This is a genomic window from Gynuella sp., assembly GCF_050297175.1.
In the GTDB taxonomy this organism is placed as follows: Bacteria; Pseudomonadota; Gammaproteobacteria; order Pseudomonadales; family Natronospirillaceae; genus Gynuella.
Window position 1 is genome coordinate 1 of sequence record NZ_JBNKSF010000006.1, and the last position, 57671, is coordinate 57671.

49 protein-coding genes and 4 pseudogenes (1 of these 53 running past the window's edge) are annotated in these 57671 nt (G+C 45.7%); 33 read left to right on the forward strand and 20 right to left on the reverse strand.

What is annotated here, in order from left to right; translation table 11 throughout:
* Positions 1-702: hypothetical protein (locus ACQY6I_RS00305; protein ID WP_428239471.1), on the reverse strand; the 702-nt coding region annotated here is incomplete at its 3' end.
* A gap of 1252 nt (positions 703-1954) precedes the next feature.
* On the opposite strand from ACQY6I_RS00305, the gene ACQY6I_RS00310 reads away from it, so the two are divergent.
* The 3 genes from ACQY6I_RS00310 to ACQY6I_RS00320 are packed head-to-tail and all read left to right on the forward strand — an operon-like array spanning position 1955 to position 5711.
* Positions 1955-2863 carry a HamA C-terminal domain-containing protein gene (locus tag ACQY6I_RS00310; protein ID WP_428239472.1) on the forward strand — a complete coding sequence of 303 codons (909 nt, stop codon included), beginning with the start codon at positions 1955-1957 and terminating at the stop codon, positions 2861-2863.
* Positions 2860-5397, forward strand: a complete 2538-nt coding sequence (locus ACQY6I_RS00315; protein ID WP_428239473.1) for a DEAD/DEAH box helicase — start codon at positions 2860-2862, stop codon at positions 5395-5397. The genes ACQY6I_RS00310 and ACQY6I_RS00315 overlap by 4 nt, the downstream gene beginning before the upstream one ends.
* A gap of 41 nt (positions 5398-5438) precedes the next feature.
* Complete coding sequence (locus ACQY6I_RS00320; RefSeq protein WP_428239474.1) at positions 5439-5711, forward strand: hypothetical protein; 273 nt, start codon at positions 5439-5441, stop codon at positions 5709-5711.
* 12 nt (positions 5712-5723) lie between these two features.
* Here the strand turns inward: ACQY6I_RS00320 and ACQY6I_RS00325 are convergent.
* Both ACQY6I_RS00325 and ACQY6I_RS00330 read right to left on the reverse strand, forming a co-directional pair.
* Positions 5724-5914, reverse strand: a pseudogene (locus ACQY6I_RS00325) (helix-turn-helix domain-containing protein); the annotation flags it as partial.
* A gap of 127 nt (positions 5915-6041) precedes the next feature.
* Positions 6042-6965 (reverse strand): alpha/beta hydrolase, encoded by a 924-nt coding sequence (locus ACQY6I_RS00330; RefSeq protein WP_428239475.1) that lies wholly within the window; start codon positions 6963-6965, stop codon positions 6042-6044.
* A 70-nt stretch (positions 6966-7035) separates the two neighbouring features.
* Here ACQY6I_RS00330 and ACQY6I_RS00335 point away from each other — a divergent pair, with 70 nt between their 5' ends.
* Positions 7036-7974 carry a LysR family transcriptional regulator gene (locus ACQY6I_RS00335; protein ID WP_428239476.1) on the forward strand — a complete coding sequence of 313 codons (939 nt, stop codon included), beginning with the start codon at positions 7036-7038 and terminating at the stop codon, positions 7972-7974.
* Positions 7975-8292: 318 nt separating this feature from the next.
* On the opposite strand, the gene ACQY6I_RS00340 is transcribed toward ACQY6I_RS00335, so the two are convergent.
* The gene (locus ACQY6I_RS00340; RefSeq protein ID WP_428239477.1) at positions 8293-9804 is read right to left on the reverse strand and encodes an RICIN domain-containing protein; all 1512 of its coding nucleotides are present in this window, start codon (positions 9802-9804) and stop codon (positions 8293-8295) included.
* A gap of 1425 nt (positions 9805-11229) precedes the next feature.
* Between ACQY6I_RS00340 and cysG the strand changes: the two genes are divergently transcribed.
* Both cysG and ACQY6I_RS00350 read left to right on the forward strand, forming a co-directional pair.
* A complete protein-coding gene (gene cysG, locus ACQY6I_RS00345) occupies positions 11230-12645 on the forward strand; it encodes a siroheme synthase CysG (protein WP_428239478.1) in 1416 nt (471 codons plus the stop codon).
* 147 nt (positions 12646-12792) lie between these two features.
* The gene (locus ACQY6I_RS00350; RefSeq protein ID WP_428239479.1) at positions 12793-13314 is read left to right on the forward strand and encodes a glycoside hydrolase family 108 protein; all 522 of its coding nucleotides are present in this window, start codon (positions 12793-12795) and stop codon (positions 13312-13314) included.
* A gap of 19 nt (positions 13315-13333) precedes the next feature.
* Here the strand turns inward: ACQY6I_RS00350 and ACQY6I_RS00355 are convergent, their stop codons facing one another.
* From ACQY6I_RS00355 to ACQY6I_RS00380, 6 genes are all read right to left on the reverse strand, one after another.
* On the reverse strand, positions 13334-14323 hold the full coding sequence (locus ACQY6I_RS00355) for a glycosyl transferase family protein (RefSeq protein WP_428239480.1): 990 nt from the start codon (positions 14321-14323) through the stop codon (positions 13334-13336).
* Between the two features lie 11 nt (positions 14324-14334).
* Positions 14335-14640: a TusE/DsrC/DsvC family sulfur relay protein gene (locus ACQY6I_RS00360; RefSeq protein ID WP_428239481.1), complete on the reverse strand. Its 306-nt coding sequence runs from the start codon at positions 14638-14640 to the stop codon at positions 14335-14337.
* Positions 14641-14643: 3 nt separating this feature from the next.
* Complete coding sequence (locus tag ACQY6I_RS00365) at positions 14644-14910, reverse strand: DsrH/TusB family sulfur metabolism protein (protein ID WP_428239482.1); 267 nt, start codon at positions 14908-14910, stop codon at positions 14644-14646.
* Positions 14911-14912: 2 nt separating this feature from the next.
* Positions 14913-15236, reverse strand: a complete 324-nt coding sequence (locus tag ACQY6I_RS00370; RefSeq protein ID WP_428239483.1) for a hypothetical protein — start codon at positions 15234-15236, stop codon at positions 14913-14915.
* The gene (tusD, locus tag ACQY6I_RS00375; RefSeq protein WP_428239484.1) at positions 15233-15622 is read right to left on the reverse strand and encodes a sulfurtransferase complex subunit TusD; all 390 of its coding nucleotides are present in this window, start codon (positions 15620-15622) and stop codon (positions 15233-15235) included. Before tusD ends, ACQY6I_RS00370 begins: the two co-directional genes overlap by 4 nt.
* Positions 15623-15691: 69 nt before the next feature.
* On the reverse strand, positions 15692-16375 hold the full coding sequence (locus ACQY6I_RS00380) for a Bax inhibitor-1/YccA family protein (RefSeq protein WP_428239485.1): 684 nt from the start codon (positions 16373-16375) through the stop codon (positions 15692-15694).
* A 190-nt stretch (positions 16376-16565) separates the two neighbouring features.
* Here ACQY6I_RS00380 and ACQY6I_RS00385 point away from each other — a divergent pair, with 190 nt between their 5' ends.
* Positions 16566-17201 (forward strand): TetR/AcrR family transcriptional regulator, encoded by a 636-nt coding sequence (locus ACQY6I_RS00385; RefSeq protein ID WP_428239486.1) that lies wholly within the window; start codon positions 16566-16568, stop codon positions 17199-17201.
* A gap of 3 nt (positions 17202-17204) precedes the next feature.
* Here ACQY6I_RS00385 and ACQY6I_RS00390 read toward each other — a convergent pair whose 3' ends face one another.
* Positions 17205-17984 carry an enoyl-CoA hydratase-related protein gene (locus ACQY6I_RS00390; protein WP_428239487.1) on the reverse strand — a complete coding sequence of 260 codons (780 nt, stop codon included), beginning with the start codon at positions 17982-17984 and terminating at the stop codon, positions 17205-17207.
* Between the two features lie 108 nt (positions 17985-18092).
* Here ACQY6I_RS00390 and ACQY6I_RS00395 point away from each other — a divergent pair, with 108 nt between their 5' ends.
* From ACQY6I_RS00395 to ACQY6I_RS00405, 3 genes are all read left to right on the forward strand, one after another.
* Positions 18093-20972: an insulinase family protein gene (locus tag ACQY6I_RS00395; RefSeq protein WP_428239488.1), complete on the forward strand. Its 2880-nt coding sequence runs from the start codon at positions 18093-18095 to the stop codon at positions 20970-20972.
* A gap of 59 nt (positions 20973-21031) precedes the next feature.
* On the forward strand, positions 21032-21613 hold the full coding sequence (locus ACQY6I_RS00400; RefSeq protein ID WP_428239489.1) for a thymidine kinase: 582 nt from the start codon (positions 21032-21034) through the stop codon (positions 21611-21613).
* 288 nt (positions 21614-21901) lie between these two features.
* Positions 21902-23125: an EAL and HDOD domain-containing protein gene (locus tag ACQY6I_RS00405; protein ID WP_428239490.1), complete on the forward strand. Its 1224-nt coding sequence runs from the start codon at positions 21902-21904 to the stop codon at positions 23123-23125.
* 72 nt (positions 23126-23197) lie between these two features.
* Here ACQY6I_RS00405 and ACQY6I_RS00410 read toward each other — a convergent pair whose 3' ends face one another.
* Positions 23198-23875, reverse strand: a complete 678-nt coding sequence (locus ACQY6I_RS00410) for an ACP S-malonyltransferase (protein WP_428239491.1) — start codon at positions 23873-23875, stop codon at positions 23198-23200.
* Here ACQY6I_RS00410 and ACQY6I_RS00415 point away from each other — a divergent pair.
* The 8 genes from ACQY6I_RS00415 to ACQY6I_RS00450 all read left to right on the forward strand — a co-directional run bounded on the left by ACQY6I_RS00415 (position 23862) and on the right by ACQY6I_RS00450 (position 35988).
* Positions 23862-29909 carry a beta-ketoacyl synthase N-terminal-like domain-containing protein gene (locus tag ACQY6I_RS00415; RefSeq protein WP_428239610.1) on the forward strand — a complete coding sequence of 2016 codons (6048 nt, stop codon included), beginning with the start codon at positions 23862-23864 and terminating at the stop codon, positions 29907-29909. The two genes, ACQY6I_RS00410 and ACQY6I_RS00415, sit on opposite strands and share 14 nt — an antisense overlap.
* A gap of 14 nt (positions 29910-29923) precedes the next feature.
* Complete coding sequence (locus tag ACQY6I_RS00420) at positions 29924-31042, forward strand: MupA/Atu3671 family FMN-dependent luciferase-like monooxygenase (protein WP_428239492.1); 1119 nt, start codon at positions 29924-29926, stop codon at positions 31040-31042.
* Complete coding sequence (locus tag ACQY6I_RS00425) at positions 31039-31827, forward strand: thioesterase II family protein (RefSeq protein WP_428239493.1); 789 nt, start codon at positions 31039-31041, stop codon at positions 31825-31827. The genes ACQY6I_RS00420 and ACQY6I_RS00425 overlap by 4 nt, the downstream gene beginning before the upstream one ends.
* Before the next feature lie 73 nt (positions 31828-31900).
* The gene (locus tag ACQY6I_RS00430) at positions 31901-32752 is read left to right on the forward strand and encodes an ATP-binding cassette domain-containing protein (protein WP_428239494.1); all 852 of its coding nucleotides are present in this window, start codon (positions 31901-31903) and stop codon (positions 32750-32752) included.
* Positions 32749-33432, forward strand: coding sequence for a hypothetical protein (locus ACQY6I_RS00435; protein WP_428239495.1), 684 nt, complete (start codon positions 32749-32751; stop codon positions 33430-33432). The genes ACQY6I_RS00430 and ACQY6I_RS00435 overlap by 4 nt, the downstream gene beginning before the upstream one ends.
* Positions 33433-33434: 2 nt before the next feature.
* A complete protein-coding gene (locus tag ACQY6I_RS00440; RefSeq protein WP_428239496.1) occupies positions 33435-34160 on the forward strand; it encodes a hypothetical protein in 726 nt (241 codons plus the stop codon).
* A gap of 20 nt (positions 34161-34180) precedes the next feature.
* The gene (locus ACQY6I_RS00445) at positions 34181-35539 is read left to right on the forward strand and encodes a PfaD family polyunsaturated fatty acid/polyketide biosynthesis protein (protein WP_428239497.1); all 1359 of its coding nucleotides are present in this window, start codon (positions 34181-34183) and stop codon (positions 35537-35539) included.
* Between the two features lie 5 nt (positions 35540-35544).
* The gene (locus ACQY6I_RS00450; RefSeq protein ID WP_428239498.1) at positions 35545-35988 is read left to right on the forward strand and encodes an SRPBCC family protein; all 444 of its coding nucleotides are present in this window, start codon (positions 35545-35547) and stop codon (positions 35986-35988) included.
* Between the two features lie 304 nt (positions 35989-36292).
* On the opposite strand, the gene ACQY6I_RS00455 is transcribed toward ACQY6I_RS00450, so the two are convergent.
* The 3 genes from ACQY6I_RS00455 to ACQY6I_RS00465 all read right to left on the reverse strand — a co-directional run bounded on the left by ACQY6I_RS00455 (position 36293) and on the right by ACQY6I_RS00465 (position 37414).
* Complete coding sequence (locus tag ACQY6I_RS00455) at positions 36293-36550, reverse strand: hypothetical protein (RefSeq protein ID WP_428239499.1); 258 nt, start codon at positions 36548-36550, stop codon at positions 36293-36295.
* A gap of 15 nt (positions 36551-36565) precedes the next feature.
* Positions 36566-36805, reverse strand: coding sequence for a hypothetical protein (locus ACQY6I_RS00460; RefSeq protein ID WP_428239500.1), 240 nt, complete (start codon positions 36803-36805; stop codon positions 36566-36568).
* A 150-nt stretch (positions 36806-36955) separates the two neighbouring features.
* Positions 36956-37414, reverse strand: a complete 459-nt coding sequence (locus tag ACQY6I_RS00465) for a hypothetical protein (protein WP_428239501.1) — start codon at positions 37412-37414, stop codon at positions 36956-36958.
* Between the two features lie 171 nt (positions 37415-37585).
* Between ACQY6I_RS00465 and ACQY6I_RS00470 the strand changes: the two genes are divergently transcribed.
* From ACQY6I_RS00470 to ACQY6I_RS00515, 10 genes are all read left to right on the forward strand, one after another.
* Positions 37586-38233 (forward strand): hypothetical protein, encoded by a 648-nt coding sequence (locus tag ACQY6I_RS00470; protein WP_428239502.1) that lies wholly within the window; start codon positions 37586-37588, stop codon positions 38231-38233.
* A gap of 286 nt (positions 38234-38519) precedes the next feature.
* On the forward strand, positions 38520-38807 hold the full coding sequence (locus ACQY6I_RS00475) for a hypothetical protein (protein WP_428239503.1): 288 nt from the start codon (positions 38520-38522) through the stop codon (positions 38805-38807).
* A gap of 146 nt (positions 38808-38953) precedes the next feature.
* On the forward strand, positions 38954-39412 hold the full coding sequence (locus ACQY6I_RS00480) for a hypothetical protein (protein ID WP_428239504.1): 459 nt from the start codon (positions 38954-38956) through the stop codon (positions 39410-39412).
* A gap of 817 nt (positions 39413-40229) precedes the next feature.
* Complete coding sequence (locus tag ACQY6I_RS00485) at positions 40230-40838, forward strand: hypothetical protein (RefSeq protein WP_428239505.1); 609 nt, start codon at positions 40230-40232, stop codon at positions 40836-40838.
* Between the two features lie 13 nt (positions 40839-40851).
* The gene (locus tag ACQY6I_RS00490) at positions 40852-42339 is read left to right on the forward strand and encodes a hypothetical protein (RefSeq protein WP_428239506.1); all 1488 of its coding nucleotides are present in this window, start codon (positions 40852-40854) and stop codon (positions 42337-42339) included.
* A gap of 356 nt (positions 42340-42695) precedes the next feature.
* Positions 42696-43382, forward strand: a complete 687-nt coding sequence (locus ACQY6I_RS00495; protein WP_428239507.1) for a hypothetical protein — start codon at positions 42696-42698, stop codon at positions 43380-43382.
* 121 nt (positions 43383-43503) lie between these two features.
* The gene (locus ACQY6I_RS00500; protein ID WP_428239508.1) at positions 43504-44493 is read left to right on the forward strand and encodes a ParA family protein; all 990 of its coding nucleotides are present in this window, start codon (positions 43504-43506) and stop codon (positions 44491-44493) included.
* Positions 44494-44585: 92 nt separating this feature from the next.
* Positions 44586-45386 (forward strand): toll/interleukin-1 receptor domain-containing protein, encoded by an 801-nt coding sequence (locus tag ACQY6I_RS00505; protein ID WP_428239509.1) that lies wholly within the window; start codon positions 44586-44588, stop codon positions 45384-45386.
* 194 nt (positions 45387-45580) lie between these two features.
* Positions 45581-46381, forward strand: coding sequence for a Shedu anti-phage system protein SduA domain-containing protein (locus ACQY6I_RS00510; RefSeq protein ID WP_428239510.1), 801 nt, complete (start codon positions 45581-45583; stop codon positions 46379-46381).
* An 87-nt stretch (positions 46382-46468) separates the two neighbouring features.
* Positions 46469-46870, forward strand: a complete 402-nt coding sequence (locus ACQY6I_RS00515) for a YunG family protein (protein ID WP_428239511.1) — start codon at positions 46469-46471, stop codon at positions 46868-46870.
* Positions 46871-47720: 850 nt separating this feature from the next.
* Here the strand turns inward: ACQY6I_RS00515 and ACQY6I_RS00520 are convergent.
* Positions 47721-49880: a di-heme-cytochrome C peroxidase gene (locus ACQY6I_RS00520; protein WP_428239512.1), complete on the reverse strand. Its 2160-nt coding sequence runs from the start codon at positions 49878-49880 to the stop codon at positions 47721-47723.
* A gap of 853 nt (positions 49881-50733) precedes the next feature.
* On the opposite strand from ACQY6I_RS00520, the gene ACQY6I_RS00525 reads away from it, so the two are divergent.
* On the forward strand, positions 50734-51132 hold the full coding sequence (locus ACQY6I_RS00525; protein WP_428239513.1) for an ankyrin repeat domain-containing protein: 399 nt from the start codon (positions 50734-50736) through the stop codon (positions 51130-51132).
* 222 nt (positions 51133-51354) lie between these two features.
* Here the strand turns inward: ACQY6I_RS00525 and ACQY6I_RS00530 are convergent, their stop codons facing one another.
* The gene (locus ACQY6I_RS00530; RefSeq protein WP_428239514.1) at positions 51355-52572 is read right to left on the reverse strand and encodes a patatin-like phospholipase family protein; all 1218 of its coding nucleotides are present in this window, start codon (positions 52570-52572) and stop codon (positions 51355-51357) included.
* 195 nt (positions 52573-52767) lie between these two features.
* Positions 52768-53149 (reverse strand): annotated as a pseudogene (locus tag ACQY6I_RS00535) (hypothetical protein); the annotation flags it as partial.
* Positions 53150-53361: 212 nt separating this feature from the next.
* Between ACQY6I_RS00535 and ACQY6I_RS00540 the strand changes: the two are divergent.
* A pseudogene (locus ACQY6I_RS00540) lies at positions 53362-53646 on the forward strand (CbrC family protein); the annotation flags it as partial.
* 269 nt (positions 53647-53915) lie between these two features.
* Here the strand turns inward: ACQY6I_RS00540 and ACQY6I_RS00545 are convergent.
* Positions 53916-54637, reverse strand: a pseudogene (locus ACQY6I_RS00545) (transposase).
* Between the two features lie 269 nt (positions 54638-54906).
* Between ACQY6I_RS00545 and ACQY6I_RS00550 the strand changes: the two are divergent.
* Together ACQY6I_RS00550 and ACQY6I_RS00555 are read left to right on the forward strand one after the other, a co-directional pair.
* On the forward strand, positions 54907-55044 hold the full coding sequence (locus ACQY6I_RS00550; protein ID WP_428239515.1) for a hypothetical protein: 138 nt from the start codon (positions 54907-54909) through the stop codon (positions 55042-55044).
* Positions 55041-55502, forward strand: a complete 462-nt coding sequence (locus ACQY6I_RS00555; protein ID WP_428239516.1) for a hypothetical protein — start codon at positions 55041-55043, stop codon at positions 55500-55502. The genes ACQY6I_RS00550 and ACQY6I_RS00555 overlap by 4 nt, the downstream gene beginning before the upstream one ends.
* A gap of 159 nt (positions 55503-55661) precedes the next feature.
* Here ACQY6I_RS00555 and ACQY6I_RS00560 read toward each other — a convergent pair whose 3' ends face one another.
* The gene (locus ACQY6I_RS00560; protein ID WP_428239517.1) at positions 55662-56543 is read right to left on the reverse strand and encodes a LysR family transcriptional regulator; all 882 of its coding nucleotides are present in this window, start codon (positions 56541-56543) and stop codon (positions 55662-55664) included.
* A 209-nt stretch (positions 56544-56752) separates the two neighbouring features.
* On the opposite strand from ACQY6I_RS00560, the gene ACQY6I_RS00565 reads away from it, so the two are divergent.
* Positions 56753-57671 carry the 5' portion of a DMT family transporter gene (locus ACQY6I_RS00565; protein WP_428239518.1) on the forward strand. Its footprint extends 20 nt past the window's final position, so 919 of the gene's 939 nt are visible here — the first part of the coding sequence; the start codon lies at positions 56753-56755; the stop codon falls past the right edge of the window.

The following is a 57671-nucleotide window of genomic DNA, read 5'->3' on the forward strand; positions in this document are numbered from 1 at the left end:
GCAGTTTTGCTCAAAGGGCGTGTTTTGCGGAAATACAGATAAGAACTCCGGTTCTATGCTTCCGGTTAAGGTGCGTAGCTTTTCAAGATCATGGAGTTTGGGTTTGTAATGGGTAAACACCAGCAGAATCATGGAATACAGGCGCTCTGTAACCTGATGCAATGAAAAAGCTGCCTTGTTGTGCAGTTTTCTCTCAGTAGCTGCCTCATACATCATTAAGTCTTCTTTTGCAGCCTTTAGCCAATGATCAAAATGCTTTTGCGCCTCTATTTTCCGCTCAGGCAGAGGCAGTTCTTTCGGCTCTACCAGCTCCAGCTTGCCGGTATCGTGCAACAGGATGCCCTCGCGGTAGATATCGACATAGAAATACTGGCCTTTGGCTAACTGGGCATTCACAAAGTAAATCTCTTCCGCAATCAGACTGACCGGCGTTTTGACTTCCCGCATCAAACGATTGCTCAGGGACGTTTTAAACTCAATCTTGCGGGCCTGTACCTTGTTTTTGGTAATGGCAAGAATATCCATATCGCTTTGATAGCGGTAATGGACACGGTCCTCTTCCAAATGGTCCACCCAGTCACCACGGGCATAGCTGCCGAATAAAATCAGCATGCAGGGTTGAACGGCTTGCACAATAATATCAACCGCATGGCGCAGCTGCTCTTGCTTATCGAGGGGGAGGTGATCAAGTGTTGTTTTCATGGCCGGCATCGTAGCAACTTCTTTCGTCAGAGCCAATCGTGTCAAACACCCCGATAGCCTCAGAAATGACCTGCTTGGCATTAGTAGCGCGGTTGATCAAGATTCTGCACACTCACACACCTCGCTTGTTTGGCTTGTGTAATACCCTGTTAGCCCAGTATCCAGAAGGGGGTTGGCGGTTTTCAGGGCATATCTTCTGCACACAGCGCCATTCCCAGTGCCGGGCGTCAGATTAGATGCCATAAGGATTTCACAGGTTTCAGCGAATGAGCCAGTGCCAGGTTGTACCGTAAATCTGCGCTTTTTTTGTGGTCCATGTGCTAACGGTTCCCTGCCTGGAACCACTCTACAGAAGGCCTTAGCGGGTAAAAATATACACTCCCGAATTGCACAAAAACGTATTACCCGGCTCATCTACGGTCACTGCATAAGGTGTATGGCTCGTATCATAAAACGTTTGATTTTTAAGCCGCGTAGGAACCGTGATAATTTTTTGCCACTCTGGCAAATGAGACATTTTCATCACCGATAGTGATTAAAATCGCCATCATCATCGCTGTCCGTGGCGCGATAATAAGTATCTACACTTGCCGAAATTTCTCAGGAAAACCGGCCTGACTGAGACACTTTTTTATGCGCCAATACCGAATGAATCGGTGTTTTCCGATTCAGGACCTCAGAACTTATGTTTACTGACGCTCGGCATTAACACCACTTACCGAGCCAATGAATGACTGTCCCTGACCATTGGGCAGTCAGCCATCTGAAGGCCAGGGATATTCTGGACATCAAACCATCAAAAAAACACTCATTACTGTTTAACAGTATTAAACACCACCACAGAAGCCAGTATTCAAAACTGGCTGGCCTGTCATTCTAAACGCCACCATCTCAATGCATGGCTGTTTTTATCACAACGGCGTAAGCGTGCCTTGAGCATTGCTCATTCTAATGCGCCTTGGGCCATGCATCCAAACCCTCGACTACCTTTGCATCCTGCCGAATGAAATCCGGTTTGTGTATCTGCCTTTGGAGTTGTGAGGCGGGAAATCTGTAGAATAATTGAACGGTTAATTATGTCGTAGGCGGATACTTATACTATGCTGAAATAGCTGCTTGTGGCCCAAAGCGGACACTAAGTTGTATTTAGGGTTTTTAAGCCATCAGAAGAAAGTCGGCAAAAGCATATATGTTAGGTGGTGGTGTTAGTGAAATATTTTATTGGTTTTTCTACATTGCTGGAAGTTGAGTCATGGAACTAAGTATCAAAAGCACGGAATTTTTGGATAGCTTTGACCATATAAATTCGAAGGTGCTGGATGAGTATGGCAAAAATAAGCTGGATTTGTTCGTGCTAAAAATAAATGCAAATGAGTTTGACTATAACTCGTTATCGGATCGTTTAACTGACCCAGTTATAGAGTATTCTTTGTCAAGAAAGGTACGGGAGCGTTATTCGGATCGTCCCGGAACACTGTCTAGGAAGGCCAGAGAAAAGTTTCTGGATTATCTTAAGAATAAGGGTGAATTAGGCGAGCTCCTTTTGTATTGCTTCCTCGAAACCCATTTAAACGCTCCTAAAATTCTTTCCAAGTTAGAATTAAAAACATCCACGGGTCATTACGTGAACGGTGCGGATGGTGTGCATTTTTTAAAACTGGATGATGGAAATTATCAGCTTATTTTTGGTGAGTCCAAAACGATTAAATCCCTGACAACAGCATTAACCGATGCCTTCAAGTCAATTGATGAATTCAAAAGGTGTATTAACGCCAAGGGCGATGAGAAGAGCGGTTTGCCGTACGAAAAAGCTCTAGTGAGCGACAATTTGGAGAAAGAGGAATATAATGATGAAGAAGCAGATTTTATCCGTTCAATCATTTACCCAAGACGGGATAATGACTTTGAGGTAGATGATGCGTTCGGAATATTTGTTGGTTATGAAATTTCCATAAGCGTGGCAGATAAGTGTCTCCCCAACTCAGAGTTTCGTCTAAAGATTCAAGATCAGGTTAAGTCTGAAGTTGAAAAATCTTTTGAACACATAAAAAAGAAAATAGAAAACTACAAGCTATCAGGTCATCAATTCTATATATACGTATTACCTTTTACAAACCTAGAAGATAGCCGCAAAAAAATTCAAAAAGAGATCACAGCATGAGTTTTTTTGACAAACTATCGGCAGAGATATTGGAAGATGAGTATTTTATAGACTTGTTCATAAAAGCAGAGATGTTGTCTGTCTCCAACTTTTTTGGCGTAGAAAAAACTCTTTTAAGTGCCAAGGAATATGTTGATTTATTGCGCTTCGCAGACATTCTTTCGCGCTCAAAAAACTTTAAGGCACAAAATAAATCCTACAAAACAGTGAGCCTTTTGATTGATGACTATAAGGGCGACAGCCTCTTTAAGAGGTTTGCTCATTCTATTTTGGTCAAGCTTGGAAACTTCCCAGCGATAAAGTTTTTAGAAGACAATGATTTAGGCTCTGATGATAATTCGATTGAACTTATTTTTGAGAAAAGTCTTAAGGAGATATATCAGAAATCTCGTAGCAAAAACCTGATCTTTACCGATGAACAATATGAGATTTTTAGCAATCTAAAGAACAGTAACCATTACAGCTTTTCAGGGCCAACATCCTTAGGAAAATCTTTTATTATTAAAGAGTTTATAAGGCATTTGATAGAGGAGAATAATTGTAATGAGAATATTATTATCCTTGTCCCAACAAGAGCATTGATCAACCAAACTTTGTTACAGTTAAAAAAGGAATTCTCTGATATTGAGAACTATAAAATTCTTTCTCATCCAACTGTTCCCGAATCCTTTAGAGCAGAAGAAAAGAAATTTATTTTTATTTTCACACCGGAGCGATTGACGGCATATCTTGCGGAATTTAGTAATCCCAAAATTGGGTATTTATTCATTGATGAGGCGCAAAAAGTCACGTCCCCAAATGATACAAGAAGTCCGCTATATTATCATGCAATTCTCCAAGCCGAGAAAAAGAGTATTAAGCTCTATTTTGCATCGCCTAATATTCCTAATCCAGAAGTGTTCCTACAACTTTTTGAGAAAAGTACAGAGGAAGCAAAAAGTGTAAAAAGTTCTCCGGTTTCTCAGAATAGATACTTTTTAGATTTTCTTGATAAGCGTTGTTTAATGTTTTCAGATGTGGCGGATGAGCAAAATGTAAATATTGATTTCAGCGATGATAATTTTTATGCATGGATAAAGCGTTTAAGTAAGCGTGATGCAAGTATCATATACTGTAATACAAAGAGCGACACCGTTGAATATGCATTGGAATTCTCGAAAACTTTGTCAGATAAAGAGGATGATCGGATTGATGAGGTTATATCTGTCATCGAAGAGCATCTGCATAAAAAATATTTTCTAATTAATTGCCTTAAAAAGGGAGTGGCTTTCCATTTTGGAAGCCTTCCGCAAAGAATACGAGAAAAAGTCGAGCAACTATTTTCTGATAGAGCCATAGATTTTGTATTTTGCACCTCAACACTGCTAGAGGGCGTTAATCTTCCGGCTAAAAATATATTCATACTTAACAATGCCATTGGCCTTACCAAATTTACGGATATTGATTTTTGGAATTTGGCCGGACGTGCAGGAAGACTTACGCGAGAGCTTTCAGGCAACATTATATGTGCTCGTATTCAAGATAAGAGAAATAGGTGGGAGCATCCTGAAGAAGATTTAAGTGTAGTAAGAAATAGAGATATAGAACCTATTGAGCCTTTGCTGAGTTCAGGGCGAAGACGTTTTTATAAAAACATCGAGGCTTCACTTACGGGGAAAGAATTTACGAGACAGAATGTTACGGATAATGAACGAAATATTTATAATCACTATGCAAACATAGCACTGATCCACGAAATTCGATCAGATGACTCGGTTCTGAGGTCTAATTTTCTGGCAAAGAATGATAATGCAAAATCAGTTTTGCAAAAGCTTAAGAAAGAGATGGTGATACCAGAAAAGATTCTTTCATCATATTCGATGATTAAATCTAAATATCAAAATCACATTTACCAATGTGAAGACTTGGCTTCTAAAAAACTGTCATCAGACATAAGTTACACTTCTACATTAGAAAAGCTCGAACTTTTATGTGACTTTTATTCTTGGGAAATCGAAGAAGTGGGCGGCAGAAAGCCACTGCTGCCATCGCGTGAAACTTTGAGATATTATGCGGTTTTAATGTCTAGCTGGATGAATTCGAAGTCCTTAAGTTGGATGATCAGCGATACCATAAATTATTACAGGAATAAGGGGGAGATATGGAATGGAACAGAACTGGTCATTTTTAATTCCGGTAGCCAAGAGCACATCAATATGGTGATCAACAACCTTATATCGGATGTCGATAATATCTTGAGGTTTAAACTTAAAAACTATTTCAGCAATTATTACGATATCTTGGCAGAGAAATTAGGCGACAAAAACGCAGGTGAAAATTGGGGGGAATTTCTTGAATACGGCACGAATGACCAGCGTGTAATCGAATTGCAGAATGTTGGAATTCCAAGGCATTTGGCTAATTTTTTACTTGAAAACCACAGTGAGTTTTTTGTTTTCAAGGGTGGTGTGCTGTTAGATATCAGAAAAGATTACTTGATAGAAGCGATGGATGTGAACTCTCCTGAATTTAAAGAGTTGCTGGAAGTGATTTAGTCCAATGACAGAGAAAATATATCGTTACCAGCGCATTTAATGTGCTTTCTCTTGATGCGCTGTGCCATGACCGGCTCTACTTCTCAGATCCAAATAAATTCAATGGTCTGTTAGACTGCATGCCGGCGGTTATCAATGATTCTGATAAATTGACGCTCAGAAATATCCTAATAGCAATGATCGAAAAGCGGGTTGCAGGAGAAGTCACCAATTCATTAAAAGCTGCCAAAGTCGAAGGCGGACAGGCTCTTATAAATCCGTTTATAACCATAGACATGCCAGAAGAGCTTTTGATAACCCTCCCGGCACTCTAATTCACTCTAAAGGAGATTAGGAGTGCACCGATTCTTATTGATCAATGCGTCAACGCCACTGTGATCTGTGAGTTGCTGATAACGATAAAACGTATCTCTGGAGACACCCATGACCTTGCAGGCTTTTGAGACATTGCCGAGTTCTTCGGCCAGGTTAAGTAATCCGGTTTTGTGTTTAATAATGGATTGGTACTATGAAGCATGAGGGTTACTTTTTTGGGTTTGATTGGATTCGACACCTATTTTCAAACCGGTAACCCTCTCTCTTTCAAGAAAAGGTGTCAGATCAAGTCGAGACTAAAATACCTTACCTTAGTCCAGTAGTAGGGGCTAACCTGCCTGATTATTTTTAATAAATAACACCGCGCTATCTATTGCTTGGTCGGCTTCTGGTAGTTGTCCGGCAAAAAGGTGCCAAACATGGAACATTTCTGGCCATACTTCAATTGACGTACGTACTTTTGCTTCGGCAAGGTTTGTCCCTAATCGTAATGCATCACTTAACATGACTTCATTTTCACCTAGCTGTAATAGTATGGGGGATAGCCCTTGTACATTTGCAAAGACGGGAGAAGCATCTGGATGGGTGGCGACTTCGTCACCTAAAAATATGCGCCCTAGTTTATTTAAAAACTCAACACTACATATTGGGTCGATGCCATCGCGGGTTATGGCAGACTGACCACTATGAGTTAAATCAGCCCATGGAGAAAAAGCCACTCCTGACGAAGGAAGTGGTAACCCTGCGTCACGCGCTTTTCTCATTATGGTCACCACCATTGCACCACCGGCAGAGTCGCCAATCAGACTGATATTTTTGGGGTTATAACCTTGTTTTAGCAGGTTCTGGTAAGTTGAATAAACATCGTCAATGGGCGTTGGAAATGGGTGCTCCGGTGCCTGTCGATAGTCTGGGATATAGATCTTAGCGTTGAGTTTTTTGGCTAAATTCCCACAGAGCGCTTTGTAAGCTTCCACACCACCGTGAACATATCCACCGCCATGAATGTATAAGATGATGCGATGTGGCTCTGATAGATTCTGAGGCACACAAACCAACGAATCAACAACCCCCATGCGCTCTGTCTGATAGTCTACATCTTCAAGTGCGGGGAATAATGCTTCCAAGCCAGACATATACTGTCGACGCGCTTCACGCCATGATGCTTCAGATTTATCTAATACTTTATCGACAACCGGGCCTGCGGCTGCAATCCAACCATTTAACGTCTCTTTTGCTTTTTGGGACAACATATAGAAATTTCCTCATTTTTTGATCTACAATTGATACTATAATTGATTTATTGACGAATAATATTCCCTTATGAGTGATCGAAAATTCCCGAATAAAGCCCCCTACGGAACCTCCCTGGACTTAATGGCTATCCGTATTTTTGTTGCCATAGCAGAAACAGGAAGTTTTATCTCGGCAGGAAAAAGCATTGGGCTGACTCGCTCTGCAGCAGGAAAAGCGCTAGCCCGATTAGAGGGTTATTTAGAAACCCGGCTTTTTCACCGAACTACCCGTCAAGTGACACTGACTGTGGAAGGGCAGGAGTTTTATGAGCGATGTTTACAGATACTGAAAAGCATAGAGGAGGCTGAATCCAGCCTATGTAAGCAGCCAATCAAACTGAAAGGTACGCTAAAAATTACCGTATCAGAAGGTTACGGTAAAACGGTCATACTCCCATTTATCCAGCAGTTTCAACGACAATTTCCAGAACTTTCTTTTGATATCAGTTTTACTGACCGCATCGTCGATTTAGTGGAAGAAGGGATTGATTTAGCTATCCGAGTTGGCGAGTCGTATACAAGCACACAATATATTAGACGTGTTATTGATAGGTCGAGAATAGGGCTATATGCCGCTCCTGGATATTTGAAAAATAATAATTCGCCAAGAGTCATCGCTGATTTAAATGAACATCAGGTATTAATTTATGGCTCAGGAACAGCGCCAGCCTGTTTTAAATTAAAAACAAAGAATGATCAATCGGTTAAAATTCAAGGCCGATCATTTATAAGATTTGATAGTGGTGATGCTATTCGCGTCGCTTGCTGTACAGGTATGGGGATTAGCCTATTACCTGAATTTTTAGTGAAAGATGATGTAAAGGCCGGGCTGCTTACTCCTTTGTTTATTGATGATCTACACCAAGAAGATGTATCCATCCATTCACTTTATCCTGATCGCCAGTTTCTCCCTAATCGTGTGCGTGTATTTCTTGATACATTGATAGAGTATCTTGAGAAACCCTAGTCCTAGGGAGCCTCTGAAAAATAGCCCATTTTCGCGCAGGACAATGTCAGCACCCATCTCACATCCTCATTTACGCCAGTAAATTGCGGTGTTGTGAGTAAAACTATTCCTATTTTTCAGAGGCCCTCTAAACCTTCATCGTGCGGTTTCTGCGCCGTTCTAATGTCAATGGATGGTGCTGAATTGCATATGGGAGATGACCAGGAGAGTGCATTGCCATTTGAATAGGGTGCAATGACCTAAAAGTTTGTTTGGTAACAACAGAAGGCAGCCAAAAAGCTGCCTTCTGTTTATCGACATATAAATCAATGTGGGTATTTAATCTGCCACAATGAATGTCCAGTCCTGGTTGGGGCCGCCGTTTTCGGGCCATTGGATGTTGTTGCCGTTGTTGGCGGTTGAACCACCACTGATGTCGAGCAACTGGCCACTGTTAGCGTTGATAATGTGGACATACCCGTTACCTTGAGGTGCAATGCGCCATTTTTGGTTGTTACCGCTGTTGCGGGGCCAGATGATGTTGTTGGCACCACTTTCTGTAGAAGCACCGTTGATATCGGCGGATTTGCCACTGGCGACCTGAACAATGGAGTATTGGTTGTTGCCAAGCGCACTGACAATCCATTTTTCCGCGTCGTCGGTACCGCAGGAGTATTGCACGATGCTGGTGGCATCCGCGGTTGATCCGTTCAGTGTGCGCAGGCACATGCCGCTGTTACGGTTTTGAATGTAGTAGGCTTTACCACTGATGATGCCACTGTTGTCGTCACAACCATTACCTAACGTCGGGTTTGTATCTCCCCAGCCGAACATGATCCGTTGGGCACCGGAGACATTGCGGACCGACAGGCACATGTCGCTGTTGGTGCCACTGATTGCAAACATCGAATAATGATCATAGTTATCTCGACCTTCTGTTTTTTTGCCGCCAGCGGCCGGCCAGTAGACGCTGCCTATTTTTCGGTCGTGCATGCTACCGGTGACCGCCCGAATATAAGCCACGAAGTTGTCGTTGTATTCTGTGGTCATAAAGTTGAGGCCAGAATCCATGGGCGCTCCAAACTCTGTCATGACCACCCGATCATAACAACTGCTCTGGCGTGCTTCGAAATGGTTGCGCCAACCCCAGTAGTCTTTTTCGCCGTAGAAAAAGGCGTAGTGGTGTAGTGACAGCAAGGATCCATCAAAACGGCTGTCGTTACAGAGATCTGTGACATCCTGAGCAAAACCGATACCATCTACCAGTACGCGATTTTTGGGCACCGTGTTATGGTTATTTATCCAACTGGCGGCAATATTCCGCCATTCAGAAGAATTGTAACCATGCGGTTCGTTCATCGGTTCGAAGTAGACCAGGTTGTTGCCGGCATACGCATTGACGACTGTCGACCACATGCTGGTCCAGGTGCTCATGTTAGAAACCTTACCGCCCGAGTTTGAACCATCTTCCCAGTAAGTGAGAATTACCTTGAAGCCCCGATTCGTTGCGGCGTCAATGGTGGCGCGATAGTTGTTCCACCATGCGGTATCGCTGACTGTCGCCGGGTTAACTGGTAGGCGGACGGTATTGACACCCATTGTAGAGTTCATATCGTCATAGATGGCGTTGGCTTTGGTATAGATGGTGTTATAGCTGTCGTTGATGCTAAGACCCTGGAGTACGAGCCGGCCGGAGGTAAAGTTATCGCCCAGGCGTGCCCAGTTCATACCGCGAAAGTCACTGGTATCGGCTGCTGAGGGAATGGCCGCAACGGTAGCTGTGATTGCCAGTACTGAGGTGGCTATCAGACGTGAAAGAGAGGATGGTAGTAAAGCAGTTGTCTCGTTCATTTTTATTATTCTCCTATGTGAACTTTCATTCGAAAAACTACTTAAGAATATGTTTTTGACCGGGACTACAGGTGAGGTTATCAAGTAACAGACAGTTACCAACCCGGTTTTGTTCTGATGATATCAACACCAGAGCGTTCGATCATACCTCAGTAAACCTGGGTAACACATGGACTAAAACGGCTGTTTGTCTGCAATATTAACCAGAACGCTTGGAATGGAATTTGCTCAATTCAATGTATGTCTTACGTTTATTGCGATATATGCTTCTTGCAGGACATATGTGTCTCTCATTAAATAGGAGGTTGTGGCGATTTTGCCCTGGCGGCAAGTTTTGTCTCTGTAGACCCATTAAAAGAGCGTTAACAGCGTTTTTGAATGCTCATAAACAGGTATGGTTGCGCAAACATGTTTGTTGATTCGAGAAATTAATGTAGCCGGACGAAAGTGCTGCTGATGTATACAAGCTGTCGCAGACAGGCCCTTCCCTCCAGAGTACTCAATGTCATTGCACTCCTTCTGATTCCAGGTGGTTTAGTTGTTCTTCGTCATTTCAACGTGCTCGGCATGGCGGGTATCGATATAGCCTCGCTGTAAGCGTCGAAAACTGTGCTGATGACATTTGTTGTTGAGGGTAAGGTGTCGCAAATTTGAGATCGATCCGTACGCAAAGGTTGCGGAGTTTTAGAATTTCGGGAGAGTTAGGGAGATAATTGGTATAAACAAACAGAGCGCAAGAGCATGGTTTTTCGGTGACCTGATGAAAGTTGCAACGCTGCGGTTTTGAACCATTAACTAACCATAATGGAAAAATTCTCCCGCCCTGCCAAGCCATCAGTCATGGTGTTTCCGGGTAATATTCTGTCTTGCCTGTACGGTCAGCTGCCCAGGCTCTGACGTGGTTTGGGTTTGGCCGTCAACAACGCAATGCTTTCCGCGCGACTACCCATAAAGAAGTAGGGACCTTGCTGTAGATGATTGCTCTCATCCTGAATCGTGTGCCTGATCTATCCCGTAGGCACGGATTTGACCGTACAGCCAAACCGTTTATAGCCAGTGTTCGGGTTGTCTACTCAGTCACCTTTGGCGCGACTACCCAACAAAAATGAGCTTCGGGATTTGAAACTCAGTGTACGACTTATCTGCCTTTGTCGGTAACCCTCGAGAGTGTCGTGCAGGATAACTGAAATGGTCTGAAGTTCGCGTTATTTGGACATAAGAGAGTGGTCTTTATAGTTGCGGTGATAGCGTGGTATTGGTGGTTAGTTTAGCGGCCGATAGAAAAATGTCCGTCGGTGTCTCTGGAGCAGAGCATTGTTAATTATTGCAAGGATTATTCAGTATTCGGTAACGGTGATATGATTTGCCACTCATTTAGGTTGCCGTCACTGTTTTGTGTGGCCACATATCAAACCGGGTCGATTAATGAAATTTCTACCGATTTTTTTAAAAGTACACTCTTATTCATGTCTCATTATTGGTGGCGGCCATGTAGCGGCCCGCAAAGCCGAGCTGGTGATGAAAGCCGGTGGGCGGGTAGAAGTCTGTGCGCCGGAGATGGATGCCCGTTTTCAGCATTTGGCACAGCAATATGAAGGTCTGTTGACCTTAACAGTCATGACAGTAGAGGCTGATCAGCTTTCGGCCATTCTCGAACAGCGGCAACTGGTTGTGGCGGCAACGGATAACGATGAGTTGAATGCGCAAATTGCCAGTGTCTGTAAACACCATTCCATACTGTGCAATGTGGTCGATGACGGCGCTGCAGGCAGTTTTATATTCCCGGCCATCATTGATCGTGATCCGGTGCTGGCGGCGGTCTCCAGCAGTGGTCAGGCTCCCGTACTGACACGGTTGCTTAGAGGGCGGATAGAAGCTTCTGTCCCGGCAGCATTTGGGTTGCTGGGTCGTCTGGCAACCCGCTATCGGTCTATGGTCAAACAAGAGTTGCCGAATATAAGCCGTCGGCGTGCATTCTGGGAAAAGGTACTCACGGGTGCTGTGGCTGAGCTGGTATTCAGCGGCGAACAAGCACAGGCAGAAACCCTGTTGGAGAGACAGCTTCAGGCGGCAAAGGCCGATAGTCGAGAGATAGGGGAGGTATATCTGGTGGGTGCCGGTCCAGGTGACCCTGACCTGTTGACCTTCAAGGCACTTCGTTTGATGCAGCAGGCCGATATCGTGTTCTACGATGCTCTGGTCTCACAACCGATTCTGGATCTGGTAAAACGTGATGCGGAGCTGATTCACGTTGGCAAGCGTCGCTCCAATCACACTCTGCCACAGCATGATATCAATCGCTTGTTGATTGAGCATGCGTTGCAAGGTCGGCGAGTACTCCGGCTTAAAGGTGGAGATCCGTTTATTTTTGGCCGTGGGGGCGAAGAAATCGAAGGCTTGATGGAGCACCAGATTCCGTTCCAGGTTGTGCCGGGTATCACTGCTGCCAGTGGTTGCGCGAGTTACTCGGGGATTCCGTTGACCCATCGCGATTATTCTCAATCCGTCAGGTTTATTACCGGTCATCTCAAAGACGGCACTTTGAATTTACCTTGGCAGGAGTTCGTGTACGCCAATCAAACGCTGGTGTTTTACATGGGCTTGAACGGATTGCCTATTATTTGTCAGCAATTGATCCACCATGGTCGTGATGCGGAGACTCCTATTGCCTTGATTTCCAAGGGTACTACACCGGAACAAAAAGTGATTACCGGAACGTTGGCGACTATGCCAGAGCAACTTGAAGAACAGGTCGTTCATGCGCCAACGTTGATTATTATCGGTGAAGTGGTGCGCTTGCGCAGCCGGCTTGGTTGGGATTCCATGCCGGATACTGAATGACAGCATCTTTGGGTCTGGACAAACAGTTTCAATAGTCACATTGTGGCGTGAATGGCCCAGAGTGGTTCCCGCATTATTCAGCTATTCCTAAACTGTATTGGGAGGGCTGTGTTGTGATTATGTGTTAACGTTAATAAGGAGAACAGCATGGCAGATTTTCAAACGGCATTTGAATTGACTATCCGCAATGAAGGCGGTTATGTAGATCATACTGTCCCGGGTGATACCGGTGGACAAACGTACGCGGGCATCTCCCGTAAATATCATCCTCAATGGCCAGGTTGGCAGCTCATTGATCGGGGAGATACTGACAACCCTGCACTCAAGCAAATGGTCGCGGATTTTTATCAGCAGGAATTCTGGAATCCAATCAAAGGTGATCAGATGAACAACCAGTCGGTGGCAAATAGTATTTATGATTTTGCCGTCAATACCGGTGTTCGAACGTCTGTTAAGTATGCTCAGGAAGTCGTGGGGACGGATGCTGACGGTATCGTCGGACCTCAAACTTTAGCCAGTCTTAATGGCTATGATTCTGAGTTGTTTATCAATCAGTTTGCTCTCAGCAAGGTCAGTCACTATGTGGGAATTGTTGAGAACAATGGTGATCAGATTAAGTTTTTGGTGGGTTGGTTGAACCGGACTTTGAAGGGGGTAAAACAAGGCTGAATGACCAGCCTTGTTGGGCTCAGGGTTGTAAAGTATCGGGATTTCTGTTTTGCCAGATTTCCTGAGCTTTTTGACTGGCCTGTTCGGGTGTCATGTCTGTTGCCATTGTCATCAATGCAAGTTGCAGAGTGGCAGTAATGGCCGCTTCGGCATAAAGATCATTGTGAGTGCCGTGCCATATGGACTTCATATAGGTTATATCCAAAGAATCAGGTTTGATCTGTCTTTGTTTAAGGACCGTGTCCATATCGAGTGTGCTTTCCAGGCCATCTATCACCCGAAACAGTGTCAGTTTCGATTCCGGGTTGCGCTCAAATTCGCCGCCTTCACCGCGAATGATCAAGGTACTTTTATAGCCCAGTTGACTGGCGGCCCGTTGATGAATGCCATTGTAAGCCGGATGAAAAATACCTTGTACCACTGCTGATGAGTTCAGTGGATTGAGCAATCTTGCCAGAGTATGAACCGGGGAGCGTAGCCCCAGTAACGGACGCAGTTCAATTAACTGGTGAAGACGCGGACATAAATGCGCAATTGGAAAATACACGATATTTTGCTGCGCCATAGCGGTTTCCACCTGTTGCCAGTTGTTCGCTATCGGCAAACCCAATTCCATAAAGGTGTCTTCAGCATAAACCCTGCCTGCCGTATGTCCTTGTGCACCATGCATAAAGACCTTGTAACCAGCCTGGGAAAGAGCCAGGGCACTGAGCACGAACCAGGGGTTATGCCGGCGTTTACCGGCATAACATCCCCAATCGATATCTGCACATAGATGTTGTGGGGCGTTGAGATGATGTTTGCTGGCATCGACAAATCCGGCGATTTCTTCGCCGGTTTCCTCTTTGACCCGTAGCAACATCAGGAATGCACCGAGTTGCACCTCTTCGATGGTATTTTCCAACACCATGGAAAATGCATCGCGTGCTTCATCACGAGTTAATGAGCGACTGCCGTTCTTGCCTCTTCCGAGGATGCGGATAAATTCCGCGAATGGATGTTTGTTCATAAAAATCTTTGTTAAAGACAGTTTTTAGGTTTTGGCAGGCCGCCGAGTCTGGCGACCATTTTGGCCGGACTGGCACCGAACAGTTTCATCAGATAAATGCTGGAGGCTTTGTCTTTACCGAGTCCTTGTTTAATAAAATTTGCCAACGGGCGTTGGGAGGGGGCGTAATCGAATTCCTGAAAAAAAGCCTGTGCCAGTTCGATGATTTCCCAATGTTCATCGGCAAGCTCGATCTGATTATCGGCAGCAATTTGGTAAGCCAGGTCGCGGTTCCAGTCGCGAAAATTCAGTAGAAAACCTTCAGGATCAATATTCACACATCACCACGCTATATACTTCGGATATTCTTCAGTCAGTGTTACCAGCTCGGATAGGGAGATTACGTGAGCCTGGTGAGTATTGGTAGTGGACAGGTTACGTTTCCGCAGGTGATCTTCCAATAGGTATAATTGCGCCTGAACCGCCTTAAGCGAGGGCAGGAGAACAACCGCCGGCCCCATGAGTATTAGCGCATCCGTAGCCTCAAGTTGCATCAGCAGAGCGTCTGGAAGGTTTTCTGATCGGTTGTAGGTATATAATGTTGCCATGCTTAAAACACCATTACCTGATTGGCAGTATTTAGGGCTTGCTTATACTGGTCTGCATCAATGGTTTCCCATCCCGGCATCAGTTCTTCGGTGTCGTCCAGAACAAACAACTGTTCGATACCATACATCGATAGTGACTTCAGTTTTTTGATCAGCCGATGCTGAGACTCATTGTGTCGATGTACCAGTGGGCTGTTTTGGGCTGTCATAATAATCGTCACTTCCTGATCAAATGCTGCAGCGGCAAATGCCATATCGATGCCTTCATCCATCACTTGAGAAGCAAGTGCGTCGCTTTCGAAAATAAAACAGAATTTATAGCTCATTTAAACACCAGATGTCTGTCTGCCATGGCGGTTGCTGTTACCCATTCACCCAACCCGGAAATGGTAAACCCAGGATGGCAGTTGGCATAGGGGAGTTGATTATTATGAGCTTCCTGTTCGTTGACGACACCTCGTCTCAGAGCAGCAGCCACACAGATGATCAGGTCCACGTCATGCTGACTGGCCAGTTCCACCCAGGCTTGCTGCCAGTTGGTTTCGTTTTGATGGGGGATGGTCAGAGTGTTGGCAATCGTTACGGCATCGGCATAAAAAAAGACCTGAGTCAGTGTGTGCCCGGCTGTTAGCAGGGTTTCACAAACGGCAAATGCAGTCTCGTGATTTTCCGAGAGGTAAGGGGGAGCGGTAATGGTAACGCTATAGTTCATGGTTGGTACTTGATTCAGGGACAAAAAAAAGCCCCAACAACTTGTCGGGGCTTTTTAGGATAGCTCATCTTAGTCGTCGTTCATAACGCCCAAAATAGAAAGCAAGTGTACAAAAATGTTGTAGATGTTCAGATACAGGCTGATAGTCGCACTGATGTAGTTGGTTTCGCCACCATGAATAATGCGGCTGGTATCAAACAGGATGTAGCCTGACATGATCAGAATCACTGCACCGGAAACCATCAGTTGCATCGCTGGAATGGCAAAAAAGATATTGGCCAGAGCGGCAACCAGAACTACCAGCAGACCAACAAACAGAATGCCACCCAGGAATGAGAAGTCACGCTTGCTGATCAACGCATACGCGGACAAGGCAAAGAAAATGACGGCAGTGCCTGCCAATGCCTGCAGTACCAGGCCACCCATTCCTGCGCCAATGTAATAGCTCAGCATAGGTGCCAGAGATGCGCCCATCAGGCCGGTGAATACGAATGTCCACACCAGGCCCATACTGGAATTAATGGAACGGGGTAATACAAACCAAAGAATCCCGATAGCTCCAAGCATCATGACCAGAGAAGCCCCCTGACCAAGACCCATTGCCATACCCGCAAAAGCGGTAAATGCACTAAACAGTAACGTCAGCGCTAACAGGCTGTAGGTATTACGTAAGACTTTGTTTGCAGATGTTGAAACGGATGCTGTGCTGCGGTTGCCCGAAGCAATACTGTTCAACTCTTGTAAATCGGACATGTTTGTTTAGCTCCTTTGGAAAGTTGCTTACTATTATGGAGTTATATGAATGATTTTCAATATATTCTGGATGTAGAGGCTATGTAATGTCTGTTGTCTGAGTAAGTATGGGATCTTATTTCTCATCGTTGACAAAATCTTGATCTAAACATATGTTTAAAACGTTTGTTTAAATTGAGGTGATGTAAGGGTGACACAGCAGGATACCGCTTCTCGAATACTGGATACTGCCCAGGAATTATTCGCTACCCATGGTTTTACGGAAACCTCCCTCAGATCCATCACTTCTCATGCGGGCGTTAACTTGGCAGCGGTCAACTACCACTTTGGTTCCAAAAAGGAATTAATACAGGCTGTTTTCGCGCGTTTCTTGAATCCGTTTTGCCAGTTACTGGATCGGGAGCTGGATACGCTGACGACCGAAAAGAATGGTCAGGCCCAGCTGGAACAGGTATTGGCGCTCTTGGCGAAGACGATGTTGGTCGGTGTGCATGATAGTTCTTCGGGTAATCGCCTGAGTTTATTTCTGAAGTTACTTGGGCTTGCCTATACGCAGTCTCAAGGACATTTGAAAAAGTTCCTTCGTATCAATTACCACCATACTTATAAGCGCTTTATTGCGGCTATTCAGTTGAGTCGCCCGGATATTTCGCCTAACGATCTGTTTTGGCGAATACATTTTGCGATCGGTGCGACTATTTTTACGTTATCTAATATCGAGACGTTAAGGGCCATGGCACTCAACGATACCCACATAGATAACCACATTTCCCAAATCGTGCAGATGTTGTTGCCATTTATTGTGGCCGGTGTGGATCATGAGTAGACATTAGCCGTGATTTAGATGCTTGCGTTCCACAAATGTGTTCAGGCTTTCCTGGAAATCCGGTCCGTTTCGAAGTTCGGCAAAGCATTCCACGGTTACATCGATCAAGTCATCGTCAAATGGCTCACAGGCACTGTATTGCAACATTGCCTTGGTTTGCCGCAGGGCTGTCGGGCTGAAAGTGCAAAGGTCTGTGATAATTTGTTCGGCAGCGGACTCGAGGTGATCAGGAGGCAGTACTTCATGAACCAGTCCGTAGGATAATGCCTTCGGAGCGGTGAAGGGTCGGGTAGTCAGGCAGTAGTATTTGGCACGTTTTTCTCCGAGAGCTTTGATCAAATACGGACTCGCGACAGCGGGGGCGAGACCATACTTTACATCATTTAAAAAAAACTCTGCCTCAATCGCAGCCAGGACGATATCGCAACAGGCCACCATGGCGACTCCGCCCCCGTATACCGGGCCCTGGACGGTTGTCAGGATGGGTAGGGGAAAGTTATAAATAGTGGAAAATAACCTGGCCGTCTGCTGGCAATCGCTACGATTTGAATGCCCCCCGGAATTTACAACTTTGCCCATCCATGTTAAATCAGCCCCAGCAGAATAGATTTGGCCGGTGCTTTTCAGGTAAACCAGACGAATACCCGGATGGTTTGAAAAGTCATCAAGTGCCGTTACTAAAGAATAAATGACTTCGTCATTATAAGCATTTGCCCGTTCAGGACGGTTAATGGTAAGAGTCGCGACACCGCGAGCATCAATGTTGGTTTGAACGGTTTCCATCAGCGTCTTCTTATTGTTATCGAGTGATTTGTAATACATTATCTCAATAACTACGGCGGTGCTACGTGATCAGTCATAATAATGAGTCATCAAGATAGAGAGAGAATCATGCCGCACCATAGTGCATTCGAACTAATCAGAACTCAGGAAATATCCTCTCTGGGCATTCAGGCTCAGGAATACCGCCACAGTCAGACCGGTGCGCAGCATTTTCATTTAAAAACTGATTATGATGAGAACGTTTTTTTGGTGGCCCTTCGCACCATTCCAACTGACTCCACAGGCGTAGCCCATATACTGGAGCACACCGTGTTATGCGGCAGTGAGAAATATCCGGTACGTGATCCGTTTTTTACCATGATCCGACGTTCTTTGAATACGTTCATGAACGCGTTTACCAGCAGCGACTGGACGGCATATCCATTTGCCAGTGAAAACCGCAAAGACTTTTTTAATTTGTTGGACGTCTATCTCGATGCTGTCTTTTTTTCAAATTTAAACGAACTGGATTTCAAGCAGGAAGGTCATCGCCTTGAGTTTGAGAATGCCCAGGATGCTTCTTCTGCTTTGCAGTACAAGGGCGTGGTATTCAATGAAATGAAGGGGGCTATGAGTTCTGCCACCCAAAAATTGTGGCGACTCTTTACCCGGCACATATGGGACGAATCAACCTATCATCACAACAGTGGCGGTGAACCGGTCGATATTACCGACCTGTCCTATGAGCAACTAAAAGAGTTCTATCGGGTTCATTATCACCCTTCTAATGCCATTTTTATGACCTTCGGGAACATCCCGGTTGAAGAGTTACAGCAGAAAATTCACGACCAGGCTTTATCTCGTTTTGAACCTCTGGGCAAAACCCTGCGGGTTATGCCGGAACCGGCTAGAACCTCACCACGTTCAGTAGTGGAAAAATATGCGGTTGAAGAAGGTGAACTTGATAACAAAACCCACGTAATAGTGGGGTGGATGTTGGGTGACAGTGCCAATCTGTTTGAACAGATGGAAGCGCATTTGATCAGCAATCTGCTATTGGATAACAGTGCCTCACCGCTTCGTAAGGCATTGGAGCAGAGTGATCTGGGAGTGTCACCGTCACCACTATGTGGTCTGGAAACCTCCAACCGAGAAATGGCTTTCGTTTGTGGACTTGAAGGCTCCAACCCCGATCAGGCTGAAGCTGTTGAACAGCTGATATTGGATACGTTGCAAAAAGTGGCCGATGAAGGGGTTCCACAAGAACAGCTGGAAGCGGTGTTGCATCAGTTGGAGTTCAGCCAGAGGGAGATCGGCGGTGATAGCTATCCTTATGGTCTACAGCTCATTCTTGGCTGTCTGCCTGCTGCTGTTCATGATGGTGATGCTCTGGCGGACCTCGATATTGATCCTATCCTGACCAAATTACGGGAAAATATCACTCAGCCAACCTATATTCCGGATTTGATCCGTAAGTTGTTTCTCAAAAATCAACATCGTACCCGCCTGGTCATGGAACCGGATGCGCAACTGGCCGCTACTCAGGATAAGGCTGAACGGGAAAAACTGGATGCCATCAGTGCTTCGTTAACTGATGAGCAGAAACAACAATTGGTCGAGCAGGCCAGGCTGTTGGAAGAGCGTCAGGCGCAACAGGATGATCCCGACATTTTGCCAAAAGTCACGCTAGAGGATGTTCCAGCCGAAATCCATCACCTTGACCCCAAAATCAGTACGCCCCAATGGTCTCACTATCAGGCCGGCAGTAACGGTATCAGCTATGTTCAGGTGGTGTGTAAAGTACCTGAACTGACAGAAGCCGAATTGCAGCTGGTGCCCACACTCACCACGCTATTGACTGAGTTAGGCACGTCCGGTCAAAGCTATCTCGACGTTCAGGGGTTGCAGGCCCGCTACACGGGTGGTCTGAATGCCTGGATGGGGTATCGTTCAGCACTCGACAGTTGTGCCACAGTCGATGGTCATTTTGTGTTGTCTGGTAAGGCGCTGGACCGTAATGTGTCCCATCTCGAAGACCTGATGATGGAGCATCTGCAAAATCCAAGGTTTGATGAGCTGGATCGTATTTACGAACTCATCAGCCAGATTCGTACCCGAAAAGAGCAGTCTATTACCGGTAATGGTCATGCCCTGGCCATGGGGGCTGCATCTGCGAGCTGGTCCCTGGGAGGTCGCTTGAATTTGATGTTGAATGGCCTGGAGTCTATTCAGTACATCAAACGTATGCACGACGGTTTGGCGGATCAAGCTGGTAGGGAGTCATTGTCGCAACAATTGGTACAGCTGCATCGAAAACTGATTTCTACAGAGAAACAGGTCCTGACGATTGCTGACCATGATCTTGATGTTGCTCGTTGGCAGCCCATACTGTCTGGCACTCCCGGAGTGGAGCTTAGTGCCGGAGAGTTTGAACATACCAATACCGCCTGGATGACCAACACACAGGTGAACTTCTGTGCCAAGGCATATCCGACTGTCGCAGCTGACCATCCTGATAATCCAGTATTCACTATTCTGGCCGGCATACTGCGTAATCATTACCTGCATGGTGCAATCCGCGAGAAGGGCGGTGCCTATGGCGGTGGTGCGAGCCATGACTCTTCCAACGGCGTATTCCGTTTCTACAGCTACCGTGACCCACGTCTGAAAGGTACTTTGGATGATTTCGACAAATCGTTGCAATGGTTTGTCGATACTGAAGTCACCTACGATATGTTTGAAGAGGCTTTGCTGGGCGTAATCAGCTCCATGGATAAGCCGGCATCACCGTCCGGTGAGGCGAAATCGGAATTCTATAACCGTCTTTATGGTCGTACTCCCGAACAGCGTCGCCAGTATCGTGAACAGCTATTGTCGGTCAGTCTGGAAGACCTCAAGCGGGTTACCGAACAGTATCTGCTGAATCAACCTGGCAGCACTGCCGTCATTACCCAGAACAGCCAGCAAGCGCAAATATCGGAGTTGGGGCTGACCGCTGTGAAAATTTAGTTATAATCCCGGCGGCCAACTCTGGTCGCCTTCTTTATTTTCATAGGAACATCATCTATATGGCGCAGTTGTATTTTTATTATTCAGCCATGAATGCAGGTAAATCGACTTCTCTGTTGCAAAGTGCATATAACTACCGGGAACGCGGGATGCAGGTGTTGTTATACACCGCTGCGATCGATGATCGTTTTGGTAAGGGCAGGATCTGTAGTCGTATCGGCCTGGAGTCAGAAGCGCTGACCTTTGGTGATCAGGATCTGTACCAGGAAATTCAGGCGATGATCAATCGCGGTGAGCAATATGCCTGCATTCTGATCGATGAAGCGCAGTTTTTGAGCACGGCGCAGGTTGATCAGTTGGCCAGAATAGTGGATCTGCACGACATGCCAGTGCTGTGTTACGGGATACGGACAGATTTCATGGGGAAACTGTTTCCAGGTTCTGAACGATTACTGGCTATTGCCGATAAGATTTCTGAATTGAAGACCATCTGTCATTGTGGGCGCAAGGCTTCCATGGTGGTCAGGATGGATCAAAATGGCAATGCAATCGCCGAAGGTGAGCAAATTGTCATCGGTGGCAATGAGTCATACGTATCCATGTGCCGAAAACACTATATGGAAGCTGTTGGCCGTTATTAAAAACCTATAGTCCACCCTGGTTTTCGTGTTAACCAGGGATCCTTTCGGAACCGGCAGCCAAGCCGGTTTCCAATACTATCATTCCCATGTTAATTAATATTCTCAATCATTTATGCGCAAACAATCAGTAAGCCAACTATACTGATCAGCTGTTGGCCTCCAGTCTAAAAAGTCTGGTCTGTGTCCGAAGCGTGTACAGATTGGCATTGGTAATAATACCGTCATTGTCAACTCTTAAAACATACTACGGAGTTTTAAACTACCTTAAAAAGGGATGCCACATTTGCCATGAGCGAGTCTGAAAGAGATTTAATCCTCCTAGCTGCACAGCCTATTTATCGTTATGACATGTCTTTGTTTGGTTCGGAGTTACTTTATCGTGACCCTGATTCAAAGTCAGCACTCGAAGTAGGTGAGGTATTTGCGACCAGGGAAGTAGTCTTGAATCTTTGTTCCAGTGTCTCTACACAAATGGAAACATTGAATCGACCGGTTTTTATCAATATTTCCAAAGACTTTCTGCTATCAGAAGCTTTTCTGCCACTAAATCCTGATCTGGTGTTTATTGAACTGGTGGAGCGCATTAAAGTCGATGAGGCGGTAGTAAAGTCAGTAATGGCATGGAAACGCAAAGGTTTTCATTTTGCATTGGATGACTTTGAATTTGATGAAAGCTGGCAGCCGCTGCTTGAACTGGCCGAGGTTATTAAAATTGACGTCATGGAACAGGATGTTGAAAAGATTCGGGCTTTTAAGGAAAAGTATCGTTATCTGGATGCCAAATGGCTGGCTGAGAAAGTGGAAAATGATGAAGAGTTTCAAACCTATAAGGCGATGGGGTTTGAATATTTTCAAGGTTACTTTCTGGCCAGACCCAAATTGATTCATGGGAAAAAAATTCGCCCGGAACAGGGTACTCTGGTTCAGATATTGAAAGTACTGAATGATGAATCTGCAGATATTGATTCTATTACGAGCGTGGTCAGTCGAAGCCCCAAGCTAAGCATGCAGTTGCTGAGAATAATCAACAGCTCTTTATATACCCTCAATAAAGATGTCAGTAGTCTACAGGAAGCAATTGTTTTTCTGGGGCTGGAGACCTTAAAGTACTGGGCTATCCTGTTTTCATTTATGTCCGCCAGTGACAGTCCAGTAGAAGTCTTCAGGCTGGCAATGATCAGAGCCAAAGCCTGTGAGTTTTATTGCACTTCACTGAATCTACCTAAAGCAACCACTGGAAAAGCATTTTTGATCGGGCTGCTGAGTGCAACAGATATTCTGCTGGGTATAAAAACCAGGGAATTCATTAACCTGGTAGATTTAACGGAAGAGGTGAGCGCTGCTTTGACCAGAATGGAAGGTGATTTGGGCAAAGTTCTGAAACATGTATTGATTACCGAACAGCAGATTTTAAAAGGTGAAGATTTTCAGTCAAGCATGCGTCTGACCGTCGCATTCAATCGAGCGTTTTTATGGACCGAAGAGGTCATTCAGGAAATGGAACGACTATAAATATCCCTGCAAACATATTCGTACGAGATAGTTGTCCGCTCCATAGAATTTCAGGAGCGGACAAAAAAGAGATCAGGCAATTGGATGGCTGGTCAGAGAATTTTGAATGCGAGTCACGATACCGGTTAATACCTTTCCAGGACCCAGTTCGCTCCAGCTTTCCGCTTTTGGCAGTACATATTCCATCGACTGCAGCCACAATACCGGACTGTAAACCTGTTTGACCAGCATATCAGCAACATCATCACTCGGTTTATATGGTTGACCGGTAAGATTGGCAATAACTTTTATTCGCGGTGATGACAACCGGTAGCGGGACAAAAATGCTGCCAACTGTTCCGCAGTGCTTTTCATATAGTGAGTATGAAAACAGGCACTGACTTTTAGTGGAATAACATGTTTGGCGCCAGCTGCACACAGGCTGTCCTGAAGTTTTTGGGAATCCTGACAATAACCAGCAATCACCGTCTGGGAATGATCGTTGTAGTTGGCAATGGTCAGTTGATCAAATGCTAGTCGATTCAATTGATCAATAATATCTTCTGGTAGCAGACCGACAATGGCAAACATGCTGCCGCCGGAAACTTCCGACATTAAACGTCCGCGTTCAGCCACAATCTCCAGACCACTCATAAAATCGAAACATCCTGCTGCGAATAATGCCACGTATTCACCGAGACTGTGACCGGCGAGATATTCAGGCACAACACCGGTTTCCTCGACATGACGAAGATAACTGAGTGCGCTCACGCAGGCCTTCTGGCAGCAGCTTTGTCAGGCCGGACCCATGGGGGGACCGATGCCGGCTGCCCGACGGAATTCTGAAGGTGGAATTTCTGCTGATCACAACAATGGTGACCACTACGCCACCTGGCTGACCCAGGTGGATGCGTTCGACAGCCTGTTTTTTGGTATTTCACCACGCGAGGCTCCGCAGCTTGATCCGCAACAGCGTCTGATGCTGGAGGTCTGCTGGCACGCGCTTGAAGATGGCGGTTATCACCCGGACACCCTGGCGGCTGGCAAAAATCACTTCGGTGGCCAGTCGGCGGTCGGCGTTTATATTGCCTCCATGTACCAGCACTATGGTCAACTGGCGGCCGGTTATTGGGCACAGGGAAAACCAGTGGCGGCGGAGTCCGGATTATGGGCTCTGGCTAACCGGGTGTCTCACAGTCTTGGTCTGACCGGGCCATCCATGGGCGTTGACAGTGCCTGTTCCGGGGCGTTGTCTGCCGTCAAACTGGCGTATGACGCCATCTGTTCCGGTGAGTGTGCGGCGGCCATTGCCGGAGGCGTTAATCTGATTCTGCATCCGGGTCATCATCAGGGGCTGCAACAGGCGCGCATGCTGGCAGACGGCATGGAATGTCATCCGTTTGATTCAAACGCTGACAGCGGCATGCTGACGGGAGAGGGGGCTGGTGCGGTATTACTGAAGCCCTATCAGCAAGCGGTTGCCGATGGTGATCATATTTATGGTGTCATTGTCGCTGCTGCCAGTAATTTTAAAGGCCAGACCCATGACGGTTTTGCCGCGCCCGACAGCACTGCCGAGTCTGCTCTTATGGGGCAGGCACTGGCGCGTGCAGGTATCGATATTGACCGGCTTGATTATCTCGAAGTATCTGCAACAGGAGTAGTGCGCGGCGATGCAGCGGAAAGCGAGGCCATTGCCCGTTTTGTCGATGTCAGCGGCAAGCGTACTCCGACCATGCTCGGTACGGTCAAGCGCCAGTATGGTCATCTGGAGGCAGCATCAGGCATGGCGCAGCTGAGCCGGGTATTGCTGCAGTTTGAACATCGCCAGTGGCTACCCAGCCCTGGTGCTCAGGTGCCGCCCGAGTTGGCGCAGCGACAGTGTCATTTCAATGATCGCTTGCGCGACTGGGAATATTCCGACCGTTCCCGTTATGCCGCAATCAATGCCTTCGCTGCGGGTGGCAGTAATGTCCATCTGATCCTGCGCAGTGAAACCGCGACCATGGCTAGCACGGGTCACCATGGCGATATCAACCGGGTGATTCCGTTGTCAGCGCGCAAACCGGAACAATTACAGGTGATGGTACAGCGCTTGTGCGAACGATTGCAGCGTCAGGATATCCAGGATATCGCCAAAGTCGCCTTTACCCTGCAACGGGGACGGCGTCCGTTTAAATATCGGGTATTGTTTGTAGCCGGCTCTGTCGGCGAGCTATTACGACAGGCCGAAACATGGTTATCGCAAAAACAATCTGCACCGGCTGATGTTTCGGCATTGAACGGATCACTGCAAGCGGATGCTCAACAATGGCTGGCAGGGGCTGACGTGGATTGGCTACGGCATTATTCCGGTTCTGTACCCGGGGTACTACCGTTACCAGGCTATCCATTTGCCCGGCAGTCCTATTGGTTAACACCGGAAACGTCTGTGCCGAGTGAATCGGTGCAGAGTCACGGTCGGCCATCACACTCAGAACCTGTTCTTTCAACCTCTCAACAAGCGAGTCCCATGGTGAACGCAGCAGATCAATCCCGTATTACCCGGACAATCATGACCCTGATTGCCGAACAACAGAGTATTCCGCTGGCTGAGATTGAGCCGGATGGGCGATTTGAGGAATTTGGTTTTGATTCCATTTCCTATGTCGAACTGGCGGAGAAACTACAACAGGCGTTGCAGGTGAACGTGGATGCCACGGTGTTTTATCAATGCACTAATATTCCGCAACTGAGCCGTTGGCTGGCAGATCAGCAACCTGGCCAGGAGACTGTTACGCAGCCACAGCCGACTACTGCAGAGACGACTAAGTCACCTGCCGCAGAGGTATCCTCTGTGTCTGTACCGGCACAACACCAGGCCGATGAACGGGATATTGCCATCATCGGTATGTCGGGCAGATTTCCCGGCAGTGAGGACCTTGAAGCCTTCTGGCAGCACCTGCTCAGTGGTGATACGTTGGTGACCACCATCCCTGACAGTCGTTTTGATGCCAGTGGCATCCGGGTGGACGAAACCGGCACCACTTATAACAGCGGTGGCTTTTTGGATCATATCGATCAGTTCGATAATGATTTCTTCCAGATTTCCCCGCGTGAAGCGCGGTTGATGGACCCACAGCACCGGTTGATGCTGCAAACCGTTTATCAGGTAATCGCCGACGCCGGTTATCATCATAAGCAACTGGCGGGCAGTGATACCGGGATCTTTGTCGGTGTTGGTGCCAACAGCTATGGTCAACTGCTGCTGGACTGTGGCGAAGAGGTGGATGGCCTGCTGGCGACCGGCAATGTGCACAGTGTGTTGGTCAACCGTATTTCGTTTCTGCTGGATATCAATGGCCCGAGTGAGCCGGTCAACACGGCCTGTTCGAGTTCGCTGGTGGCCGTACATCGGGCGGTTCAGGCGATTCGCAGCGGTGAGTGTCAATCGGCCCTGGTGGGTGGAGTTAATCTGATTCTGGATTCCACCGGTCATGAGGCATTTGCCAAGAGCGGCATGCTGTCGGCCAGTGGCGAATGCCATACTTTCGATGCCCGCGCCGACGGTTATACCCGGGGTGAGGGGTGTGCAGCGTTGTGGCTGAAGCCCTTATCGCAGGCGCTGGCAGACGGAGACCACGTTTATGCCTGCATCAAAGGCAGCGCTGTTGGCCATGGTGGTCGGGCCACCTCACTGACGGCCCCCAATCAACATGCCCAGGCCCGAGTTATCCATCAGGCGTTGCAGGATGCCCGCACCACCGCCGATCAAATCAGCTACATCGAAACCCATGGCACCGGCACCGCGCTGGGGGATCCGGTCGAGATTAATGCGTTGAAACATGTATTTGGTGACAGCGATCAGCCTTGTGCCATTGGCGCGGTCAAAACCAATATCGGTCACCTTGAAACGGCCGCCGGCATCGCCGGGCTGATTAAAACCGTGCTGTGTCTGCAACATCAGCTGATTCCAGCTATTAGTGGCCTGGAGGAGATCAATCCGCTAGTGGACGTAAGCCGTTCGTCGTTGTATCTCAACCAGTCTCTGACGCACTGGCGTACCGCGCCAGGGCTGGCACGTACAGCGGGTATCAGTTCATTCGGGTTTGGTGGTGTTAATGCCCATGTCATCGTGACGGAAGCGCCAGTGCAGGACATCCCCGAACACAGTGTCTTTGAAGGTCCGTGCATTGCCACGTTCAGCGCGTTGTCGGACACCCGGTTACGGAATTTTGTGCAACGCTTCAGGACATGGTTGAGTCATCAACAACAGATTCGGCTGGCGGATGTCTGCTTCACTCTGCAAAGTGCCCGTAGCCAGGATCCTTGCCGGCTCGCCTGTGTCGTCAGCGATGTGCATGAACTAATGGCAGCGATGGACAGCTATCTGCAGGGCCGGCACGATGCTGCCGGGGTGTATGTCAGTGGTACTGATCAGGCCACCTTGAATCGGTTGCTGGATCCGGCTGATTTGAATTCTGTTGTCGATAATGTGGTACGGCAGCAGAACTGGGATAAGCTGGCGCGTTTGTGGGTCAGTCAGGTCCCGGTTACGTTGCCGTGTCAGAACGATGGCCGACGTATCTCCATCCCGGCGGTGCCGTTTGACGAGAAATCCTATTGGCCGGGCACGGCCGGCAAGCAGAACATTACCGGTCACCAGAACAATATCGGTAAACCGGACAGTACCGCTGCTCCGGTAACGGTTGAGCCAGCCCGGCAAAGTGCGCCCGAAGTCGCTGCGCCGGTACCTGTGCCCGCTGTGGAATCCAGGCAGCCGGCTCCTGCAGTTGCAAGTGTTACCGTTGCGCCGACTGAGCCAACGGCGACGGTGGTCATGACGACAGAACCGGAACCGGCATCACCGCTGAGTTTCCGGCAGCAGATTGAACAACAGCTGAGTACCATTATCCGCGATGCGCTGGATATCAGCAGTGATGCCATGAGTGGGGATAAGCCATTTCCAGAATATGGCATCGATTCCATCATTGGCCTGCGCATAATGCAGAAGGTACAGCAGCATTATGGTGACAATATTGCCATGTCGGCGATTATCGAAGAGCCGACGATAGAGCGTTTGAGCACTTACATCGAACAACATACTGCGGTCGAGGCTGACCGCTCAGCAGCGCCCACAGTGGCCGGTAAACGTCAAAGCGTCAACGTCAGGTTGACGCGTTTCGGCACATCCGCCAGTAACACCGCATGGTTATTTTTACCCGATATCAGTGGCGAACTGACCTGGGCTCTGAACTGGATGAACCATTCCCAGGATGTACAGATGTTCGGGTTGGAGTGGCATCTCAATGATCGTCCTGGTTCTGTGACGGAGCTGTTCGCAGAGATCGTGAATAGTGTCGCAGTGGTAGAGGTTGAGGAGCTGGTGATTCTCACCAAAGGCCATATGGCCGGTTTTTCTGTCGGTCTGGCGCAGACCATTCAGCAAAAGCTGAACAGTGCCATTCACCTGAAATTCATTGATCCCAAAAACATTTCTGGATTGCAGCAGACTGCATATCTGGCGGAACTGGCCACTACCTGCTCCGTGGTTTGGAATGGCAGTCTGAATGAACAGCTGGCTACCCTGAAGGAGGCGCAGTTGATTCACGAAATTCAGCGGATGGCTGAAGACGTGATGCCGCGAACCGCTTTCGATGGCTGGTTTGATAGTCTGATGACCACTGTTGAGTTGTTGCTGCCGTTGTTACAACAGTATCAGCCACCCGTCTGGGTTAATGCCCATGACAGCGAGATCGTGCTGTCTTACGAGGCTGAGGAAATTAATCTCGCCAAGGTGCTGGTGCCACCGGCCATCGTGCTGCGGCTAAATACCACAGAATGTTTGAGCATGCTGGCGGTGGAGCAGTATCAGCAGATCTACACGGTTCAGCCGCCATCCCAGCAACACGATTTTCCGCTGGTATACGTAAACCGCGAAGGCGCACAAACGCCGACATTCTGGGTGCATACTTTATTTGGTGATGTGTCTTTCACTCTGAATCTGGCTCACCATTTGGGCAAGGCCTGTCCGGTGTTTGGAATCGAACAGTTTACCGTGGAAGGTGAGTTGCACCTGCTGCCGACCATTGAACAGATGGCGTCTCACTACATTGAAAGCATACAGACCGAACGTCCTGAAGGACCATATATCATTGGCGGTTATTCCTTTGGCGGAGTGGTGGCCTATGAAATGTGCCGACAGCTCACGGCACAGGGAAAAAACGTGGAAAAACTTATCCTGATTGATTCGTTTATGCCGAATACCGATACCTTTAATGCCATCGATATTTCCAACGTGGAAGTGGACAATTTTGATGTCATGGCTCTGTTGCTGGTTGCCAATAATTTTGGTCGTCGCTTCAAGATCGATGCCGAACTGAAATTGGAGCATGTGGATGGCATGCCCCTGAATAAACAGATCGATGTGGTGAGTCGCTTCCTGCAGACCGGCAAAACCAATCTGAATTATCACGAAATTTACCAACTGGTGGAAAACAACTACAACACCATTTTGACCAACAATGATGCGTTATTGTCCTATCAACCGAAGCCGTTGGCGGATTCCGTCGAGGTACTGATGTTCCATGCCACACAAGGGTTTATTGCCAAAGACAATATCTATGGCATGCCAGAGGTACGCATCAATGTCGAGGACCGCGCCAATGGGTTTACGCCGTACGTGAACGGCAGCATGAATATCATTGATGTGGAGGCAGATCATTATTCCATCTGCCATGACCGCAAACTGATCGAAATTTCCAAAAACATACTGGATGACATTGCAGAAGTTCGTTCTGCGCGGTCTTCCGGTCAAAACCGATAAACGAGGAGTCGACGATGGAATTCAGTGGATTTGTGTTCTCGGCCGAAGACAGCTTTTCTGTGCAGCAGCGGTATCGTTTTATTACCGATGCCGCACGTTACTTAGATGAACATGGTTACCAGGCGTTGTGGACACCAGAACGTCACTTTCAGGAATTTGGCGGCTCCTTTCCCAATCCTTCGGTGCTGTCTGCCGCGCTGGCGCAGGCAACCACCCGGCTGCATCTGCGTTCCGGCTGCGTGGTGTTACCGCATCATCATCCGGTACGAGTGGCAGAGGAGTGGGCCATGGTGGATCAGCTGTCCAATGGCCGTACCGGTGTCGGGATTGCCTCTGGCTGGCATAAACGTGATTTTGTGTTCTTTCCGGAAAACTACCAGGACCGCAAAGCCATCACTTTGCAGGGAATTGCCGATCTGCGACGCTTATGGGCCGGGGAGGCCATGGAGTTTAAAGGTGTAGATGGAGAAATGACTCAAGTGACGGTGCATCCACGGCCGATACAGACCGAGATACCGATATGGCTGGTATCCAGCTCCAGCCCCGAAGTCTGGAAAGATGCCGGACGCCTGGGATTGAATATCCTGTCCTTATTGAACAACTGGGAAGCGCTGGAGAGCAATATCGTCGCTTACCGGCAGGCGAGGGCAGAGGCCGGCCTTGATCCGGCCACCGGCATCGTGACCACAGCGGTGCATACGTTTGTGGGTGACAGTAATGCCGAGGTTAAAGCATTGGTGGAAAAACCGATGAAGCAGTATCTGTCTGAATTCGTCAAAGCCACCAACGATGACAAAAGTATCAGTGGTAATCAGGCGCGGGTGGTCAGCAGTGAGGAAAAAGAAATCCTGTTGCAGGCTGTATTTGACGATATGTTTGAAAAGCGGGCCATGTTTGGCACCGTGGACAAATGTGTTGAGTTTGCCCGTCGGCTGCAAAACGTCGGCACCGATGAGGTGGCCTGCTTTATCGATTTTGGTCTGGATTTCGATCAGGTACTCGCAGCCCTGCCAAAACTGGACGAAGTCAAAGCTGTATTTAACAGCGATCAGCCGGCCGCGCCAGCACAACCCGTGCGGCAACCGAAACATCCGCTTTCCTGGTATTACCAGCGGGAATCTCTGGGCGTATGAGTAGCGGAAAAACGATGCGTAACCGCTTTTTCCGGTTGCAGTCGAACGATCATGCAGCCGCGCGGTTATTGATGTTTCCATTTGCCGGTGGCAGTGCAGCAGCCTATCAGCCCCTGCTAAAACGTATGCCGGATGACTTGGATGTGCTGGTGTATCAGATGCCGGGTCATGGCACCCGGTTTTCTGAGCCTTTGTGTCAGTCGGTGGCCGAGTTGATCGAAGACATCTGTGAGTACCTGCCGTTGCTGACCGAGAAACCCCTGTATCTGTTCGGTCATAGTCTGGGAGGCAGAGTGGCTCATGCTCTGTGCCGGCGGTTGCAGGTGCTTAAACAGATGTTGCCACGTATGGTCATTATGTCGGCCAGCCGTCCGCCGGATATTGCCAATCACAACCCTATGTCACATCTGCCAGACCGGGAGTTTTTGCAACGTCTGAAAATTTACGATGGTATTCCCGCAGAGATTCTAGAGAATGAGGCAATGATGGAGCTGTTTCTACCAGCCATCAAAACCGACATGCGTATTTTTGAGTCGTATCAGTGTGAGCCGGAGCGGCCATTAATGATGCCTGTTGTGATATGGGGCGGAGCGGATGACAGTTATTCACCGTTACAGGACGTGGTCGGCTGGAATCGTTTCTTTGCAATTCAGAAAGAGTTCAGGTCCTGGCCAGGAGGGCACTTTTATATTAACCAATCTGTTGATGCTGTCGCGAAAGGTATTGTCACTCATGTTCGTGATTCAATGGAACGATACTCGATGGTCAGAGGTCAGGCGTTATAACATCTGGTTATGGCGCAAAGGGGCTGGATACAGACCATCATTTATTCAAATTACCTAACGGACAGCTAACTTAATGATATCAGTAAAAGATTTACGTTTTTCCTATCAGACAGGACAGGCAGAGGTTTTGAAATCCTTGAGTTTTGATATTTCCAAAGGCGAAATTTTTGGTTTTCTTGGGCCTTCCGGTTCTGGCAAAAGCACCACCCAGAAGATCCTTTGCGGACTGCTTAAAGGGTATCAGGGCGAGGTAAAAATTCATGACAAAGAAGTCTATGACTGGGGGCGTAACCTCTACGAAAAAATCGGTGTGGGCTTTGAATTGCCCAATCACTATGAGTCGCTGACCGCGCTGGAAAACCTGCGCTTGTTTGCAGCCATGTATGCAACCTCTAATTCACCGGAATATCTGCTTGAACGGGTCGGGCTGCTGGAAGATAAGGACAAACGGGTTTCGAGTTATTCCAAAGGCATGAAAATGCGCCTTAATTTTGCCCGTTCGTTGTTGGGCAAACCAGATCTGCTGTTCCTCGATGAACCCACCTCCGGACTTGATCCAACCAACAGCATGAAGCTCAAGGAATACATTAAAGAACTGCGGGAACAAGGCGTTACCATTTTTATCACTACCCACAACATGCACGATGCCGAGGAATTGTGTGACACCGTGGGTTTCATCGCCGGCGGCGAGATCCGCAATATCGATTCCCCGTATCAGATGAAACAGCAGTACGGTAAAGGTCAGGTGGAAGTGACGTATAAAGAGCGGGACAGTGTGCGTAAACAAGTGTTCGATCTGACCGATATCGGTCACAACGCAGATTTCGCTGAATTGCTGAAACAGCATGATATTCAGACCATCCACAGTCTGGAGGCTAGCCTTGAACAGGTATTCATCGAACTGACAGGAGTACGTCTGACATGAATCAGTGGCTTGCTCTGTCAAAAGCTGAAATTCTGTTCCAGGCACGCTCGGGTTTTCTGGTGGTGGCGGCCATTGTGACCGTACTCTGGTTCAGCGTTTTGGCGTTTATCCCGCAAAGTTATTCCATAAAAGTTCTGGGGTTGGTGTTGTCCATGGATGTGGCCTCCGTGGCGTTATTATTCTGTATGGGGCTGCACCTGCTTGAAAACCGTCAGAAAGTGCTGTGGGCATTCGGCGTGACGCCGCTTCAGTTTGTGGTCAAGATATGGACCCGGGTGATTCTGATTTGTCTGGTGACCACCATTATCAGCTGCCTGATTGTGATGCTGTATGTGCCGTGGACAGAACTACTGAAGCTGTTGTTCATCTGCGCTTTGAACTCTGCCATTTATGCCATCATCGGCTACCTGCTGGTCATCTATGCGCCCAATGTTAGTCGGCTCATCGTTCGTATCGGTTTGGTGAGTCCATTATGGTTAATGCCATATATTTCTTATTTCGAGTTTTATTACCATCCGCTGTTTTATCTGATGCCAACGTTCGGGCTGACCATGATGTTCTCCGACAATGCGCAGTATGGCGGCATATCCATCGTGAATATGGTCACATCAGGATTCTGGCTGGCAGTATTTTATGTGTGGTTGCGCTATGCCTATCCAAAAGTAATGACGGGGAACTAATCATGGTGATCACACAGATTTTTAAAACCGATGCAAAGCGCATCGTCAGCGACTCCTTTATGGTGTTCATGTACATCGCGCCCTGGGTGACGGCATTAATCGTCAAAGCTGCCTGGGTCTATAGCGGACAGCATTATCCAGATATCTCACTACAACAATACGCCTGGATCACAACCCTGGCCATCGCCTTGCTGACCCCCATGAACATGGGCATCGTATTGGGGTTTCAGTTGTTGGAGGAAAAAGAGCAGGGCGTCTTTCGGGCCATTGCCGTAACGCCGTTGAATAATGATCGTTATCTCTATTACCGTTTTGCCATCACCGCCATCATCGCCATCGTGATGACATATTTTGTCCATGAGCTGCTGGGGCTGGTATCTATGAATGCCTTCAATCTGTTTCTGCTGGTGTGTGTGGCGGCCTGGCAGATTCCGTTACAGGCACTCATGATTGCCGGTATCGCCCGCAATACCCTGGAAGGATTTGCGATGATGAAAAGCACGGGTTTCATGCTGCTGGTGCCGATGCTGGTACTGTATTTTTTTGCTGCGAGCAAACTCAGTTGGATTGCCGGTGTTTTTCCGTTTTTCTGGGTTATCAAAGCCTATCAATACGGGCTGGCTGAACAAACAACTTCATTCATGATCTGTCTGGCGACCGGTCTGGTGTATTCCTGGGTGATCTGTTGGGCGTTGTTAAAACGCTACAGATCCAATGCGTTGAAATAACTGTTAAAGGAAGGGGTTTTATGAATTCGCGCGAGCGGTTTATTCATTTGGGTAGTAAGGAATTTCTTCGTGATTATCGGGTCCGGCATCCGTATGTGGCCGGCGCCATGTATAAAGGCATTGCTTCGGCCGATCTGGTCATAGCCATGGCCCGTCAGGGCTTGCTGAGTTTTCTGGGAACCGGCGGGATGAAGTTTGACGAAGTGGAGCGCAGCATCGTTAAAATCAAACAGGCTGCCGGCGCGGATAAGCCGTTTGGGATGAATATGCTCAGCAATTTTGAAGAACCGGAAAAAGAAACCGCGCTAATACAGTTGTACCTCAAACATGGTATTACCGTGATTGAAGCGGCGTCATACATCAGTATTTCTGAAGCGCTGGTGTATTACCGAGTGGCCGGTTTGACTGATGGCCCGAATGGAAAACCGCACTGCCGTAACAGAATCATTGCCAAAGTCTCACGGCCCGAAGTGGCTTCCCGTTTTGTATCGCCACCGCCGAAAGAGAAAGTCGAATCCCTGTTGCAACAGGGACTGATCACTCCCGCTCAGGCGCAATTGGCTGCACACGTTCCCATGGCGGATGACATCTGTGTGGAATCCGATTCCGGTGGCCATACCGATCAGGGGGTGATGACGGTACTGTTCCCCGCAATTCGTTTGTTGGCGAACGAATATAACCGTCGTTTTGAATATCCGTGCCCGGTCAGGGTAGGGGCCGCCGGTGGTCTCGGAACCCCTCATGCGCTGGCCGCCGCGTTTATGCTGGGGGCTGACTTCGTCGTAACCGGCAGCATCAACCAATGTACCGTGGAAGCCGGTGTCAGTGAGGATGTTAAGAACATGCTCGAAAAAGCCCAGCCCCAGGATATGGCCATCGTTCCTGCCGGTGACATGTTCGAACTGGGTGCCAAAGTTCAGGTTCTGAAAAAAGGCACACTGTTCCATGTTCGGGCCAATAAACTGTACGAGCTGTATCGAAATTATGATGCCATCGACAGTATTCCAGCAGAGGTTATCAGCAAACTGGAAGAGCAGATCTTTGCCCGCAAAATCAGCGAGATCTGGGCAGAAACAGAAGCCTTCTACCGCCGTCACCGGCCACAGGAAATCACCAAAGCCGCCAGCTCTCCAAAACACAAAATGGCACTGATTTTTAAATGGTACTTCGTGCACGGCACCCGCATGGCATTGCGGGGAGAACAATCCCAGCGGGTCAATTATCAGGTTCAAAGTGGTCCTGCCCTGGGCGCGTTTAACCAATGGGTAAAGGGAACTGCACTGGAATCGTGGCGCAACCGGCATGTTGCAGATATCGCACATAAACTCATGCAAGGCGCTCAGGATCATGTTAACCAGTTTCTACTGACAGAGGTGTAAGTTTAATGCGACGTGAAGTCAGAACAGAGATCGAAATCGATACCTCAATTCAGGACGTTTGGAAAGTGCTGACCGATTTCGACACCTATCATCAGTGGAATCCATTCCTGACGCGCATCCAGGGAAACCTCCAAGTGGGCAACGAACTGCACATCAGCGTGACATTCCCGAACCAGGATTCAATGAACTTCAAAGCCAGTGTTGTTGCCGTAGAAGAAGGCAACAACATCCGCTGGTTTGGCAAATTCCTGTTGAAAAGCATCTTCTCCGGCACCCATTCGCTGGAACTGGAAAGCATCTCAGAACACCGCTGCCGATTGATCAACCGCGAAGAATATGGCGGATTCCTGATCAGATTCATGTGGGCAAAACTGGCACAGAATGCCGCCGACGGATTTATGCAAATGAACCAGGGTCTGAAACGGTTTTGTGAGCACAAAGGGGCCTGATTTATTGGCATGGGTAAATGATTTATAGCGGCAGATAACCAACTGGACCGCTTTTCTGAATCAGACAAGTGATATGACAAATACTATTTTATATTCAGGGGAAGAAACCTGAGTATAGGACAGGGATGTTCAGTTAAAGTAATTACAGACAACTCAAAATTCCATTCGAAATCAGCTGCACAGAAAAACCCATCAAGTTTTGACTCGCATAATGCATGAAACTGAAAAAATCCCAGGGGAATTCTGAAAAAAAGGCGGCCATTTCGAATACTACTTTTCAGGCAGCGGACAAACATTTACCTCGCTAATCGCCCCGATTTTTAACACACTCCACAGCGGCCCGAACGTCCCTTGTACGGCGACTCATATTAGTAATCAGACTCAACAGCATGTAGCCGATCTGAACCCGGTATTTATTGCCGGATGATAACAAAATTGAGCTGATCACTTCGTAATGTTTAAGGGTGGACAGCATTTTATCAAGCTGATATTCAATCGTGTTAATACGGGCTTGAACTGCTTTTTCTGAGCATGTACCGATGGATGGTTTTGATGACCCCATTCAGGTGAATTGCGGTTACTTGAGGTTTCCCAAGTCGGAATAAATACCGTCCATCCTGATGCTCAGATAATCCAAAAATCCATACGCCGCTCGGGCAATATTGGCGGTGGTTTCATCGTCGGATTCAGCCAGTTCCAGCGCAATCGCCTGACCACCGTTAATCGTGGCGATCATGACGCTCAGATCCTGACGGATCAGCTCTAATTGGGGAGAATTCACTATGGTAGGAAAATTAGGGGATAGTTCTGTCATCATGGCATATGACTCCTCTATGATTGTATGGTGTTTGCCCCCTCACAGGGATTCATATTGCTTTTGGGGGCAGATCGACGAGGTCCAGGAACAGCCGCCTACACAAACGCGGCCCGGCCGAAGCCAGCCCGCCGACCTGCCATAACAAATGAATCACTTGCTCCAACGCCCTGATGATTCACAAGCCAGGCAACGATTAATTTCTTCAACAGTTTTATGTTGATGAAAATAACCATCCACTATCCAGTTATCACCTTTGACGATAACTCTTTCTTGTTCTCTATTTTGAAATGAAATTAACAAGTAAGGATCGAGCATATAACTACCATTGAAGCAAATCATTCGATCCCTTAATAACGAAACCTCATCAACCAAATCAACAGACAATCCACTATTTTCCATATCATCAATCGTTTTAATAATGGCCAAAGCATCTGTTTTCATTAATGAGTCAGAAACAGTAACCAGCCTCTTAAAAAAAGAAGCCAAATCCAAGAGAACCGATTTTGCATTATATGTATATGCGTCACTTCCTATCTTCTGACTTTCAATCACAAAGAAACACTTTCCATCCTCTAAAGTTCCATCAAGTTCTACTGATATATTGGCCATACTTGTTCCCCCCCCCAAAAAAATAGAATTGCTACCAGCTACCAGCTACCAGCTACCAGCTAAAAAACCAGATATTTTCTTTCTGACCCAGCAATTTTTTAGATGTCCTTTTTGTGCTCCGCCGTATAATTATGATAGAACTCTGACAAATACAATTCTTTAGGTATCCATATGAATCGATTACTCACCATAGCAACAGTCTTATGTATTTCAGCTTGTACTTCTCTACCCGACACTGAGATCCGAGCGCCAGGTCCAGCGTTTGAGAAGCACTACATCAGCACGGACAGCAAAATATGGGTGTCCAGTGAGTATAAACGCCTTAAAGTTGCATCTGAGCAGGTGCATGTATTTGTAGAAGAGTTTCGGCCATGGGTTCCCGACTATTATGTCATCGTCAACGAAGCCCCCGATAAAAACAAACTCAGCCTGCTCAATTCCCGCAACGATGGCTGGTCATTTCATGACGCCACCAGGGAAGTTTTGGGAGGGATTACATTCTCTGTCCGTTCCGGCTCATATGACTTACTGCAATCAGACGATGGTGGCTACCTGAATTTGATCGATGGGACCAGATACAATGCCCCCCGATGCGGATACGTAAAACATTATGAAGCGATCCATACAATACCGTTGACGGTAGATTTTATCGACATGGTCAGCTGCGGCAATCTACAGTCGGAAATCAGTATGTACCGTGACCAGAATAAAATGGATAAACAACTGCGCGAAATAATGAAGAACTACATCAACGGATTTCCCAAACGAATTGAAACAGTTAACCGCAAAGTAGCGACGGCATTCGGGATTGACGGTTAATCAGCGGGCCATAAAAGAATATCCATAAAGTTCATAAACAGCATGTATAAAATAACTCCTGTTTTATGTAATGAAGGCCACAAATCATCGAGCTTTTGAGGCTCAGTATCCGGATATTCGGCGAGTGAAATTGACAGAAATGGGGGAGGTGCCTATGTTGATATAAGCTGAGGATACTGAGTGAGTTTGGCGGTTCAGGAAAAAGCGTCTTCTGGGTATTTTATCTGATGACGTGGGATAACTGTTAGGCTTGAGTTTCGACCAAAATTAAAAAGGCACAATTGCAATGAGCTCAGATAGAAAAACCGTAGTTGTTACTCCCCGCACAGGAGTGGACCTGGATATATTGTCCAGCTCAAAAGGGCCGTTACATATACCATGCGGTAATATTGGGCCTTTAATCGCTCGCTCGGTCAAAGATGGTGGAGGAAAAGCTTACATCTCTTTATCTGACTTAAAGATAGCTACTGATACTCAATCGGGAGTAGAAGCAATTTTTGATCACTTCGAACTTACAGATAAAAATACCTTAAAACCGTTAATCCATCATCTAATTGGGCAATATTACAAATAAATGCAAGTAAAGCCTAACAATTTGCAGCACTTGGTGCAGTGGCCTTTGCAGCCTGTAGTGCATTCGTTCCACTCATTTTTGCATGGCAATCCAATCTAAACACTGCGTAAGTATGCGAGGCATCAATCTATGGAGGACAATTATTAGTGCTGAATTTTCTTCTAGGGGTAATTTCAAGTCTAGTTGCAACACTTATCTATATTGTAACTGTTAAGTGGATCGTACCAAGCTTCATAAATAAGTTTTTATACGATGGTATTACTATTTCTGGGTCTTGGGATGTGTATGAATTACAAGACTATAAAAAAGTAAAGTCTGGAAGATTAGAGTTAGAGCAAAAAGGCCGAATTGTTACCGGTACAAGTATAAGAAAAGTGACTAGAGATGGTAAGGAGTCAAATCGTAAGTTTATTTATCATGGTTCTATATCAGGCCATCAGCTCACCCTAATGTTTGAGGATGCTAATGGGAAAGGATTTGACACCGGTTCTTATATCTTTATTGTTGAAAACAATTTAAAGAAAATGGTTGGCAGGAATACATTTCATGGAAAGCGTGAGAACGAAATTGTTTCCGAGAAAAGGTTTCTGGTAAAAGCATTATGAAAAATGCCTAACAATAACATTATGTTCGCGGCTATGCCGCAGAATGCATTATATGTAGGCGTTAAGCATCCAATAACACTGCTTCACAGCTAAACACAAATTTGCTTCTTATATGAAGTTAATACCGACAGCTAAGCTCACAGAAATAAAAATCCAAGAGGTTCCTTTTTGTTGGGGGAGATTGGCGCCTAATTGTGATTTTGGCCCTGAGGATAATCAGGATTTAGTGAAGCTGATTCATGTACGAGTGGAACTGAATTTAAAGTAGTTGTCACAGAAGAAGCACAAACTAAGAAAGATGTAGCAACTTACAGGGCGAAGTCAAAATTGAAGTTCATGTATGAGCTGATCGGTGAGTCACATCTTTTTGACTGGGTTTCACTCTGAATGCTTAACAAGTTTGTAAACCTCAGCCCAAAAACCTGCAATTCGCGCAGTGGGCTTAGTCCGGTGGAAATTGTGATTTAGAGTTCAGCAGTTTCCCCGTCATGCCAATTCTAACAATACAAAGCTGTGGACCACTGTCGTGTCCGAAGTTTTAGACGTTAGAATTACAAAATCCTCCCAAAGTACGAGATATTGGATCGACAAAAAATCCCTCCATAAGCTATTTTTCAGTATGCGTATTTGCCAATCACAAATTGGATGTAAGTGAACAAAAATGACAAAAAAACGTTGGCAATTGTTATTTAGAGTTTAGCGGTTTTCTGGTCATGCTAATTCTAACAATACAAAGCTGCAGACTACTGTCGTGTCCGCAGCTTTAGGCATTATTTTCTGCGGAGTACTTCGTAGCTAAATCAAAAGGAGACATTTTATGAGTTTTTGGAAAGTCTTAGGTGGAGCGGCTGCTGGTGTTGCATGTGTTGTAGCGCTACCTGTCGCTGGGCCTGTTGGTGCGATTACAGCTGTTGGAGCAGCTATTGCTGCTGGTGCTGGTGCAGCGGCTGGAGGTGTAGCTTCTGCTTTAGATGATAGCGAAGAGCGAGCGGAAAGAAGAGGTGCACGACGAGAAGCGGTAAAATGTGACCGAAAATATGAAAAACTTGCATCTGCATTTGAGGAAGCTGAAAGCAGAATTAGTAAAACAGAAGATTACTTTAATCTACTCATTGCTATGGAAGCAGTTGGGCTTGCTTGTGCGGTTTGCGATGGTGAGATAGCACCAGAGGAGCGCCAGGAAATAGACGAATTCATTGCAGGTATCGCGTCGAGTAAATTGCCTTCTCATATCAAATCTAAAATTGAAAAAATGGCTATTAATCCACCAAATATAAAAACTGCATTCGAGCTTAGTCAAAAAGTTGGCTTAGATTCATATGCCCTATTTGATGAAATTATTGCAGTGGTGATGCATGCGGATGGACGCATCCATGAAAAGGAAAAAGCATTTCAACAGGCGTGGAATGAATTAGTCGTAGCCTAATAAAGGAATTATCATGAATAGTAGATCGGAACGGTTTAAAAAACGCCAGTTAACTCGAAAAAATTATTCCAATAAAAGTCATATTAAAGAAATGGCAACCTCTGACTTGGCTAAGCAGTTGCTATCAGAGGAGGTGGATCATAGGTTTATTGAGGAGTTTTTTAAAACAGAACGTCCGGTTTACGATCTGGAAGTATCAGGCTCAGAGGTAACCAAATCACTGGAACTTCTTGATGAAAAATTCAGTAAGGATAAATACGATATCCTATTTGAATCCAGCAAGGAGGTCTTAATCGATCAATTACTTAGCCCACTTAAACTAAGTCGTTCAGATCTTAGCGATTTGGATAGAGAATTTATCTATGATCGTGATAACTATACAAAATCTCCGAAGAGTGTAGGAGGAGAAGGTGATTCATTTAGGACCCAGCGAGAAAAGCTAAAAAAAGAGTCAATGACTCACGATGGAAAAATTCAAGATACATACACTGGGGAATTTCATCATGCTTCTGAAATGGATCTGGATCACATTAAATCACTAAATAATTTCCATGATAGCGGTGGTTTTATGCTTTCTGATTCAGAAAAGAGACAATTTGCTGCCGATTCAGATAACCACGGGTTTACTAACCAGGCTATTAATCGTTCAAAAAGGGAAAAAGACCTCAAAGAATTTTCTGAGACAAATGAGAAGTTAGATAAGAGAAGAACAAATGCTGCTCATGCTAGAGCGGAAAAGGCCGCTGAAAAGTATGTTCCATCAGGAAAAGTTGAAAAGACAGTATTTGTAGCGCAAAAAGCTGCTCAAGATGGTATCAAAGTTGGAGCTAACCAAGGGTTGCAGCAAGCTCTAGGCAAGCTCTTAGCTGAATTAATTTCTGCCACTTTTGCAGAGGTGAAAGATGTTTTAGCGAATGGATTTAAAAATGGAGAATACAATATCGATTGGATCGAAGCCTTAAAAATAAGAATGAATAATGTGAAGAAAAAGCTACTTGAAAAGTGGAAAAATGTCGCCAGTGCTTTTGCTTCCGGTGCTCTTTCTGGCTTTGTTTCAGCTATTGTAACAGCGTTACTTAATATGTTTGTTAGAACAGGAAAAAACGTAGTTCGCCTTATTCGAGAAGGGTTCTTATCTTTATCTAAGGCTATCAAAACTCTCATACTTCCACCCGAAGGGCTTTCCATTAAAGAAGCTGCTCATGAAGCAACTAAAGTGTTAGCAACAGGAGTGGTTGTCACTGGTGGTATTATGACAGGAGAGTCAATTTCTGCTATGTTAAACGGTATTCCTTTTGCCGATACTATTTCAATGGTTCTAGCTGGGATGATTTCTGGGCTGGGATCTCTTTTCGTCGTGTTTATGCTGGATAAGTTAGACCTTTTTGGCGTGAATGAAAAAGAAAGGCATGAGTTTATTATGGGGAAGCTGGAGTCTAGAATTACGCTAAATATTGAAAGATCTGAAGCCGTTATTGAAAGGCTTGGACTGACTTATTGAGAAAGAGCACATACAAGACTGTCAAGTTCAATCCGGCTGCAGAAAGCCAGCTACGCGGGATATGCGACGCGTTGATTCACACGCCCCTTACCTTGCGTTAGAATTGTTTCCTCACTTTGTAAGTGAGCATTCCGTGGTACCGGCAAACCTGGGACTGTGCACAGGTAAAATCAGGTGGCATTTAACTCCAGTCGTTGGGTGCCAGGTAATCAGGAATTGGCTAAGTCCGGCGGTAATTGTGATTTAAAGTTCAGCAATTTCCCTGTCATGCCAGTTCTAACAATACAAATCTGCGGACCACTGTCGTGTCGGCAGTTTTAGGCGTTATATCTAAATTGTACCCAAGGAAAAGTCTTATGAGTGGAGATGCTCAAACTGAATTTGATATAACTGGAACTACATTTCCAAAAATGAAAAACTCAATAAGTGGATCTGAGGAAAGGTTTTGGTTTATAAAAGATGAGTTTGTTGCTGCTTCTGAACTGCTCCTAATAGAAGGCCGAATGTTTTCCTCAATTGGCGCAATGCGCTCAGGTGAACGATGGGTAGTTTCTGGAACCGAAGTAACTAAATACCAAATTTCAGCATTTATGGGGTTGCTTAGGCAATTTTATATGCGGCAAGAATGTTTAAGTATCTACTCTTTCAGTAATTACTTAGCTGCAAACATTGAAAACAAGTGTGTGAAAATGTTCTTTGAGTTCATGGCAAATAGTTGGGAAGAAAGTCTTAAGCATAAGGTTTACCTATATGATACTTATGAAGGTAGCATCGAGACTAGCAAGCAACTTGTAGATACGGTTCTTTATTCTGGACTATTTCACTCTCAAGAAAAATATAAAAAGAAGTACTTGAAGTTACTGGAATCCATAGATGAAAGCCTGATACTAATGCATGCATACAATTCATTGCATTGTAGTTTTCATTTGAATCAAATTAGTAGGGCTATTAGGAATCTAAGTCCAACAAATATGAAGATTATGCTGCCTGATCACTTAAGACATAAATGGGATGATAACTGTCCTTACAAGGTAATTGAGTAAAGCTAGATATAACAAATTGTAGCGCGCAGCCCGTTCCGGGCTTTGGACTCAAAACTCACTGGCGTTCGTTTTTCGCCAGTGTACAAAGACGTTATACGGCAAAAGATGATACGGAGTAATCATGAAGATAATTAGTATTTTTAATAATAAAGGTGGAGTAGGAAAGACAACCTACATGTATCACATTGGCCACCTTCTAGAAAAACAAGGAAAAACCGTTCTTCTGGTCGATCTCGATAGTCAATGTAATTTGTCGTCCTACGCACTGTCAGATAGCGAATTAAAGAAAAGCTGGAACACTGAACGAGGAAATAGTATTTGGAATGCTATTGAACTTGTATATGAAGGCTTGGGAGACGTTAGACAGAGGCAACCAACTTTAGTTAAAAAAGATTATCCGAACCTATACATTGTTCCGGGTGATGTTTTGTTGAGCAACTTTGAAGATTCTTTGGGTGATACATGGAGTAGCGCTAAGGGGGGTGCTGCACCGGCGTTACGTGTTCAATCTGCTATATATCGTTATATCAAATGGGCCGCGGAGAAAATCAACGCTGACGTAGTGATGTTGGATTTGGGGCCAAATCTTGGTGCGTTAAATCGATCAGTGTTAGCCGCAAGTGATTATTTTATTGTTCCAATGTCTCCTGACCTATTCTCTATTCGGGGTACTAAAAACCTGGGTGAGAAATTAGCTGTTTGGAGAAAAGATTGGGATCAATGTAATGTCGCATCGACATCCACTATTGATCTTCCGAAAGGTGCTCCAACATTTCTTGGTTATGTTATGCAGCAGCATAATGTTCGTAGAAATGCAGAAGGGATGACGAGAGGTTGGTCTATTTTCGGAAGTCAAATAGAAAGCGCAGTAAAAGAAAATATTATCGATGTTCTTGAGCCTCTACGACAGGTGCATGACTGGGGAGATAACAATTGGAACATTGGAAAAATTCCAAATTTACATAGCTTAGTGCCATATTCGCTTGAAGCTAAAAAGCCAGTATTTGACTGTACATCGAGAGATGGATTGAACGGGGCGCATATCACAACAGCGAGAAATTCATCCCAGCATTTTCAGCCAATCGTAAATAAATTGATGAGCGTGATATAGCCGTATAACAAGGTCATGAAATTTACCTCAATACGCTACGCTTCTTTCGGAAATTTATAACAGCGTTAGGTCTTTAAGGAGGCAATGAACAAATGGGGCAATCAGTACTCGTATTTATCAGCCATTCATCTGAAGACAAAGAATCATTGATTGAACCCATTGTTCAAGATCTTGAAGACTGTTACATAAATGTATGGATTGATAAAAGGAAAATAGTACCGGGAGACAACCTAAGAAAATCAATTTTTCGAGATGGATTGGATAAAGCTGATGTGGCATTAATCTTCTTTACTCAGAAATCCCTACAGTCATCATGGGTCGATAGAGAAATCAAGCATGTTTTACGAGAAGAAAGCAAGAAAGGAAATAATTTCGACTTAAGCAAAATCATATCAATATTTGATTCACAAGAAACATATACCCAAATAAGTGAGCGGTATCCAGAACTCACAGATGATCTTCTTCATTTAATGCCAACGGGCTACACGAAGATTCAACTCGGACAGCTAGTTTCTGCAATCTGGTCGAAATATCTTTCCTTGCAAGGTGGCGATGTTGAAACACAGCGTCAATTACTGTCCAAGGAAAAAGAGATATTCCAAAAGGAAAAGGAAATACAAGTATTAAAACAAAAGCTGTTATCCAAATCTGGCAACAATGACGATAGTGAGTTTGAACAAATAATCAGCTCTGGCAAGCTCAATGAATTCATCAAGCATAAATCGAGAATATTAACTGGTCCCTACATAAAAGCAGAAACACCAGGTGTTATGGAGGCTAGAGCATTCGGCATCTTAGAGCCAAACCCAAGGAATCCGAGTCTTTATTTTCTCTCGGCAAAAGGGGTGAATTTTTTCAAATGGCTTTTGTTGAATGAGAATGTACAGCCCTAACAATGCCGTAAACTCGGACGCGTTTTTTCGACCGCGCTTTAGGTAAAATTTCGAAGAAAGTTAAGGATGAAAGCTATGAATAGAATTCACGTAGAAGCGCATTTGGAAGGTCGTATTTTGTTCAATTTTAGAAGATGTGAAAATCTCAGAATTTTTCTACAGCCTCGTTAGGCTGCTATCAGACAGAGGTTAAAATGCACGATTGGTCAAAATTAAATGATGTGAAACGATCTGTCCTTAATCAGATTATTTTCAAGTGGGAAAATTTGATAAATGACACTAAAAGTACAGAGCACGATGTTCATCAATTTATTAGTGATCATGCCAGTCTGTTTTTTGACAATCCTGATGCCCCTGTCGTCTCTCGACTAAAACTAGGAGATGACTATATCACTGACTTAGTTGTTATGAGAGACAATGAGAGTTATGGATTTCTATACGAGCTAATTGAGCTTGAGTCTCCAAATGACAAAATGTTTACCTCAAAAGGTATTCAGACGTCTGCGCTTACAGAAGCGCTTCAACAGATAGAAGACTGGAAAAGGTGGATCGGTGACAACCTTTCCAAAGCAAAAGAAATATTCCCATCTAAGGCTTTTCATTCAACTCACAAGCCTCAACTAAAGTATACAATTATTATCGGCAGGCGTGATGAAGTGCTACTAAACAATGAAAAGAGATTACAAAAATCACATGACTATGGAGTAGAGATACGTAGCTATGATTATCTTACTTCAAGAATTAAAAACCTGAAGGTCGTTAATTTTCCATGCTTTGAAGTTCCTATAAATGACTGGGAAAACGACATTTCTGAAGAAGAATTAAATATATTGATTAGCCCCTTTAGAAAATGTCTACCTTATGCGAGATGGAAAAGAATTGTTAAATCTAAGAAATTTTATACGTCTCATATGGCAGGGTGGAATTGGAAGAATTTTATAAGTAATACGCCAATAAATGAAGATGTGCTCCATGAATTCGAGAACGCACTCTAACAAATCAATCAATGACTCTTCACGAATGGAGCTCCCTTTGGTTGGCCCATTATTGAGGTGTTAGCTAAGGAACTGAAAGTAGTACGTATGAAACCAAGCCCAGATGATGTATTAAAAGCGCTTCAGGACAGCTGGTCTTTAGAAAGCACTGAGGAGCCAGAAAATTGGACTCCATCCAATCCAAGTCGAGGGCAATGTGGAATTTCCTCGCTAATAATTAACGACTATTTTGGTGGTAAATTAGTCCTATGGAAGGTATTTGTGGGTGAAGATCAAGTTGGCTTTCATTATTCAAACGAGTTACCCGATGGTACGCCATTTGATTCGACCGGCGATCAATTCTGGGAAAGTGAAGAGCTTAAAGAACCTTCAGCTTTCGTAAGGCCTGATAAATCGCCGAAAAACGGAGCTGAACGTTACAAAGCACTAGCAAAGCTCGTAAGAAAGAAGCTGGAAAGCTACAGTTTTGGTGCTGAAATCACTACCTAACAGGCTCTAGCATGCAACCCGTCCCGGGGGTTGGATTCAAAATTCACTGGCGTTCGTTTTTCGCCCGTGTACAAGGGCGTTAACTTCCCACTTGAAGTGTTCGTAAGGCCTCTAATCGAGGAACATTTATGCCAGGAAAAACACGTAGTAAAAGTCCGCGTCCAGAACGTCCTGATTACGGAAAGGGAAGAACTCCAACAGCATATTCAGTTATGTCCGGTACGCCAGAAGGCCGTTAAAAGGTGAACCGAAAATGGAAAAGCCGTCCGCAACCCCTCAAGGCCCACATACTGATTCTCGTTCCCTTTAATGCGGAATGGTTACGTTTTAATCTGAGTAAGGAACAGGAATGGGAGCAAAGACATGGATGATTGTCTATTCAGATGATCAATCATCAAGTGTTGTGTTTTTTGTGGTGATTAAACTCTATCAAATACTAAAAAGATTTTTTATGCCTGTAAGAAATATTTATCAATAATATCAATGGGTTATGTGTTTATGGATGGGCACTAACTAGGGAACATACCAGTGCCTCTTAACGGGCCATCGGTCACCGCAGAGATTCTCAGGTAGAAGACCAGGCTAGTGCCATTGCAAACCCAAACCCAAGCGCTGTACTCATTCTATAGAGCAAGGTAGAAATGGATTAGGCGATGGCAGCCTGAATCTGTTATCTGCTTACACTGTTCCGGTGACCTTCTGATACTGCATGTATCCGGCAAACTCACTGTTCCTTACAACATTTCGCCGCGCTGGAACACAGCAACGGCTGTTTGCCGGCAGGATTGAACCGGGCCTCATTATATAAGCTGCCGTACTTTCCGAGGTTCTTCAAATCCTCTTGGATTTATCATAGCGTTTTCAGGTACTCCAGCAGTTGCCAGCGTTGTTCTGTCGTCAGTGCAGGTGGCAGTGAGCCATCGGGTTGTGGCGTGTGTCCGGCAGCGTATTCGTGGCCGCTATTGAGATCTCCCACACGAATGGTTTTCATGGATGTGCCATCATATCCGTCAGTGCGAAAACCGACTTTTACCGGGTCAAACTCGCGACTGCCGACCATGAACTCATCCGGGCGGTATTCACCATCTTCAGGATCTCCCGGTTGTTTCTTAGGTAACATCAGATCGTAGAGCGATGGCACGGAGCCATTATGCAAAAATGGAGCTGTCGCCCAGATACCGTTCAATGGCCGGGCCTTGTAGGACAACAATGATGCATAGGGATTAGCGGTGGTATCCGGGTCATAGTTGCCGGCTTTAACACTGCTGGTGCGTATTGGGTTGGTAAAAAAAGAACCGGTCAGCGTGTATAGCCAGTCTCCCCAACGCCGAAAGATATTTTTATCCGGATCGGGTGTTGCAACAACCCCCTTGGTGACCGATGTTAACAGTTGTACCACGGGCGCATCTGCGGCGATGATAACATTGCCAACTCCGGCGGCCTGGAATGTGTCGACAAAGTTGCCGGACTTCCCTTGATAGGAGACGCTGTTGTCTGCCATGGCTGGATCAGTGTTAATCCTGTTTACTGATGTCATTTTGGCAATCGCAATCCGGTCGGCGTTGTTTCTGTCAATGATCTGATGACAGCTTTCACAGTATCTGCCGTAAAGCTTCTGTCCGGCTCTGGCTTTTTCTACATCAATATTTCCAAATACTGTTTCCGGCCAGAGCGGGGATTTCAATGTTCCGAGGTGGTTCTCAATACGTTTCAGGTTCACCAGATCGATAGAGTGTTTGAAGTCAACCTGTTTACGCTTATGTCTCTGGCCACTGAGATAGGCGGAAATACTGAAACCGGGATCTTTGGCGGTCCAATCAAGGATGCCGAAAACTCCGATCACTTCTCCGGTATTACGGCCGAGCGGGCCTATGCCAGAATTCGCAGCCAGCCCATTCCATTGTACGTAATCCGAACGCACGATATCCCAGAGAAACGGATAACTGACCGGCGCATCGGGTTCGTTAAACAGAGCGTTACGAACGATCAGCATTTGCCGCTGGGTCAAGCCGGGATAGCCTGCTTCATTCGACATTAATCGTTGAATGATCAACGCAAACTGATCATTGCCGATGATGGTCTCATCTATACCATCGAGTACTTTGTTAGCCTGGTCATCAGAAATAAGGTAGCGACCGGTAGGGCTGGTGGTTTGGGTCAAGATATCATAGACATCCTGCCTGTTCGGCACATACTGCAACACCCGATTATAGATTCGGCCAAATGCATCGAGCCGGGCGTAGCCGTAATCAATATGGCTATGATTGACCGTGTTATACAGTTGAATGGTATGGGTCCATTTTTGCAGATCAGCCTCCACAGTTTCTTGATTTTTATAGTCATTCGACAGTGCCAGCACCGCTTTAATAAACCGTGCCTTTTTCTGAGGATCTGAACGTGTCTGATGGAGTGCCTTCTCAATCGCGGTCAGGTATCCGACCATATTGGCCATGGCCGGGCCGCCATCAATTCGCACCGCCTGGCCTTGATAGTTGACTTGAGTGGTATGACAGGCCGCACAGGTAAAGCCCATATAATCCTTACCCTGGTAAGTATCTTTGACAAAACCGACAGCCAATGCGTCCGGGTTAAAAAAGGTTTTCTTCTGTGGCAAATAACGGTAGTAATCGATGATGCGATTGGAGCGCAGCTTTTCCTCTGAATCAGCACTCTCCAGACTCAGATAAAAGTCATAAGGCAATAGAGCCGAACCCTGGGTAATATTATAAAACCAGAGACTGTCTGAGGGTGACCACCCCTGGCTTTCATCCACAGCAGTGCTTTCATCATCCTCTAAATATATGGGAGTGCTGTAGCTCTCACCAAATGCCCCATCTGCGATGGCAATCGCGCCACGGTCCGGGTCTCGATCCAGATGCTGATAGATTTTCCCTGCCAGCAGTAACAGGACGTGAATACTGATGATGGTTACAAGCAAATAAAACAGCGATCGCTTATGGACAAATAAAAAAGACAGCATTCGCCGAATAAAAGTCATATGGTGCTGCATAACAGACTCCCTTGATTGAATAACTTATTCCCGGGTCCGAAAAGTCATCAAGAGATGGCAATGCTGTCGGAAGGTCTTTGTTATATGGCTAACTGGAAACGGATTCCAATATACATAACAAGAATAAGAGTAGCTCTGAAAAAAATGTATGCAAGATAACCGTTTTGATCCGGTTTTGATGGTTATGGTTTTCCGTAACGCCATTTTGGGGCAGGGTGGCTCAGTCTGACCGAATTTGAGCGCTGGTTTATTCATTGTGGATATTTGATTTGTCGGAGAGGGATGTACGCTTTTCGTAATGTTTCGAATAACGCGGTTCAACATAGGCTCGCTGTTAACGTCGGAAACAGCGCCGATGAAATTTACTGTCGATCGGAAAAATGCCGGTAAATTCGGAATCAATCTGTATGCAAAAATGTTGGAGATTTTCGATATTTTGGGTTTTGGGAAAGTAGTTGGAGCAGGTGAGTAGTACACAAGTATACAACCGTTCAGTGACCTGATGAAGATTGAATGTAGCAATATTAATCATGGACTCCCTATAAACATATTCATCTTGAGCGTGTTTTAGGAGTTGAGGTTTTCCTCTTTTTTTTCTCGCTATTTTTAAATAGTGTTAGCGCCCAGGCCCAAAAGTTGACTGACTTCTAATGGTGATTCACCATTAGACAATACTCTACCGATGATAATTTGTCAGATGAGGTATGTGCTGCTTTTTTTGGCTATCGTCTGGCATCTTTTTTATAAGGAAGAGTATATTATAGAATATCGATTATTTCTGACCCGTTACTATGTCTCACTACGCGATTAAACACGTGTTCTAGAGGACTAGTAAGATGCTAGGCAATATATGATGAACAAAGCCGTTCGAGATTTGCTGGACCAAGTAGAATCTGTACCAGATTTTGTTGGCGTCAAGCTTTGCGATATAAATGATACCAATGCTCTGGGTGATAATGCTTTGCACTGTGTATGTGTATGGGGCGATATCGAGGCCGTAAAATTATTAGTAGAAAACGGAATTAATATTGATCAAGAAGGTGAAGGTGGATTTACTCCTTTAAAAGTGGCAGAGGAATTCGGTCATAAAGAAATATTGGAGTTTCTTACTGAAAAAGGGGCTAAAACTGATGCACTAAATGCTGAATTCAAATTTGATGCTGAAGCAAACTCTAAACATATGAACATCCTACACGATGGAATAGAACATTTAGAAGCGAAAATTAAATCTAAGTGTGATAAAAATGCCTGAGGGTGTTCAAAATTCTGTGTCAGCTAAAAATTACAATGCCATGTGATCATCCAGTCGACCTTCAAACACTGCTATTGCAGTGGACTACGGACTCGAAATCTCGCCAGCAGGACGCCGTAAACGGCGCCGCTGCTTTAGGTGTTTGTGCAATTACATAAGCAAAAGTAGGACATCCAATAGTTTATATTCAATGCCAAATTCGTCTATTGTTTATGGTCTGAATTAGCTCGAGACTGGAAAGTTAATACGCTTTAAGACGTCAACAACTTTTTCAGGAGAATGTGCCTCACAATATTTTTTTGACTCTTTTAATTGCTCTGGCATGGAGTCAAAATCAAGCATACCAAAATTCTGATCGAAATCAGGCATATATAAGTAGGCATTTTGGGGGTTGTCAACAATACTGAGAGATTGAGCCATCTGGTAGGTTACTGTGTTTCCTCCCTGAACGGCCAAGGCAAAAGATAAATTCGATAGGATAGGCATCCACGTGTAGTTGTGAGCGATAGGTTTGCCAAGCAGTGTCTCATTTTTGTGGGTGATGACATACACTTCGTCGAACTTTTCTCCAGCAACCATAATATCTGGAACAGGGAAATTATCAGTGCCTGTTCCACCATCAACATACATTTGAGTGTTTACCGCACGCTCAGGGAATATCACAGGAATAGCCGTGGAAGCTAAAATGATATCGACCAGGTTTGTGTCTTTATCGTCGTTTTCTGTGCTATCGAATCTTTTTTCACTGCCATCAGCCACCGAAACCGCAGATATAAGCGTGTGGCAAGGAAGCTGCTCCATGGTTTTGAAGTCCATGACGGTATTGATATATTTTTCTAAGGTAACTTTCAGCGGAGCAGTATCCAAGACATAACCCTTTCCTATATTCTCAAAAATGGCTTGGTAAGCAGCTTTCACCGTTTCATAATCATAGTGCTTAACCTTTTGAATGAATGTGGCTACATCGCTAGCAAAAGCCCTGATTTCTTTATATTCTTTAATCGATTCACCAAAAATAGAAATCAACTTCTTCAAAACTTGTTGCCACTTCATGGATGAGTGATTCTTTAACAAGTCAACAACATCATTATACAACTGAATAGTGTCTTTACTTGATTTTGATCCCGCAATAATGGTTTGAATTGCATTGAACAATAGAGCTTGCTGAAACAGTTCATTATCGTAAATATTATTATTCTTGATCGCTGGAATAATATCATTCTCCACCTGATCCCAGGTGATTTTTCCATTAATGACTCCATTGACCAGAATTGTACATATTGATCCAGAGCTTGTTCCTGCAAGAATGGCTGGGGTTATTTTTTCTGTAGCCCCGGGATATTTGGCTTCCATGATTGCTCGAATACAAGCAAGTTCTTGTGGTATGAATGCGGCAGCTCCTGATATAACAAAAGCGACTTTTTTTGCTGAGTTTTCCATTTATTATTTTCCTTTAATTGATGTGTTTTTATTGTTCAGACAGCAGGTGGGATGTAAGTTCTTTAAAAACACTTACACGATAATTATTTTTAGTTGATATGAAAAGTAGGTGACAATAAGTGGTTGTCAAGTTGTTAGGTAGATAAATAAAAGTTATGTGGATGTCGACGGTTCGTATAAAATGATGAGTGATCATAAATTTCCAATATCAGGAACGGTTTTGAGCAGCTCATGACAAATAGAATTTTAGGCTTTCGCTTGTTGTTCAATAAACCACTCAAATTGCGCCATCTCTTTTGCATAGAAATCAAGGATGGACATATCGATATTGAGCTCGGAGTTTTTGTCTTTTTTTAGATTGAGTTCGGTCGTGGCCCAGTACCAACAATGCATGCATTCGACGCCAACAAACATTACCAATATAGGATTCAATCATGAGTAGTAGGTCATCTTTATTGGCAGCAATTTCTTTATGAACGATGACATTCGCTTGCGAGTCAAGAAGACAGACATAAAGCAAACGAGTATGGAGATCGATACCACAATAGTATGGATGTGAGTTGTTGTAAAATCTCATTGAGTTTTCTCCTGTTGGTTTGGTCACATTAAACATACCGTTGATGCGGTGTGCGAGGGAGAAGACTCAATGAGTATCAAGGCAATTAAATTAGATGCATAACGGATACCACCATTTTTGAAAATAAAAAACCGCAAAAACAATACCAATCTATGTGCCACTTAATAATGGTGTTAACTTTCTGAGAAGGAGTCGTGTAGCTTCCGAATTTCAAATATCACCCTGAACTAATTTCGACGGGTGCAATCAAGGAAAGCTGCGATGTATGCGAGTGCTGTGAACAGGCCAGGGGATATGTATATGTCTCGAACCTTTTCGCTGAGGAAGAAACTGAGTTTATCTGCCCTTGGTGTTTAGCAGATGGGTCCGCCGCTCAGAAATTTGATGATATGTTCTCTGATGACTACCCGTTGAAAGAGGCTGGTGTACCAGAGGAAGTCATCTCAGAGGTGTGTGAAAGGACTCCGGGGTATAAGTCATGGCAACCGGAGGTATAGCAGGTGCATTGCGGTGCCACTTGTGAATTTCATGGAGATGTAGAGAAAAAGATCTAGCCCGAATAGTTCATCAAATCTAAAATATGAATAAGATACCGGCAATTTTCGACACCTAATCTATTCTTGTGAATGATTTCATTAAAAAGTCGTCTGGATTTTTTGGATAACCCGAGTTTCGAACACAACTCCTCCAACCCCCCCCCAGAGCTGATCTTTATGCCAGGGCAGCACTCCTTGAACGTTATCCCGGCGCCAGGTTTCAAACCGCTTCAGCGCTTTTCCATCCAGGGTGTCATACCACTGCGCCCAGTGCCGCTCACTGCGTGCTCACGACTGTTCTGACCCATGCTGATGAGGTAATCCACCTGATGACGATCACAACAGCCCGGAATCATCGGAGAACAGAATCCAGTGTCGCCTCGCAGAACCATGTTCACCCTTGGCCAGACCTGGCGCAGCCGTTTGGTCAACAAGGCCAAAACAGCACCCGCGTGATGGGCAGCAGCACAGGAGGAGGGCCGTAGATAGGCCGTCAGCAATTGATGACCACAAAACACATACAGGATAGAAAACAGTGATGGTCATAATAGTGATTGAGGTATTTACCCAGCTGATCACCATGAATGAGGTTATCCGTGGCGTCCAAGTCCAGAATCAGTTTCTTGGGAGGCGTCTTAAAGCTGTCGATAAATTGTTGTATCAGGACGTCATGCAAATGAATCATCGTGTGTCGATCTGCCTGATATTCAAAGCGATGTAAGGTGGCCATGCTCGCCAGAGAGGTATCGATCTCGACTGTGATTTGGAACACCGTATCATGACGCAGTGTGCAATGGTCATTGAGATCTTCATAGCCGGTGGCCAGGGCATAGATGCGTTGGCGTAGCATCGTCAGTTGAGTATGGTCACATTTTCCCTGAACATGGTTATCACACAAAACAAAATCTATGGCCGTCGTTAACCCCAGTTGTTTGTCAATTTCTCTGAGCAATCACATTCCACCATCGGAAGAGATTTCACCACCGTTAAAATTCACGTCGACTTTGCGGTGTTTGACGGATGGAAAAGGGAACGAAGTTTGGTAGCATTCTGTCATCACAGAATTGCTCTTATTTTGTGTGCTAACGTCTATAAAATAAGGCTAATCGGTTCCGTGCTCCAGTTTTGATGAAATATTCGGGCTAGGTGTCGGTGCCATACAAAACAGTGCGTGTGATACGGACATTATATACAACATAAAACAACGAAACAGGAGATATCATGTTTAAGTTAAATGGAGGTACTCTCGGGGTATCTAGTGAAGTTGTATTTTTCACGATAAAACCCAAAGTAGATGTTTCGGAACTGGCTCTTATCACTAAAAAGATAAGAAAAAGTTGGGCGAAAATGGGGTTATGATTGAAAAAGAGAAAATTAAAGGAGTATCCGCTTTCCAGGATAACAAATTTACCACTATCATCTGCGCAAAAGGTATGGCGGATGATATAGGTGTACATGCAGGAGATTCTGATACTCAATTAAAAATAGTAAATATGGTAAAAGAACTTTCAGGTGGAAGCTATACTGAAGCTACAAGGAATGCCGGTCTTTTCGCAAGATCAGGAAAGTCTATAATCCTATCAATCTGCTCAGCTATAATTACCGCCGCACTCTATTTTTTAGTAAGTGGAATTCATCCAGAAGAAGTTGATCGTGTTGGGCGAAACTCTGGAAAGGAAGAAATGCTATACAGCTTGGCGAATACTTTAGGGCCTAATGGAACGCTACTTCTTGGGGGAGCTATTACTGTGTTTTTGATGTATCGAGCTTATAAAAGTAGTAAAAATAGCTATCAGATAATTGACTATACATTATAAAAACTCTTTGTCTTAAAGCAGGTTCAGCTCGTAACGAATGGTTGTAAAGGATCCAATGTGCTTTCTGCGAAAATAAAATAAGGGTAAGCGCTAATCCCGTCCCACTTCATTCATTCATGTGCATTTGTGCATATTTGGCCGCCATTCATAGTTCACCTGCTAATGGTTATTCATGACATCAACAATAATCTCTTTGACAATTTCAACGGCGGCAGAAGGTTTCTCCTGCCGCCGTTGAACAGGTTGGAGCAGCCATAATGATCTCTGTACTGCCGGAACCAGGGAGTGGCGTGTGACCGGGGTATCTGCATAGTGTTGCAGCGAAAAAGAGGGGACGATGGATATACCATATCCGGCGCTGACCAGTGCCACCAGGGTGCCCATATCGCTTGCTTTTGTGATGATATCCGGCTGGATATGTGATTGTTCAAATAACTGAAACAGAATGGGTGCGCAGCCGCCGGTAGAGAGAATAAATGGTTGCTGATCCAGCTCTGCGAGTGGGACTGTGCCGGCAGACAGACCCGATCCCTGTCCGCTGATTGCAATAAACTCGTCTTCCAGAAGTGCTTGGTGGTGACAGTTTCCCGGATCGTAACTGATCCCTAAATCCGCAGTACCCCGTTCCACCCAGAGAGCCACTTCCTGATCGGTACCCAGCAGTACATCAATTTTCAGTTTTGGGTAACGGCGTTTGATATGGGACAGAGTGGCGGGGGCAATTTTGATTGATGCGCTGTTGATTAAGGCCAGTCGCAGGTGTCCTTCGATGGGCTGGCGACCAATATTCAAGGTACTGTTGATCGCTTCAAGGGCGCGATGAGCATGGGCTACCGCCTCTTCACCGGCAGCGGTCAGGGTAATCCCCCGATTGCCACGGGTGACCAGGGGGACACCAACAGCCTGTTCCAATCCACGAATAGCGTGACTGATGGCGGATTGGGTAATACAGAGACGGTCTGCTGCGCGGCTGAAATTGCGGGTTTCGCTCAATGTCGAAAGCACCCGTAGCATGGTGATGTTGATGCTTGATTCATTCATTACGGTGTTCCTGATACGGGTGTTTAAGGAGTGTGCGGAATCATCTCGGGACTAGCATCTCGGGACTAGCCTGTCTCCCTAGTCTACAAAGTGTAGAGTGCTTTGATATTAGTATTGTTCATACTTAATTTCAAATTAATCAATTTACTCATGTCGTATGTGTTCTTAAGCTGCTGTTGATCGGTCATCAGCTTACACAGGAGCACAGTATGGACAGTCATATCAGCAAATCACGTTACCTGACAGGCGCAATCAGCGGGCTGGCAGCTGTCAGTATCTGGGCCGGATGGATGTCCGCCACCCGGGCAGGCGTGACCACTTCATTGTCACCCGAAGATGTCACGGCACTGAGATTCGGTGCTGCTGGATTATTATTGTTACCGGTTTTGCTGAAACATGGTTTAGGTGGTGACCGAATACGTCTGTGGCAACTGGCGATTCTCATCTGTGGCGCAGGTGCACCTTACGCGCTGGTGGCTTCCACCGGTCTACGTTGGTTACCGGCGGCACAGGGTGGGGCGTTGATTCCAGGGGTGATGCCACTATTCGTAGGCCTGCTATCCGTGGCCATCTTTAAAGAGGTGTTTTCGCTCACCAGAAAAGTCGGGTATTTGCTCATTGTTCTGGGAGTGCTGGTGATCACGGGTCTTGAGCTTATGCTGTCGGATCAACAACGGTTGCTCGGAGTGGTGTTGTTTTTGAGCGCCTCGTCAATGTGGGCCTGCTATACCCTGGTGCTCAAACGTTCAGGACTTAAGCCATTGCATGCAGCGGCTTTGGTTTCTGTGGGATCAGCAGTGTTCTATCTGCCCTGGTATTTCCTGACTTCCGGGCTGCAGATCCTTCAGGCCCCAATGGCGGATGTGCTGTTTCAGGCATCTTTCCAGGGTATAGTTGCCACCATTCTGTCGTTGTTCCTGTATGGTCGTGCCATCACTCTTTTGGGCGCTTCTGCGGGTGCGACGTTTGGTGCTCTGGTGCCGGCGCTATCTGCGCTGATTGCCATTCCGGTGCTGCATGAGCTGCCCACGATCTTGGGTTGGGTTGGTATTTTCGCGATTTCAGCTGGCGTTTATCTTGCCAGTGGTGGACCATTGAAAGTCATCAGACTGCGAACAAAAATGACAG

Coding starts and splice junctions, on each gene's coding strand:
- ACQY6I_RS00310 (WP_428239472.1), top strand. CDS start 1,955: ATGGAACTAAGTATCAAAAGCACGGAATTTTTGGATAGCTTTGACCAT.
- ACQY6I_RS00315 (WP_428239473.1), top strand. CDS start 2,860: ATGAGTTTTTTTGACAAACTATCGGCAGAGATATTGGAAGATGAGTAT.
- ACQY6I_RS00330 (WP_428239475.1), bottom strand. CDS start 6,965: ATGTTGTCCCAAAAAGCAAAAGAGACGTTAAATGGTTGGATTGCAGCC.
- ACQY6I_RS00335 (WP_428239476.1), top strand. CDS start 7,036: ATGAGTGATCGAAAATTCCCGAATAAAGCCCCCTACGGAACCTCCCTG.
- ACQY6I_RS00340 (WP_428239477.1), bottom strand. CDS start 9,804: ATGAACGAGACAACTGCTTTACTACCATCCTCTCTTTCACGTCTGATA.
- cysG (WP_428239478.1), top strand. CDS start 11,230: ATGAAATTTCTACCGATTTTTTTAAAAGTACACTCTTATTCATGTCTC.
- ACQY6I_RS00350 (WP_428239479.1), top strand. CDS start 12,793: ATGGCAGATTTTCAAACGGCATTTGAATTGACTATCCGCAATGAAGGC.
- ACQY6I_RS00355 (WP_428239480.1), bottom strand. CDS start 14,323: ATGAACAAACATCCATTCGCGGAATTTATCCGCATCCTCGGAAGAGGC.
- ACQY6I_RS00365 (WP_428239482.1), bottom strand. CDS start 14,910: ATGGCAACATTATATACCTACAACCGATCAGAAAACCTTCCAGACGCT.
- ACQY6I_RS00370 (WP_428239483.1), bottom strand. CDS start 15,236: ATGAGCTATAAATTCTGTTTTATTTTCGAAAGCGACGCACTTGCTTCT.
- tusD (WP_428239484.1), bottom strand. CDS start 15,622: ATGAACTATAGCGTTACCATTACCGCTCCCCCTTACCTCTCGGAAAAT.
- ACQY6I_RS00380 (WP_428239485.1), bottom strand. CDS start 16,375: ATGTCCGATTTACAAGAGTTGAACAGTATTGCTTCGGGCAACCGCAGC.
- ACQY6I_RS00390 (WP_428239487.1), bottom strand. CDS start 17,984: ATGGAAACCGTTCAAACCAACATTGATGCTCGCGGTGTCGCGACTCTT.
- ACQY6I_RS00395 (WP_428239488.1), top strand. CDS start 18,093: ATGCCGCACCATAGTGCATTCGAACTAATCAGAACTCAGGAAATATCC.
- ACQY6I_RS00400 (WP_428239489.1), top strand. CDS start 21,032: ATGGCGCAGTTGTATTTTTATTATTCAGCCATGAATGCAGGTAAATCG.
- ACQY6I_RS00405 (WP_428239490.1), top strand. CDS start 21,902: ATGAGCGAGTCTGAAAGAGATTTAATCCTCCTAGCTGCACAGCCTATT.
- ACQY6I_RS00420 (WP_428239492.1), top strand. CDS start 29,924: ATGGAATTCAGTGGATTTGTGTTCTCGGCCGAAGACAGCTTTTCTGTG.
- ACQY6I_RS00425 (WP_428239493.1), top strand. CDS start 31,039: ATGAGTAGCGGAAAAACGATGCGTAACCGCTTTTTCCGGTTGCAGTCG.
- ACQY6I_RS00430 (WP_428239494.1), top strand. CDS start 31,901: ATGATATCAGTAAAAGATTTACGTTTTTCCTATCAGACAGGACAGGCA.
- ACQY6I_RS00435 (WP_428239495.1), top strand. CDS start 32,749: ATGAATCAGTGGCTTGCTCTGTCAAAAGCTGAAATTCTGTTCCAGGCA.
- ACQY6I_RS00440 (WP_428239496.1), top strand. CDS start 33,435: ATGGTGATCACACAGATTTTTAAAACCGATGCAAAGCGCATCGTCAGC.
- ACQY6I_RS00445 (WP_428239497.1), top strand. CDS start 34,181: ATGAATTCGCGCGAGCGGTTTATTCATTTGGGTAGTAAGGAATTTCTT.
- ACQY6I_RS00450 (WP_428239498.1), top strand. CDS start 35,545: ATGCGACGTGAAGTCAGAACAGAGATCGAAATCGATACCTCAATTCAG.
- ACQY6I_RS00455 (WP_428239499.1), bottom strand. CDS start 36,550: ATGGGGTCATCAAAACCATCCATCGGTACATGCTCAGAAAAAGCAGTT.
- ACQY6I_RS00460 (WP_428239500.1), bottom strand. CDS start 36,805: ATGATGACAGAACTATCCCCTAATTTTCCTACCATAGTGAATTCTCCC.
- ACQY6I_RS00465 (WP_428239501.1), bottom strand. CDS start 37,414: ATGGCCAATATATCAGTAGAACTTGATGGAACTTTAGAGGATGGAAAG.
- ACQY6I_RS00470 (WP_428239502.1), top strand. CDS start 37,586: ATGAATCGATTACTCACCATAGCAACAGTCTTATGTATTTCAGCTTGT.
- ACQY6I_RS00475 (WP_428239503.1), top strand. CDS start 38,520: ATGAGCTCAGATAGAAAAACCGTAGTTGTTACTCCCCGCACAGGAGTG.
- ACQY6I_RS00485 (WP_428239505.1), top strand. CDS start 40,230: ATGAGTTTTTGGAAAGTCTTAGGTGGAGCGGCTGCTGGTGTTGCATGT.
- ACQY6I_RS00490 (WP_428239506.1), top strand. CDS start 40,852: ATGAATAGTAGATCGGAACGGTTTAAAAAACGCCAGTTAACTCGAAAA.
- ACQY6I_RS00495 (WP_428239507.1), top strand. CDS start 42,696: ATGAGTGGAGATGCTCAAACTGAATTTGATATAACTGGAACTACATTT.
- ACQY6I_RS00500 (WP_428239508.1), top strand. CDS start 43,504: ATGAAGATAATTAGTATTTTTAATAATAAAGGTGGAGTAGGAAAGACA.
- ACQY6I_RS00505 (WP_428239509.1), top strand. CDS start 44,586: ATGGGGCAATCAGTACTCGTATTTATCAGCCATTCATCTGAAGACAAA.
- ACQY6I_RS00510 (WP_428239510.1), top strand. CDS start 45,581: ATGCACGATTGGTCAAAATTAAATGATGTGAAACGATCTGTCCTTAAT.
- ACQY6I_RS00515 (WP_428239511.1), top strand. CDS start 46,469: ATGAAACCAAGCCCAGATGATGTATTAAAAGCGCTTCAGGACAGCTGG.
- ACQY6I_RS00520 (WP_428239512.1), bottom strand. CDS start 49,880: ATGCAGCACCATATGACTTTTATTCGGCGAATGCTGTCTTTTTTATTT.
- ACQY6I_RS00525 (WP_428239513.1), top strand. CDS start 50,734: ATGAACAAAGCCGTTCGAGATTTGCTGGACCAAGTAGAATCTGTACCA.
- ACQY6I_RS00530 (WP_428239514.1), bottom strand. CDS start 52,572: ATGGAAAACTCAGCAAAAAAAGTCGCTTTTGTTATATCAGGAGCTGCC.
- ACQY6I_RS00550 (WP_428239515.1), top strand. CDS start 54,907: ATGTTTAAGTTAAATGGAGGTACTCTCGGGGTATCTAGTGAAGTTGTA.
- ACQY6I_RS00555 (WP_428239516.1), top strand. CDS start 55,041: ATGATTGAAAAAGAGAAAATTAAAGGAGTATCCGCTTTCCAGGATAAC.
- ACQY6I_RS00560 (WP_428239517.1), bottom strand. CDS start 56,543: ATGAATGAATCAAGCATCAACATCACCATGCTACGGGTGCTTTCGACA.